The sequence below is a fragment of the Paenibacillus sp. FSL K6-2524 genome, assembly GCF_038005525.1.
Taxonomy (GTDB): Bacteria; Bacillota; Bacilli; order Paenibacillales; family Paenibacillaceae; genus Fontibacillus; species Fontibacillus anaericanus.
The window spans coordinates 1,321,201-1,378,871 of sequence record NZ_JBBOSP010000001.1 but is presented as its reverse complement, the minus strand read 5'-3'; the positions used below and the strand labels follow the sequence as shown (position 1 = coordinate 1,378,871).

Annotated in this window: 36 protein-coding genes, 2 pseudogenes and 2 CRISPR repeat arrays (2 of these 40 only partly in view); of the genes and pseudogenes, 3 read left to right on the top strand and 35 right to left on the bottom strand. The window is 43.5% G+C overall.

Annotation, left to right across the window (positions count from 1 at the left end; translation table 11 throughout):
- The 23 genes and pseudogenes from NST85_RS05975 to NST85_RS05865 form a co-directional block, all read right to left on the bottom strand.
- A protein-coding gene (locus NST85_RS05975; protein WP_341188818.1) for a caspase family protein crosses the window boundary here: on the bottom strand, positions 1 to 841 show its 5' portion. Its footprint begins 119 nt before the window's first position; 841 of the gene's 960 nt are visible here — the first part of the coding sequence; it begins with the start codon at positions 839 to 841; its stop codon lies beyond the left edge, outside the window.
- Between the two features lie 169 nt (positions 842 to 1,010).
- Positions 1,011 to 1,598: pseudogene (locus NST85_RS05970) on the bottom strand (DUF3427 domain-containing protein); the annotation flags it as partial.
- Positions 1,599 to 1,676: 78 nt separating this feature from the next.
- On the bottom strand, positions 1,677 to 4,091 hold the full coding sequence (locus NST85_RS05965) for a restriction endonuclease-like protein (protein ID WP_341188817.1): 2,415 nt from the start codon (positions 4,089 to 4,091) through the stop codon (positions 1,677 to 1,679).
- A complete protein-coding gene (locus NST85_RS05960; protein ID WP_341188816.1) occupies positions 4,063 to 6,315 on the bottom strand; it encodes an MrcB family domain-containing protein in 2,253 nt (750 codons plus the stop codon). Before NST85_RS05960 ends, NST85_RS05965 begins: the two co-directional genes overlap by 29 nt.
- A 645-nt stretch (positions 6,316 to 6,960) precedes the next feature.
- A complete protein-coding gene (locus tag NST85_RS05955; RefSeq protein WP_341188815.1) occupies positions 6,961 to 11,802 on the bottom strand; it encodes a polysaccharide lyase family 8 super-sandwich domain-containing protein in 4,842 nt (1,613 codons plus the stop codon).
- Positions 11,803 to 11,853: 51 nt separating this feature from the next.
- Entirely contained in the window at positions 11,854 to 16,101 is a 4,248-nt protein-coding gene (locus NST85_RS05950; RefSeq protein WP_341188814.1) for a polysaccharide lyase family 8 super-sandwich domain-containing protein, read from the bottom strand.
- Positions 16,102 to 16,121: 20 nt separating this feature from the next.
- Positions 16,122 to 16,259, bottom strand: a complete 138-nt coding sequence (locus NST85_RS05945; RefSeq protein ID WP_341188813.1) for a hypothetical protein — start codon at positions 16,257 to 16,259, stop codon at positions 16,122 to 16,124.
- 246 nt (positions 16,260 to 16,505) lie between these two features.
- Complete coding sequence (locus tag NST85_RS05940; RefSeq protein ID WP_127193748.1) at positions 16,506 to 17,990, bottom strand: methyl-accepting chemotaxis protein; 1,485 nt, start codon at positions 17,988 to 17,990, stop codon at positions 16,506 to 16,508.
- A 48-nt stretch (positions 17,991 to 18,038) separates the two neighbouring features.
- Positions 18,039 to 18,599 (bottom strand): GNAT family N-acetyltransferase, encoded by a 561-nt coding sequence (locus NST85_RS05935; RefSeq protein ID WP_127193749.1) that lies wholly within the window; start codon positions 18,597 to 18,599, stop codon positions 18,039 to 18,041.
- 268 nt (positions 18,600 to 18,867) lie between these two features.
- Positions 18,868 to 20,824: a CRISPR direct-repeat array (repeat unit 32 nt; unit sequence ATTTCAATCCACGCATCCGCGAGGGATGCGAC).
- 147 nt (positions 20,825 to 20,971) lie between these two features.
- Positions 20,972 to 21,262 (bottom strand): CRISPR-associated endonuclease Cas2, encoded by a 291-nt coding sequence (gene cas2 / locus NST85_RS05930; RefSeq protein WP_127193750.1) that lies wholly within the window; start codon positions 21,260 to 21,262, stop codon positions 20,972 to 20,974.
- A 9-nt stretch (positions 21,263 to 21,271) separates the two neighbouring features.
- On the bottom strand, positions 21,272 to 22,303 hold the full coding sequence (gene cas1c, locus NST85_RS05925) for a type I-C CRISPR-associated endonuclease Cas1c (protein ID WP_127193751.1): 1,032 nt from the start codon (positions 22,301 to 22,303) through the stop codon (positions 21,272 to 21,274).
- Positions 22,300 to 22,959, bottom strand: coding sequence for a CRISPR-associated protein Cas4 (gene cas4, locus NST85_RS05920; protein ID WP_127193752.1), 660 nt, complete (start codon positions 22,957 to 22,959; stop codon positions 22,300 to 22,302). Before cas4 ends, cas1c begins: the two co-directional genes overlap by 4 nt.
- Entirely contained in the window at positions 22,949 to 23,812 is an 864-nt protein-coding gene (gene cas7c / locus NST85_RS05915; protein WP_127193753.1) for a type I-C CRISPR-associated protein Cas7/Csd2, read from the bottom strand. Before cas7c ends, cas4 begins: the two co-directional genes overlap by 11 nt.
- Positions 23,813 to 23,817: 5 nt before the next feature.
- Positions 23,818 to 25,710 (bottom strand): type I-C CRISPR-associated protein Cas8c/Csd1, encoded by a 1,893-nt coding sequence (cas8c, locus tag NST85_RS05910; RefSeq protein WP_127193754.1) that lies wholly within the window; start codon positions 25,708 to 25,710, stop codon positions 23,818 to 23,820.
- Complete coding sequence (gene cas5c, locus NST85_RS05905) at positions 25,707 to 26,429, bottom strand: type I-C CRISPR-associated protein Cas5c (protein ID WP_127193755.1); 723 nt, start codon at positions 26,427 to 26,429, stop codon at positions 25,707 to 25,709. The genes cas8c and cas5c overlap by 4 nt, the downstream gene beginning before the upstream one ends.
- A gap of 53 nt (positions 26,430 to 26,482) precedes the next feature.
- A complete protein-coding gene (gene cas3, locus NST85_RS05900) occupies positions 26,483 to 28,918 on the bottom strand; it encodes a CRISPR-associated helicase Cas3' (RefSeq protein ID WP_127193756.1) in 2,436 nt (811 codons plus the stop codon).
- A gap of 454 nt (positions 28,919 to 29,372) precedes the next feature.
- A CRISPR array of direct repeats spans positions 29,373 to 32,120; the repeat unit is 32 nt; unit sequence ATTTCAATCCACACATCCACGTGGGATGTGAC.
- A gap of 857 nt (positions 32,121 to 32,977) precedes the next feature.
- Positions 32,978 to 34,024, bottom strand: coding sequence for an NAD(P)/FAD-dependent oxidoreductase (locus NST85_RS05895; RefSeq protein ID WP_341188812.1), 1,047 nt, complete (start codon positions 34,022 to 34,024; stop codon positions 32,978 to 32,980).
- 40 nt (positions 34,025 to 34,064) lie between these two features.
- Entirely contained in the window at positions 34,065 to 35,780 is a 1,716-nt protein-coding gene (locus NST85_RS05890) for an ABC transporter ATP-binding protein (RefSeq protein WP_127193758.1), read from the bottom strand.
- A gap of 271 nt (positions 35,781 to 36,051) precedes the next feature.
- Positions 36,052 to 38,019, bottom strand: a complete 1,968-nt coding sequence (locus NST85_RS05885) for an AraC family transcriptional regulator (RefSeq protein ID WP_127193759.1) — start codon at positions 38,017 to 38,019, stop codon at positions 36,052 to 36,054.
- Between the two features lie 184 nt (positions 38,020 to 38,203).
- Positions 38,204 to 40,195 (bottom strand): AraC family transcriptional regulator, encoded by a 1,992-nt coding sequence (locus NST85_RS05880; RefSeq protein ID WP_127193760.1) that lies wholly within the window; start codon positions 40,193 to 40,195, stop codon positions 38,204 to 38,206.
- Positions 40,196 to 40,240: 45 nt separating this feature from the next.
- On the bottom strand, positions 40,241 to 41,083 hold the full coding sequence (locus NST85_RS05875; protein ID WP_127193761.1) for an ABC transporter ATP-binding protein: 843 nt from the start codon (positions 41,081 to 41,083) through the stop codon (positions 40,241 to 40,243).
- 43 nt (positions 41,084 to 41,126) lie between these two features.
- Positions 41,127 to 42,161, bottom strand: coding sequence for a FecCD family ABC transporter permease (locus NST85_RS05870; protein WP_341188811.1), 1,035 nt, complete (start codon positions 42,159 to 42,161; stop codon positions 41,127 to 41,129).
- Positions 42,162 to 43,226 carry a FecCD family ABC transporter permease gene (locus tag NST85_RS05865; RefSeq protein WP_341188810.1) on the bottom strand — a complete coding sequence of 355 codons (1,065 nt, stop codon included), beginning with the start codon at positions 43,224 to 43,226 and terminating at the stop codon, positions 42,162 to 42,164. It lies immediately after the preceding gene.
- Positions 43,227 to 43,589: 363 nt separating this feature from the next.
- Here NST85_RS05865 and NST85_RS05860 point away from each other — a divergent pair, with 363 nt between their 5' ends.
- The gene (locus NST85_RS05860) at positions 43,590 to 44,582 is read left to right on the top strand and encodes an ABC transporter substrate-binding protein (RefSeq protein WP_341188809.1); all 993 of its coding nucleotides are present in this window, start codon (positions 43,590 to 43,592) and stop codon (positions 44,580 to 44,582) included.
- A 176-nt stretch (positions 44,583 to 44,758) separates the two neighbouring features.
- On the opposite strand, the gene NST85_RS05855 is transcribed toward NST85_RS05860, so the two are convergent.
- The 10 genes and pseudogenes from NST85_RS05855 to NST85_RS05810 all read right to left on the bottom strand — a co-directional run bounded on the left by NST85_RS05855 (position 44,759) and on the right by NST85_RS05810 (position 53,508).
- Positions 44,759 to 45,229: a YhcH/YjgK/YiaL family protein gene (locus NST85_RS05855; protein WP_341188808.1), complete on the bottom strand. Its 471-nt coding sequence runs from the start codon at positions 45,227 to 45,229 to the stop codon at positions 44,759 to 44,761.
- 48 nt (positions 45,230 to 45,277) lie between these two features.
- A complete protein-coding gene (locus NST85_RS05850; protein ID WP_341188807.1) occupies positions 45,278 to 46,132 on the bottom strand; it encodes a MurR/RpiR family transcriptional regulator in 855 nt (284 codons plus the stop codon).
- 31 nt (positions 46,133 to 46,163) lie between these two features.
- The gene (locus tag NST85_RS05845; RefSeq protein WP_341188806.1) at positions 46,164 to 47,039 is read right to left on the bottom strand and encodes an ROK family protein; all 876 of its coding nucleotides are present in this window, start codon (positions 47,037 to 47,039) and stop codon (positions 46,164 to 46,166) included.
- A gap of 46 nt (positions 47,040 to 47,085) precedes the next feature.
- Entirely contained in the window at positions 47,086 to 47,781 is a 696-nt protein-coding gene (locus tag NST85_RS05840; RefSeq protein WP_341188805.1) for an N-acetylmannosamine-6-phosphate 2-epimerase, read from the bottom strand.
- Between the two features lie 240 nt (positions 47,782 to 48,021).
- Positions 48,022 to 48,510 carry a zinc ribbon domain-containing protein gene (locus NST85_RS05835; RefSeq protein ID WP_341188804.1) on the bottom strand — a complete coding sequence of 163 codons (489 nt, stop codon included), beginning with the start codon at positions 48,508 to 48,510 and terminating at the stop codon, positions 48,022 to 48,024.
- Positions 48,511 to 48,791: 281 nt separating this feature from the next.
- The gene (locus NST85_RS05830) at positions 48,792 to 49,955 is read right to left on the bottom strand and encodes an SEC-C metal-binding domain-containing protein (RefSeq protein WP_341188803.1); all 1,164 of its coding nucleotides are present in this window, start codon (positions 49,953 to 49,955) and stop codon (positions 48,792 to 48,794) included.
- A gap of 161 nt (positions 49,956 to 50,116) precedes the next feature.
- Positions 50,117 to 50,611 (bottom strand): hypothetical protein, encoded by a 495-nt coding sequence (locus tag NST85_RS05825; RefSeq protein WP_341188802.1) that lies wholly within the window; start codon positions 50,609 to 50,611, stop codon positions 50,117 to 50,119.
- A 44-nt stretch (positions 50,612 to 50,655) separates the two neighbouring features.
- Positions 50,656 to 51,651, bottom strand: a pseudogene (locus NST85_RS05820) (Gfo/Idh/MocA family protein).
- Positions 51,652 to 51,745: 94 nt separating this feature from the next.
- Positions 51,746 to 52,741: a Gfo/Idh/MocA family protein gene (locus NST85_RS05815; protein ID WP_341188801.1), complete on the bottom strand. Its 996-nt coding sequence runs from the start codon at positions 52,739 to 52,741 to the stop codon at positions 51,746 to 51,748.
- Positions 52,742 to 52,875: 134 nt separating this feature from the next.
- On the bottom strand, positions 52,876 to 53,508 hold the full coding sequence (locus tag NST85_RS05810; RefSeq protein ID WP_341188800.1) for an SGNH/GDSL hydrolase family protein: 633 nt from the start codon (positions 53,506 to 53,508) through the stop codon (positions 52,876 to 52,878).
- 166 nt (positions 53,509 to 53,674) lie between these two features.
- Here NST85_RS05810 and NST85_RS05805 point away from each other — a divergent pair, with 166 nt between their 5' ends.
- Positions 53,675 to 54,190 carry a hypothetical protein gene (locus NST85_RS05805; protein ID WP_341188799.1) on the top strand — a complete coding sequence of 172 codons (516 nt, stop codon included), beginning with the start codon at positions 53,675 to 53,677 and terminating at the stop codon, positions 54,188 to 54,190.
- Between the two features lie 1,547 nt (positions 54,191 to 55,737).
- Here the strand turns inward: NST85_RS05805 and NST85_RS05800 are convergent.
- Positions 55,738 to 56,604 (bottom strand): DUF6612 family protein, encoded by an 867-nt coding sequence (locus NST85_RS05800; protein ID WP_341188798.1) that lies wholly within the window; start codon positions 56,602 to 56,604, stop codon positions 55,738 to 55,740.
- A gap of 219 nt (positions 56,605 to 56,823) precedes the next feature.
- Here NST85_RS05800 and NST85_RS05795 point away from each other — a divergent pair, with 219 nt between their 5' ends.
- Positions 56,824 to 57,384 carry a DUF1273 domain-containing protein gene (locus NST85_RS05795; RefSeq protein WP_341188797.1) on the top strand — a complete coding sequence of 187 codons (561 nt, stop codon included), beginning with the start codon at positions 56,824 to 56,826 and terminating at the stop codon, positions 57,382 to 57,384.
- 123 nt (positions 57,385 to 57,507) lie between these two features.
- Here the strand turns inward: NST85_RS05795 and NST85_RS05790 are convergent, their stop codons facing one another.
- A protein-coding gene (locus tag NST85_RS05790) for an alpha-amylase family glycosyl hydrolase (RefSeq protein ID WP_170220240.1) crosses the window boundary here: on the bottom strand, positions 57,508 to 57,671 show its end. It continues 5,140 nt past the right edge of the window; 164 of the gene's 5,304 nt are visible here — the last part of the coding sequence; its start codon lies beyond the right edge, outside the window — the gene reads right to left on this strand; the stop codon is at positions 57,508 to 57,510.

Here is a 57,671-nt window from a genome sequence, read left to right as displayed (position 1 = left end):
CAACACTTTCAAATAACTGTAGCTCTTTAAATACATTAACATGTTCTGCGATTGCAAAAGGTTCAATTATTTCATGCCCGAAATTAGGATTATTTGTAAATTCATATGAAGGATCTAACTTAAATTCAGAACTGGGAGAGTCAAAATACTGACCTAATCTACGCAAAATGCTTTTAGGAACTCTTGGTTCTAAATCTCTGATCGAAACAAAATGTGAGATATTTGTCTTAAAAACTGGTCGCTGTTGCCATGCACCTAATGATTGATCGATAAATGCATATATACCTGCTGGCGTAATCTTCCCAGTTATATCTGCTGCACTACCTCTCAAACCTTGTAAAAACAAACTTGTAAACAGACCTTGACCATCACTTTCCGTGGCTACTTCATCTCTCGAACTGGCTGTCATAATCGTTACGCCTTCACCTAGTATAGATTCATTGCTACTTACAACCGGTGATTCACCGAATTTGCCTGAATAACAGCAGTCTAGAATAATAATCTTATTTTTACATTTTGATTTATTGGCATATCCTAAAACCTCACTCATGATTACACCTAAATCTTTACCTTTATAATCAGGTGTTACAAGATGACCGTACTCACTTCCATGTCCTGAAAAATATAGCAAGGAGGCGTCTGCATCTCCACTAAATAATTTATCAATCAAGTCCAATAGCTCAGCTTTTGTATTTATATTAAGTTTCAAGGAAACATCGAAATTAGGTGCCCCGCCTCCATTTGTTTTTAATAATTCTGCCAATGCACTTGCATCATTTACACATCCATATAGTGGAGCATTTGGATATTCGTCAATTCCAACAATCAATGCTCTTTTCAAGAAAACACCCCTATACATATAAATAAATCAGTCGTGCAAGATTATTACCGTTTCAATATTATATTCATAATAATTCGACATATTATTCCAATCTCCTTTTATTCCCTAGAATCTTTCACCTTTGTGACCAACAATGGAATACCTATCGTAAGAACTGGATTATCACCAGCTACTCTTGCAATACTCTCCCACACCTAAATCCCCCATACACAATACACTTATTCGCAGTCGCCACCATCTGCGGCGGCATTTCTTCCCGTAACCGCCACACGAAGCTCATGGGTTTGTTGCCTTCATTGCGGACATAGTCCGCTTCGCCTAGGAAGACAAATGACGAGGTGTAGCTGTTCTTCTCTTTGTATTCCCGGATAAACAACGCAATCCGATTTCCTGTGGTGCGGTGGTGGATATAACGCTGCGCCGTCTTGGTATCTTCGGATACGCGGCTTTGAGGCTGCCAGTGGAATAATTCTTCATTGATTGCGTAGTCTTCGTACAGGGTCGAAGGTAAGAAATCTTTATCCGACTTATTCAAAGTAATGAAGAAAATGTTCGTCTTCTCCGCTTCAAAATATTTGGACCTCTCACGGAAAGTTGGAGTTCGTTCCCCATTCCAGTAAGCAAATGCTGCTAAAATCTGGTCCATGCTGTAGGTACAGTGGATATCGAGTGGACAAGTGAATGGGAACTCATTACTCTTATCCACAAAATCGAGATGGGCTTCGTTATATTTTGAAATCGACAATTCATCTCGGAACTGCGATCAAACCAGAATACAATCCACATCTTCCTTTATATTCTGTAATTCTTTAATCATTAATTTAAATTTACTCCGCTACTCAACTTCTACATCCAAAACCTTATCCGCTAAATCAACATATGAATGATTGAGCGTTACTTTTACTTTTCCAAGCCGACGTTTCTCGCGCCATTGACGCAACTCTTCCTCCGACTCTAACTTCAACTCAGCGATTTCCTGTGCTCGGTCAAAAATATATTTACTTGTGTACAGAACGGTGTAGATTCTTTGTCCACCTAGTGCTATCGGTTGTTCTAGTTCTTCCCAATTCTCAATAGTGAACTTCACATATAGACGTTCTTCAGTACCTGGTCTCACAGGTCGCTCCTTTATTTCGCGTCGCCGTACGACTTTCCAATCAATGATCTTGCCAACATAATGGATTCCCGTCTTACCTGTTGTCTCGAATTTCTTCCTAGACTGGCACATTGCAATATATGTTAATTGGGTGAGCACCTTAATGTCCGTCACGTTTTCCAGTGGTAGGTGATAGAATTTGTGCTCCAGAGCCGTATGCATTTGAGAAACCTCTCTTAAGGAACCTACTAGAACATTCTTACCTGATAGTTTATTTACAAAATACTCTTTCGTTCCTTTCGGCTTTGTAGAGCGTTCATAAGCTTTTTCCGGACTATCCTGTATAAGCTCATCTAGAAAATCTTCTACTAGTCTCGTAGAGTTTGGTAGGAACGGAAGTGCCCCAATGTTTAGTTTCTTAATACTTTTATAGAAGTGATGCTCCTTAAACCTTTCCTCATCTGGATATGGAAACAATACATACGCTCCAAACATACTTCGTTCATACTCAGCACTGCTATTTGAAGAATATACTATCGCATCCCGATAACGGTGCATCGTGTTTATGTCATCCTCTTCCGGTCCGGGTGATCCATATACGTTATGATAAGGGGTACCTGGATACGCAGCGTTCATACGATACTTCGCATCAAAGATAAACTTATACTCCTTCTCCTGACCCGCATCTTTTTTCTTAAGTGAGAGAATATTATCTGGCTTCTGAGACAAAGTTGGTGTCTTATCGGATTCAGGTAAAGCATTATAATACAGAGTAAATGTTTCTCCGTTAAGCGGATTCTCGTATACCATTTTGGACTTCCGCCCTTTATCCAACGTTACAAATATCCCACTTCGATTAACCTTGATAATATCTTGCTTAATTAGCTTGTACTTCTTACTCAACAAATGGTGCAACTTAAGGAAGCACCAATACTCATATATTTGAGCAACATCCTTCATGGAGAGTCGGAGCAGGTCTGACTGAATGGAAAGACCCTTTAGTAGCATCAAATAATATCTATAAATATCCCGATAGCCTGGTGCCATCTGAAGTACAAGGCTTACGTTCATCTGTTTCATTGGACCAACTTGTTGAAGGAAATCTACTCTAAGAAGCAAATCGATCTGACGAATCATCATATCAATTCTCTTAATTAGTAATGGATCGGGTACACGGTTTCGACCATTCCACCTAACCTTAAGTTGCTTCAACTTTTGGATTACGCGCTCGAGCATCCACTTTAAAAAACGATTTTCTTGCGTATCATAAGAGATCCTTCTCCGAGTTTCTAGTAAATGAGTCGGTTGATACGATTGATTCCCTAATCGAATAATCCCGTTTATGTCATCTCGGGCTAAATATTGAGGATGCTTAGCTAAGTAGGCTAAATTTTCTTTTCCCGCACGCTTCACCCTTGAGACTTCTCTTAGTTGATTCTCTTTGGTGAGCTTTTGATGGGGGTTCACTTGAATTCTTTCCATAGCACCATGCATCTGACTAAAAATATGTTGTAATATCGTGAAAAACTCAGTTAAACTCTGGTGTTGCGTCTCACGCAACCCGCTCATCTGATAAGTTCTCCGCAAAAAATCAAACGAGAGATTATATATCTGTTCATTTATCTCTTTTAGAAGCATCTGATAGTCTCTCTTGTAATCCATCTTTGACGGGAATATCTCGACCTCTAACGTTAACGCAGACTGATTATCAATTTGTACCTCCAGTTCAGTAAATCCAACTTCATTTCCAAATGATAAAATTCCAGTCAGTACGGAGTCCCCTTTAGGCTTAATAGCCTGCCGCAGTAACACATTTTCATGATAAAAGCGAATATTCGAGACCTGTTTCTTCACTATAACTAATTCATAATCCTGAGTTTCGTAGAAACACGGGAAAGATATATCTCCTTCATTCCAGTCAATTAACCCCTCATCATGCGGAGAAAAAACCTGCACTCTTTCAATCTGCAAAACATCATAAGCGGAAGAACATTTAAGATATGCTTCAGTCCACTCACCCTTAGGACGATGCAGTTGAAGCATTTCAACCGTTGGATGAAACGGCTTGCCCTCAATATACAAAGTGAATATATTTGTCTCAATACGAAGAAGCTCTACGCTCCGTTTAAGAAAGCCAGTATGAGGTAAATCCATCGTCTTCTAACCTCCGGAGCATGTATGCTAATTTACGAGCACTTTGCGGATGTTTGGCTGGAGGTGGTGTTTTCCCCCTATTCCATTGTGTATAGAGTGAGCTAGCATCTTCCATTAACTCATTAACGCTCAAGTTATTTCCTAGTGCACCTTTCATTAGTTGCAATAGAACTCTCTTCACAGAAGAGTGACTACCCTGAATACGTGGAAGAATTTTTTGCATCAGTTGAAAATCAAAAGCTTCTTCCTCCGTCATGAGCTTAAATCGCTCGTTATAGATCAAGTAGAAACATACAGCATCACGGATCCGAAATCCGACATGTGCATGTATATCTTCTAGAATGTCATTGATCTTCGAAAGCTTCTCTGTTGTACGAGTAACTAACTCAGAATATTCGGAGAACGCATCAACTAATTTGAGATAATCACTTCTTATGAACAATTGATGAGCAGTTAATTGTTCAGCACTACTATTAAATTGTTCGTTCAAAATTGGAAGCTGAAGCAGATTAATATAATTGAACTCAAGCGTATTAGCCCGATCTAATATTTTTTTACTAAAAGGGTACGTCGTTTCATCCATGTTTACCGTACCGATGATATATATATTCTCAGGTATACGGAGGTCTCCATACAATTCCTGATCTTCAATAGAATCAAATCTAGAAGTTGGCAATATTGCATCTGTAGTTATTTGACCTTCCACACTCCATTCCTGCGTCTCCAATAAACTCATCACATCACTAAAATAGTGCTCCACACGTGCCAAGTTCATCTCATCTAAGCAAATAAAATAAGGTTTTTCCAGATTCTCTGGCTTTGTCGCTTCTACAATTACATCAGATAATGGTCCCGGTTTAAACGAACCAGCTATATCTCGATAACCTATTAGATCCGAAGGATCACTCCAATCTGGTCGTACCGGAATCAGTGAGAATTGTCCATTATCAGATGTAGCACCAACAGCCTCAGCGAACAACCTAACCAATCTTGTTTTCCCTGAACCCGATATGCCTGCGAGGATAACAAACGGTTTTGTCTTGAGTGAAAGATATAAGTTTTCAATCAAATAATCTGGAAAGTAGAATCCTTGCTTAACAATGTAGTTACGGATCTGAAGGATTGTAGTTTTTACATCAGGATCCGTGATTTTCATAAGAACCTGCGGTTGTTCCAATGGAGAATTCGTAGCAGCTTCCTCCTCAATTTGGTTATACGTTTTGTTTCCGCCCTCTATGCTTTCAACATATATTTTATAGTTTTCAATTACATTTCTTAGATCCTCGATAAGTATAGATTCATCTGGAAGTTGATCAAGATCATATCGATAATAAGCAATTGTAGAGTCTTGATAGACTTCTCCTAACCCGCTTCCTGTTAAATAAATTTCCTCATCCTTCTTCATGCCTTCAAGAGGTAGTATCAGACGTAACTCACTAGCCTTCTCCCTCAGATATTGAGAACCTTCCCGTTTCCCTTTTTCTTTTTGTGGAATTGTAACACCCTGAGCTAAAGTCAGGTAAACCGACTTCATACTTTCAGCAAATAGGTAAACAATATACTCTCCTTGCTGCGTTGTATTAGTAACTCGTTTATCCATGACTGCAATCCATGGAATATCCGCCCACTTCCCATTCCCAACAGATCCTTTGACTTTAAAACCATCATGAATAAAAGAAAGTTTTCTTATCTCATTAGGGATAGTTTGTCGAACAAATGTCCCTATTTCATGTTCTTTAAAAGATTCTTTTTTCGCATCTAAGTAAGTAGTCATTACTTTATTGAATGCGTTATGTAATGAGAACTTCTCTGAATGTTCGTTGTAATAGTCAGCAAGTTCCTGTTGAGTATAATCGTATAAGTCTATTAACACATCCTGGTCCCATTGATCATAAAGATCTTTTCTAAAGCCAATAGTTTGACGCTCTAAATTTCTATCAATGATTGAGGACAACACTTGAATAGGAGTATCAATAATGGATTGCACTTGACCAAGTGTTACATCCGCCCATTTAGAAGCGAGCTTCCCTGGTGGTTGGTCTACTTGTTCGCCCTCATTCTCTCTTTCTTGCAATAGTGCAAGAAATCTTTCTTTAACATTTTGAAGGGATAATTCTCTATCACCTACTATGTTCATTTCATTAAGAATAGCTATAACTAGAACCATTTTGTATGATTTCTGTTTATTTTGAAATATTGTTGCGAGTTCTTTGGGTAGTGTCATTAGTCTCACCTTTTAGTTTTATTAGTTACATTAGTTACACAATCCTTGACCTGCAAATTGTAAGAGCGTCTGCTCCATTGGAATCGAATTGATTGCAATCCTTTTCTGTATATTCAATATTCGACAGAAACCGCACATTCCCTCCAAATATTAACAACAGAAAACGAAAGAAACCAACAAGCGTTAGGATTGTTGGTCAATAATTCACATTTATAAACATACGTAACTATCCATCGAACCCACGAATTCCACATCTCCCAAGTATATACATTTTATAGGGGGCGACGTATACTTGATCTTTACCCGACTCCGACTAACTCTGACTTTGATCTTATGAAGAGGTGATACAGGTTAAACTGAAAGTTAAGCAGTTGATCTTAAAGTTGCTAGTGTTTACATCTATAATTCGCATTCTATTCTTTCTGCTCAGTGATGTGGTTTTCGGATATATTACTATTCCTCGTCCTTATGACATTGTAATCCACATGGCAGCTATAGCCCTAGTCATCTTAATATCTATGATACTGACAAGTCTTCTAGTTAATAATGATCCCACATAGACACTTTTATAACGAAACAGGAGGGAAACTTCAATAGAAGTTTTCCTCCTGTTTTTTGTTTATTCAAGGATTTTCCTGCATGTCCCTACCGCAACATGCGAGCTTCAAGCAGATGCATTACAACCACGATGGCCTCCGCTCGAGTTGCTTGCTCAAGAGGAGCAAAGCGATTGCCGTTTCGTCCTTGGACAAGCCCTTCATTGACGGCAGATGCAATCCAGCCTTGCGCCCAGACCGGAATATCGCCGGTATCAGCGAACGCTAACACTGTCTTCGATCCTTCGGAGGAATCCAGCGCTTTTGCAGCCATGACTGTAAGCTCCGTACGGGTAATGGACTGGTTTGCCCGGAACGTATGATCTGGGAAGCCGTTAATAAATCCTTTCTTTATTCCCTTGGCAATATCCGATTTCGCCCATTTCGGAAGCTGAGCCGCATCGGTAAACGAAAGCTCCGCTTCTTCCTTAAGCGCTAATCCTCTTACCAATAATGCGGTGAACTCCGCACGGGTAATACGCTGATCCGGACGGAATGTCTCATCTGGATATCCGTTAATCAAACCTTCCCCTACGGCTTGAGAAATGATCGCTTCAGCCCAATGGCCTTTAGTATCTTTCAAGGCTACAGCCTTATCATGCTCAGGTTCTCCAAGACGTACGGATTGGCCGATTGCCGTCACTTCTGCCTCAAGCTTGTGATCCACGGTAGTCAAGGCATCCCAACGAACTTCGGAAGCTCCCGCTTTTTTGATTTTGAATGTCAAGCTTCCGAGCTCAAGATCCCCGTCTGCTCCATCCGTATTGCCCATCATCGTATGGATGAACGTAATCTCACCGTCCTTGACCATCGGGGACACAGTAAATCCTTTCAGCTTCGAACTCGCCTCAACAAATTCCAGATGAGCGGAATCATAGCTGAGCTTCAACTCATAGGCATATAAATCTCGCACATTTTTCCCTGTTAAATTCAGCTTAACGGTATCCCCTGCTTTCCACACCGTCTTATCCGCATTTAAATGGTAAGACGTCATACCTTGTGATTGCACAGGTAGCTTATCACTATTCGGAACTGGAATTTTACGTGCCATGGCAGCAAGATCCAGCACGTCGATTTTACCGTCTCCGTTTACATCCATTGCCTTCATTTGATCCCAATTCGCATTGGTAAGAGTCATTCCAAAATATTTAGCAATCGAATTCAAATCATGGATGCTTGCTTTCCCTGAATCGGATGGATTAGTGCCTGGACCTGAATTGCCTGTAGATCCACTGCCATTCCCAGGATCCGGCTCTTCGACGTTCGGCTTCTCCTCCTTCACTTTCACTGAAAAGGTTACAGAAGTGGGGGCTGTCTCGATCTCATTCCCCTGCTGATTCCCCATCGAGGCCCGGATAATATTCAACTTGCCTTCTGTAGTCGCTGTGACATTAGCTGTCTTGAAGGTGAGCTTCAACATATCAGCATTGCCTTGAATTGGTTGCCCTTCGCCTGCGATAACAAGCTGTACTTGTCCCTTATCCTTACGGGTATCCAAGATGCTGATCCCTTCTTGTAATGATTTAGCGGATACGAACTCTAGCAGGTTCTCATCATATGCGAGAGCAAAATGATTGGCATATAGGTCCTTCATCGAAGTCTTGATCCCATACTTCACCAACAGCGGTTCACCTGCGGTTACCTCGCTCGGCCCGCTTAGTTCGACTGTCGGCCGCGTAACGGATACGACAATCACCTTCGTCTCTTCAACATTGCCGGCCTTGTCGACCGACCGGAATTCGACATTATGAGTACCTTCCCCTTGAATGGCGAGCTTACCGTCTTTCACCGACTTCCATTTGCCTCCATCGATTCGAGCTTCGGTTCGCAGTACGCCCCATCCATGCGGATTATCCTCAGCGGAGAACATCAAGGTAACATCTTTATAGTACTCTCCTTCCGTTTCTCCATCTCCTTCGATCTGAACCGTAGTTGTCGGTGCAATCGTGTCCTTGAGGAGAACTTCCAGATACGACCCAAATTGGCCACCCTCGTTTTTACGGCTGCGCATTTCTGCACTTAAATCACGACCAACTTGTTGCAAAGCCAAGCTAACTGTTTTATTGCCTTGTAGCTTGAATTTAGCGAATGGCGTCACATTGAATTGCCACCATTGATCCGGCGAAGCGATCGTCTGCAGATCGATTCGTTCACCTGCCGCAGGTTTATTCTTATACGTTATCGTATCTTCCTTCCAGCTATCGTCATCAATCTCGAATACGCCGATGTCAGATTGAGTACCGTTACTGTCTTTTGTTTGGCCATATACATGCAAAGTAACCTTTTCAACTTCGTCTATAATTTGTGAAAGATCAAACTTCAGAAACACTCTGCGATCATAGGTCCCACTTCCATTACGGATATTTAAGAATCCTCTCGTACCGAAGTTTGTATTCTCATCTCCTCCGCCATTGACGAACGTATCTTCCGTTACATTGATCCGAACTTTTGCCGCAGCGTCAGGCTCAAGAGCACCTTCACCGGGAAGCTCCGTTTCCGCTTCAGGATCAATCTTTAGCTTAATTACGTGGCTTCGTCCCTTGGCACCTTGGGTATCGACTTCCAATTGAATCGTTGGAGCCGTCTGCAGCACTTTAACCGTCGAATCCTTTGCCAACTCCGCCAGTGCGACAGCAGCGATTTCTACCTTCACTTTGGATTGCGTCTGCGTTGGATCAGATACAGATACGGTTAATTCGTCACCTTGCTCCTTAACCATGACTGAAGCTGGCTGATATACACGAACGCGATCCAGCTCCCCTGGCTGCCAGAAATTAATGCCTGTTATACCAAGCTTCGTTTCCTGTACCGCCTGAATTTGCGCCGTATTGCTCAACACGCGGATATCTGGATTGGCGTTGTAAGCCTGCGTAGCCGCTGAATTAAACGATGGCAAAAGCACGTACGAATACCCGCCATCCTTTGGCAGGACTCCATGCTCCATCACTAAGCTGACATAGTTTCGCGTAATCGGATCGGCCGGGCCCGTTGCGTTAATTTCTTTCCACGAACCGGTTCTCGCCTCACGCATGGCCCCGACATCAGCAGAATCGGGGAAATAGTAGCCGATATCGGCTCCTTCCGCCGTCCCTTCCAGATGCGCCCATTTCACGCCCTTCAGTTCCTTAGACCACCCCAGCTCAGTTGGCATAACCCGACCGTCTACCGTTAGTTTGTTAGTTCCTGCCGTATTGATCATCCGGTTCTCCACGATCGTCTCAACCTCACGGCCATCTTTTCGTGCGTCGGGAGTCTTAATGTCGGTCCCAAGAGCAACAATCTCATCGTCAAACATAAACCACGATTTTTTCCCAGTTAATTTGCTTCCAGGAGGAGCCATATCCATCCCCGCGACACCGAATTGGTTGTCGATCGACGAACCTCCGACCCAATTTTTTCCCGTCGTTTTGATCATCGTTCTTTCCAATCCGTCAGATGTTGTTCCCGGCATCCGGTAAGAATCAACGGTTGGCCAGAATCCATTCCTGAATTGGTCAGCATCTTGATTATATAAATAGGTCATACCATCGCCGGTATACCATCCTCTCGTATGCTCACTGTTCATGCCGCCCTCGAAATTGGAAATACGGGAGGAAGACATGCTGATTCCAAAGGTATAGCCCTTTCTGGAATGAACGATTCGGTCCATCACCGAAAACTGGCGATGAGCAATCAGGTCACCACGCAGCTTAACGTTAGAATCATTCATCAACTGTTTAAAGTTAACAATATCCCTAATCTGCATACCCTCATACATATTCGGCATGCTCGTATCCGAAACCACCCATTCCTTAACCATACTCTTATAGTAGGCAGCCTGATCGGGCGGAGCGAACTGCGCTAAACGGAGAATCGTCCACACCCCGCCCCTAGTATTGTTATTGAACCGGGAAACCGCTCGGCCGCTGACCATTTCCATAATATGTCCGTTATAAATCACCGGCTCGAATGAATCGGTCACCCACTTCCACACATTGCCGAAATCAGAAACCTCGATTGGCCACGACGAACCATTCAGGACTGTCAACAATTTCGAGACATCTCCAAGTAATACACTACCGTAGCTTCCAGTATAAGCAATGTTTCCATGCTGAATAAATGAACCGTCCATATAAAATCCATCGCCGCTGGTTACATAAGGAAATACGGAACTAATCGCACCACGCGCCTGCACGATGATCGCTTCGTCCTTTCCAAGTACCCCGCGAAGAAGAAGAGCCAGCGATTTATCCAACAGATTCGCGCCCGTTTCCTTTAAGCCCGGGGCTCCAATCAATCTCTTCGTCGGATCGGGTATAAATCTATCAATCGTGCTCGTGTAACCTGCGATCTGTTCAGCAGTTAAATCGTTGTACATTAAAGTTACGATATCCGCTACCGACTGGGGTGATCCAATCTCCCAATCCCACCAATTGTTATAAGTAGCTCTTGTTGTGTTATAACGATTCTCATGCATCCAATCCAGACCTGCGATAATATCGTTCTTCAGTACCTCATTCCGATATAAGTCCGTGCCCGGAGTTGCAAAGGCAATCGCCATATCCTTCAACCGGTTATATGACAATGTGATATGACTTGAATTAGTGGTGCTGTTATAATCCGACCATAAATAAGTTCGTCCCGTCGCTTTATTAAGCGTATCCCAGACCCCGCTCTTATTGTCGTTCGTTACTTTCAGGGCATTCGCCTCAACTGAGCCACGAATATCCCCATCATTCAGATCGATTTGCATTCCGCCAGTCAAATAATTGAACCATTTCAAGCGGAGCGCATCGAATTCATCCCCCTGCCCAAGCTGTGCTGCTGAGACCGGCGCAACCGGAAACGACGTAAATATGAGCGAAAAAATCATCAAAAAAGAGACAAAAATCTTGATTTTATATTTCCTCACGATGAAATAACACCCTCTCCCATAATTTGTGGGGGACGTTGATTAGTCCCCTCATTGCTGCTCTGTCAGGATTTTTTCGGCAAACCATTTTAAATCAATAGCATCAATAATTCCATCGCCATTAATATCAGCTGCCTCTATTGCTCCCCAATCAGAGCTTGCGCTGATCTTGCCGAAATGCGCAGACGCTATCCCTAAATCACCTACCGTAACCTTACCGTCCCCGTTAAGATCACCGATGGTACTCGTTAGTACAACCCTAATTTCACAGGTTGCAGAAAACTTGTCGTCTTCGGTCGTGACCGTGACTTTGGCACGGCCTGGCTTTAATGCGGTTACCGTGGCTTTGAGACCGTCCGACTCCAGCTTCAAGACGTCGCTATAATCAACCTTCCATTTAAGCTGCATGTTCGTAGCGTTATACGGCATAATCGTTGCCGCAAGATCTACATTTTCTCCTACTACCAATACTGCTTGCTCGCTGTTCAACTGAATACCCGTTACCGGAATGACCGGCTTTAATGTAATTTCTAGATATGATTTATAAATTCCGCCTTCGTTTTCTTTACTTCTTACATCCGCCGTCAAATCCGTTTCCCCCTGCAGGGCCACGCTCAATTGTTTATCGAGTTCTATTCGCGATTTGGCAAAGGAAGTAACATCATATTGCCGCCACTGGTTCTCGCTGTCCAGTGTAATCGTTTCAATCGCAGCTCCGATTGCAGGCATGTTATTCCAAGTAAGCGCACCTTCGCTCCAAGCATTGCTTCCCACTTCATAAGCGCCTACTTTAGCAGTTTTGCCTCGCGAATCGTTGATTCTGGCGTATACATTCAGCTTAACTGATTCAATTTCCCCAACTCCGGAAATACCGCTCAAGTCATATTTTAAGAACGTTTTGCGCAAGTAATCATTGGCTCCATTTTTTATATTTAAATAGCCAACAGAACCAAAGTTTTGATTCGCTTTACTTCCGGCATTTACATAGGCATCTTCCGCAACGTATACAATCACTTTCTCACCTTGGTCAACCGGATCACCATCCAATCCCGGCGTTTGTGTCGGATCATATTGAAACTGAATGACGTGGCTCTTGCCGATGGAACCCTTTGTATCAATTTCTAATTTCAAATAAGGCGACGTTTGCAACACGTTTATGGAAGCATCCTTCTTCATTTCCTTGAGCACGACTTTGCCGAGATCGACGACGATTTTGTCCTGCTTCTGTGTCGGATCCGACACAGAGACAGTCAGCTTGTCCCCATCTTCCTTCACCATGACGGAAGCCGGATTGAAAGCGCGAACAAATTCAGCCTGACTTGCCTCCCAGAAATTGAATGCGGTCATTCCTAGCTTGTTCTCTCGAACAGCATGTACCTTATTCGATTTGCTCAATATTTCGATATCGGGATTCAGGCTGTATTGCTCGGTCCCAGTGGCATCTTTATTCGGCAATAATACGTAGACGTAAGAACTATTATGCGGAGCATTGCCGTGATCAAACGCCAAGCTTAAGTAATTTCTCGTCATCTGCTCTGACGAGCCTCCATTATTAATGTCTTTCCAGGAACCCGTTCTTGCTTCGCGTTTCCCCGCTATATCAGCTCTCTCCGGGAAATAATAACCGATATCTGAACCGGCAGTATTGCCCTCCAAATGGGCCCAACTCATCCCTTTCAGCGATTCCTCCCATCCAAGAGCGTCTGATTTCGCCTTCCCGTCCACGGTAAGCTTGTTCGTTCCATTTGCATTTAATTGACGATTTTCCACAATCGTTTCAACTTTACGGTTAGCCGAACTTGCAATATCGGAACCCAAAGCCACAATTTCATCATCGAACATGAACCATGACTTTTTGCCTTGCAATTCACTTCCCGTACTTCCTTTTAGCGAGAAATTCATTCCTACAGCTCCGAATTGGTCTTCCATCGACGATCCGCCGACCCAGGCTTTCGGATTATAATACGATGCCCAATCTTTAGGTCCCTGCGCATAGCCGTCAGTTGTTGTACCCGCTAAGCGATACATATCAACTGTTGGCCAATATTGATTACTGTATTGAGACAAGTCGTTATTATAGAGGCTGGTCATTCCGATTCCCATATACCAACCTTTCTTGTTCTCTCCGTTGCCAAATTCAAAGGCTGAAATACGATCTGAAAACATACTGAGTGCAAATCCGTAGCCCGGACGCAGGTGAACGACTCGATCCATCGCAGCAAAATTCTGATGCTTCACCAGCTCCCCGCGTGACATAATGGTAGAATCTTTCATGATAGCCTTAATCAGATTCATCTCATAAACCGGCATATTCTCGTAATAGTTAGAGAATGTGATATCAGATTGTACCCATTCCTTGATCATGCTTTTAATCTTGATGGATTGCTCCGTAGGCGCTCCTTCGGCCAATCGTGCCATCGTTCGAATGATTGCACGTCCGGTCAAATGATCGGAATCCTTCTCCCGAGAAATGCTGCGCCCTTTCACCATGTCCATCATGGCTCCTTTATAGATCAGAGCCTCGAATGAATCCTCGATCCAATCATACACATTCTCCACGCTCGGATCTTGGATTTCCCATGGCGATGTGTTAAACAAATACAATAAATCGGCCATTCTTCCGACTAAGACGCCCCCATACGATCCCGTATAGGCAATGTTAGAGTGCTGAATTAAAGAGCCATCCTCATATATACCATCACCGCTCTTCGCGTATTGGAATTCCCTAAATATCGAATTTTGGCCTTGCTCAATCTTGAAGCTCTGCTTACCGACAACACCGCGCAGTACAACAACAAGCGCTTTGTCGAGCAAATTCGCACCCGTTTCTGTCACACTTGCATTTTGTACCCTTTTCGTTGGATCCGGTACGAACTTATCGATTACATTTAGAAATTTTTCAAGTTTCTCTTTGGTTAAATCGTCGTATAGGAGTACAAGAATGTCCATTAACGCCTGCGGTGTTCCTATTTCCCAATCCCACCAGTTGCCGACGATTTTTTTATTTTCGTTATATTGATAGGCATACATCCAATCCAGGGCCCCGACAATGTCATCCTTCAGTTTCGAATCTCTGAATTGAGCCGTACCCTCAGTTGAATACGCGATCGCCATATCCTTAATCATGCTATAAGCTGTAGATATCGCAGCAGAATCCGTATTTCCTTTATGAATCACATCTTGCCACAAATATTGCGCATCTGGCGTCTTATTCATTCGATCCCAAGTACCCGTTCCTTCGGGATTTGAAATGCGAATCGACAATTTCTCGATGTAAGCGCTAACATCAGAATCATTCATATCCATCCAGGCTCCGCCTACCAATTTGTCATACCATTTCTGTCTGAGGGCGTTGTAACCGTCCAACATACCACCGGATTCCACCGTCACGAAAGATTTGGCGGTAATCAATCCGTCTGGGGTAGACACCGTTATCGTCGCAGTTCCATAATCTTCGGCGGTAACCGTTCCTTCATACACGCTAGCAACCTTCGGGTCGGACGAAGTCCAAATGACCGATCGATCTACCACATCCTGCGGTGTAAAGATTGGCGTCAATACCGTGCTGCCCCCTTTTTCCAAAGAAACCAGCTTCGGTTCTAATGCCAAGCCCGTAACTCCTTCCCGGCTTTGAAGCGTCAGATCATCAAACCATACGGTCCCCTGACCCGTTTCGAAAAATGGCTCCAGTCTCACATATTTCGCATCGGCCGGAACCGATAAAACGACTTCCTGCAAAGTCCAATCGTTCGTCCCCGACATTTTATTCGTCGCTGGCCCGTCTGCTAGCTTTTCATCCCGGTCACTGCCATCCAGTCCTTTTATTCTTTTGTAGAACTGTGTTCTAACGAAAACTCCGCCGTTGGAAACGACATCTGAGGTTTTGATCCAAGCTCCTAGCTTATAGTCACCACCCGTTAAAACCGGTACGTTGATGGAAAGTCCTGTTCTGTCGCTCCCCAAGTGCTCAATTTGCACCGAATAGGCTCCCGAATGGTAAACGTCACTAGTTACTGAGACCTTTCCGTTCTTGCTGGCTAACCAAGCCCCCCATCCTTCCGGTTGTAACCCGCTCCATTCTGGCTCCTTCGCGGAAACTACTTTTTCGAAACCTCCATTTGGAACCATGTTTTCTTCCATTTCACTAACTACTTTTTCGAAACCACCATCTAAAACCATATTTTCTTCCATTGTATTATCTGCAGATACATTTCCTAACAGCGATTGAAACGGGACTAGTAGTTGCAACATCATACAAACAAGCAAAACTACCGACATTCTTTTATAAAGCGCTTTCATAAAAATCCCCCTTTCACTTCTTAAGTTGATGCTTCATCTCCATGTTTCATCATAAATTGAATGATTGGTCTTGCGACAGGTTGGATTTTTACCTGTTCAGGCACAATTTTGACTTCAAAACAAGGAAAATATAAGTAACGGGCCATATCGATCGACATCAAAAGGACATTTGAATTCTAAAAGGCATAGATCGTTTTTCTTTAGCACTATATTTGCATATGCTTTTCATTCCTATTATCTACCGGGCTCTCTTGGTGCTTTCGCACAAACAAAAGAGTGCCTTTTTCCATGCGACAGTCCGTCCCTCATCCATAAAGAGGCGCTGCGCATAAAAAGACACTCCCATGCGGTTCAGATGTATTGGTCCAAGTAGACAATTTCTCTACCCGCCGTACCTTCAATCTCTAGCGTTTGGATACTAACAACTTCATGTCGGAGATCAGCTTGTCCAGCTTGCCGTAATCTTGCACTAGCTCGCCGATTTGTGCATCCTGGCTGCACATACTGCCATGCATCTCTTCTACCGAGGCCATATTCTGCTGCGTCGAAGCTGCGATATCTGCCATACTGTCCGTGATATCCTGCTGACGTTTGTGAAGATCTACAGCCGAACCGCCGACCTGGTCGGCGTTCTCCTTGACCTGTTCCATATTCTCATGAATGGTCCCGATTAGGCGCTTCACTTCTTGGGATACCTCGCTACTGGTCTTCACAGCCTGTTGCCCCTGTATTACCTGGGTATTCACCGCGCTGATCCGCTCCCGGATGCCCGACAAAATGCTGTCGATCTCCGCAGCAGCGCTGCTGGAGCTATCGGCCAGCTTCCGCACCTCGCCCGATACGACTGCGAAACCCAACCCATGCTCTCCGGCACGCGCCGCTTCAATCGCTGCATTCAGCGCGAGCAGGTTCGTCTGGTCCGCCAAGCCGCGGATGACCGTCACGATCGAGCTGACGCGTTCGTTCTCCTCGTTCAGCAACTGCATCACCTGAACCGTGTGATCCATCATTTCATGTACACTCTCTACCTCACCGGAAAGTACGCCAATCTGCGTGCTGCTGCGCTCCGTGAGCTTGGTATTCTCAGCGGCGTAATGCTGCAGTTGCTCCGTTCCTTCCAATAGCTGTCCAACCGCTTTGTTCATGATTTGTGAATATTCATTGATATGCATGATGTTGTCTGTCTGTTTTTCGATGGAGGTCGTCATTTCCGCAAAGCTATACGTGACTTCCCTTGAGATGTCCCCGGCTCCCCGCACACCTGATTGTTGGGTGCCGTTAAACTCGTTCAAGACAAGCACCGAATCCTTCAGTTGCTGAAGCATGCCGTCCACCATCTCTTTGGCCTCCTGCGTCTCCTGCTGTCTTTCCGTTACCTGCCGCTGCAGCCGCTGGCTAAATGTTGCAGAGAACGCGAGTGCCGCCGTTGCAAACGCCAAGTACATGTACAAGTATATCAGTGACTCTCCCGGAAACAGCTGCTCCCGGTACGTCGGATCCAGATATAAATAGGTGCTAACGCCCGCTCCCAGTATGCCGGAGAAAATAATCGGCCTGTAATCCGCGTACAGCGTCATGACCGCTAAGCTGACATAAATCAGAAAGTAAGTGCTGATGATCGGATGAGGATCCGACAGAATCAACAGCATAGTGATGATCGTAAAAGTACAGGCCACAAAATATTTGATATAGTTGACCAAAACGCGTCGATAGGTCATCCATGTAGCTGTACCGCAGGTGAGGAGGCCGATGCCAACCAGCAGCAGAATCATGTCCATGCCTAACCCGATGGCCAAATCCGTGAGAACGCCCAGCCCCAGCATCCCCCATAAAATTATGACAAAAAGCCGATTGCGTTTATCCAGTTCAGTAAGTTCTACCGTTTTCATCGTTTCATGCTCCTTCTGCTCTATGTATCGATATTTATTAATATGAATCTAAATAGTCCCGGCTCCTGTATACACAGCGTCCTGCGGGGATGTTATCCATGAGTAACGGTCTTTGTGGTTATATACTTCTTCCACGTTCAAGATTGTAGGGACGACGTAATCGCCTTTATAAAACACTTTCTGTGAAACTTTCTCCATGGGGATCTTGAACGAAATCCGCAGTGCTCGCTGCAGCACCGGTTCTAGTAGTGCAACATAGTACTTCAGCTTATTCTTTTCTCCGAAATCCACTAGCGCGGACAGCAGCTCCGAGATGAAATGGCCACGATAGCTTTGTAGTACAGCCATCTTATCGATTTCTGCCACTGCCCCTTCAGCCTGCATAACAGCCGGATGCTGATCAAAGGCCGCAGTCTCGTTAATGGAACTGCCGCTGCTAAACGGCTTGATCTCCGTCGTTCCGACGTAATGCCCTTCTTTGGTAACGACTACGTATCTTTCGAGAATCCGCTCTGAGAACTCCAGGTCATAGCCTTTTTCCAACCACACGGTAGTCCAAACGCCGTTAAACATCGCCATCTCCAGTTCGTTCTCTACCCGTTTAAACATAGTCTCTTCTCCTTTTGGCAAGATGCCTCTGTCTCTCTGTCTCTATTATGAATTTCAGAAAAAATAAACTACTTATAACTTATCGGTCAAAATAACGAAAAAAATTAGTGTCCGTAGCCGAATTAATGCCCTTTTTGTTATAATATCCCAAAATAAAATAAGAGAATCCACGACTCAACAAGGGATGTGACGCATTCGTAACATGGATCGATGTCGAGTAAAGAGAGTCAAAAAAATACCGCCTCCCTAAAGGAGCGGCTATATAGGAATTTCAATCCACGCATCTCCGAGGGATGCGACTAGATCTGCGAACACACGAGTTGTACACACAGAAAAGTTTCAATCCATACATCCGCGAGGGATGCGACGATAAACGTGGTGTTGCTGTGGTGTATGGAGATGCATTTCAATCCACGCATCCGCGAAGGATGCGACTGCGCTCTCCGCTCGTGTTAATTCACCTTTAGGACGATTTCAATCCACGCAACCTCGAGGGATGCGACACTAATAGGGTGGTTTGCTCTATGGAGTATACTAATTTCAATCCACGCATCCGCGAGGGATGCGACCCAAAAACAGTACTTCGCATTTTTGCATACGGTATTTCAATCCACGCATCCGCGAGGGATGCGACTTGGAATTCATCCGACCGACAAGTCCAGATTTTCCCATTTCAATCCACGCATCCGCGAGGGATGCGACGCATCATGTTCTACTGTAACAAAGGGGAATAAAGTATTTCAATCCACGCATCCGCGAGGGATGCGACTTACATCCTAACCGCCCAACATGTGGTATCAGATATATTTCAATCCACGCATCCGCGAGGGATGCGACCTGTCGGCGCATATGCTGAGGTTGTGGAAGAGAATATTTCAATCCACGCATCCGCGAGGGATGCGACCTGTGTTGCTTTTAAGAACATAGGTAACACTTGATTTCAATCCACGCATCCGCGAGGGATGCGACGCGACTAGACCACCAACAACGGGGATACTAGTTATTTCAATCCACGCATCCGCGAGGGATGCGACGATTATTTCAAACTTGGTGACGGTGTTTATACTATTTCAATCCACGCATCCGCGAGGGATGCGACCCCGGCTTCGATGCAATCTTATTTCTATAAGACCCATTTCAATCCACGCATCCGCGAGGGATGCGACACAGGAGAGAATGGAGAGATGGAATGATTAAAAATTTCAATCCACGCATCCGCGAGGGATGCGACATACTGACTTTATCAGTAAGGCAAAGGCATATAAAATTTCAATCCACGCATCCGCGAGGGATGCGACTTACCATTCCTGTAGTGCCGTCTTCTGCAAGCGTATTTCAATCCACGCATCCGCGAGGGATGCGACTAGATATCCTTAATAAAGACGAAAAGGCAAAAGAAATATTTCAATCCACGCATCCGCGAGGGATGCGACGGCGGGATATTGTTCAAAGAGCCAGGCGTCGAATTATTTCAATCCACGCATCCGCGAGGGATGCGACCATACCTTCTATTGCGCTTATGCGGTCATCTTGCAATTTCAATCCACGCATCCGCGAGGGATGCGACGCAAAGAAAAGTTTATGCTATCTTGATTGACCTTATTTCAATCCACGCATCCGCGAGGGATGCGACTCGATAAGCTTGCAGCAGGAGCCACGTGGTTTGCATTTCAATCCACGCATCCGCGAGGGATGCGACTTTAGCCACACAATCACTAAGATAGTGTTTAAATATTTCAATCCACGCATCCGCGAGGGATGCGACATCGTACTCCGTTAGGTTGTACGTCTTAATAATAATTTCAATCCACGCATCCGCGAGGGATGCGACTATTCCTGTGCATTTGAAAGAAGAAGGGAAAAGAAATTTCAATCCACGCATCCGCGAGGGATGCGACGCCCCGGCTCCTACAAAAGATGTAGCCCGTTGTTATTTCAATCCACGCATCCGCGAGGGATGCGACTTGACCCGATCCTTACAAGGACGGGACTAGGAGATTTCAATCCACGCATCCGCGAGGGATGCGACCGAGGTCAGAACATACTAGGAGGTAATGAGAATATTTCAATCCACGCATCCGCGAGGGATGCGACGCTAAGTCTGGGAGATCACCTTGTCCCATTAGGATTTCAATCCACGCATCCGCGAGGGATGCGACGTTGTTGGGAATGGTAGAAAATATGAGTAAGGCGATTTCAATCCACGCATCCGCGAGGGATGCGACTCCGATTTTCTAGTAATTTAACCTAGAAATCAGCCTTCCCTAACCAAAACATCATTTAAATTATACATTTTTTTCTTTATTTGGATGTATTGCATGGTTTTCTCGGTGCGAATGTCCCGGGAAATTCATGTTCGCTTTGGATTCGCACTACAAAATTAAAGGCCCTTCCAAATCAAGGGAGGCTTTAATGCCAATGTGCTCAACTTTGTTTCTGTAATTGTTGCCAAGTTGATAGAATCTAAGACTGTCCTGATTCTGGTCAATTACATCTTCAAGCTTCATTTTTAATACAGCGAATTGGGTCGAATCAACAATACATTCAAACACGGAGTTTTGGACGCGTTGACCGTGATTCTGACATATTTTTGATACATTACGTAATCTTCTCTGCCCTTCACTATCCATCGTACTTACATCATATGTAACTATTATCAGCATTAGCTGCACCTACTTCCATAGGAATGGAGGGTACTCATCCAGATCATTTCGCAAATACCGTGCTAATAGTAAGGCTTGAACATGCGGTACTAATCCCCAAGATATTTTCTCGGCTAAATACGGGTGTGTAATCTTCTCTTGCTTCTTATTTTGCCACGCACCCAGGAATTTCTTTCTGGCTTCATCCGTCATGATCACGGCTCCATTTTCCTTACGAACGAAATCTTCTGGATTGACTATTCTTTTATTAATCAGCGACAACACAAATCTGTCTGCAAACACCCCACGCAATTCCTCCATGACATCTAAAGCGAGCGATGCCCGCCCGGGACGATCTCGATGCAAAAATCCTATGTATGCATCTAACCCAACTCCCTCTAAAGCAGATGTCATGTCATTAGCCAGTAGTGTATAGGCAAGCGACAGCATGGCGTTCACAGGATCTAATGGTGGTCTGCGGGAACGAGAGCGAAAAAAAAAGTCGTCTTTCTGCTGTAAAATCATTTGGTCAAACAGTTTATTATAGCTTAAGGCAGCCTGTCCCTCTAATCCCCTTAACCGCTCCAAATCCTCACATTCTCTTATATCTGCCATAATAGAAGATAGGTGCAAAGACACTTCCTTAAACCCTGTAATATCTATACGTAGTGGATAATCTCTAGTCATTCTTTCAATCATCCATTTATGGTTATAAATCTTACCTATAATAAAATTCCGGGCAATTCTTGCTGATAGCTCTTCATCTTCAGATGCAAGAGACTGTTTCTTCCTTAGAACTACATTCCCCTTACTGGAACCAATAACTCTGGCAAGGAACCTCCCGTTCATCGTTAAGAAGACAATGGAAATATTCCTCTCCGCACAATATCCCATTAACGCTGGGCTTGCCCCTGTATAACCAAAGGTCACAATAGATTCCAGATTATGAAGAGGTAATCTACCTAACTTCTCCTGTTCCTTAAGTAGGACAACATTGTCCCCATCTAGCGATAAATAAACATCGGGTTGAGTAACAAATAGTGTATTCAGAAGTTTTTTCATTCCCCAATTTTCCCTTCGATATAACTTTTCACAGTTCGTTTATTCATGAGTTCAGGTAAACATATCGAATGAAGGGAGCAACTGTTGCAAAAGGAACCTGTTTTCACTTTAGGAGTAAATTTCCGGCTGTAATAATCTTGCATTTCTGAAACGACTAATCTCACTTTACTTTTAATCTCAGCAGTCAGTGGCACTTCGACTCGATGTTTAATTTCATTATAGAACATATAACCCGTGTTTATTTCACACAGAAGCATTTCCTCCAAACATAAAGCTTGAGCTGTTAGCTGTAAAAGATCAGCATCATCCATCTTAGGTTTTCCCCGTTTGTATTCAACTGGATATGGCATATACTTTCCCTCAGCTCCACTGATTTCAACACCACTGTTATCTCTGATAAACTCAACCACATCACAAATACCTGTTATTTTCAGGTCATTAGATTTGACAGGCATGGCACGTACGATGAGTTTATCACCCCGTTTCTCTCTAACAAATGGCTGATCCGCCTTACGATGTAAATACTGACCTTCAACAGTTCTAACGTTCTCCTCCCACTGCTGTTCAATATGAATAAGTGCCCACTGTCGCCTACAAAATTGAAAATGTTGAATCCCAGACAACATTAAATAATCATCGTCTTCACTACAGGCCATCTATGATCTCAACCTTTAATCCTTCCAATTCATTCAATTCTATAGAATAATCATCAATGGTTTTGGGCTCTTCGACACGTGATTTTATCGTTAGTGAGCGATGTACTTTGGCGGAAGAATATTGACCCAGCTTAGAAGAATGCTCCCACCAATATACTTTATGAATTTCCATACTTCCATCGGGTCTTGCGGCAGAGGAATCATTTTCAAATAGTGTTACAAGCGCTTGCTTAATCTTGTCCGCATCTTCGTATGTAAACCCGGTTTTCTCCGCTAATTGAGTATTGATGCTCCCATAAATAACATAAAGTCCATAATCCACACGATGTTTCATTCCCATCGTATCCGAGCCTCTGTCCTTGCCCGGTTCCGAGTTGACACTCTTCGTGATTTGCATACTTGTAATATCAATCGGATTAACGCTGGTAGCCGTATGAATAGAGACTGGACCTCTTACACCAACAGAGACACCTGCCCCTTTATCAGCGCTTTTGAATGCAAACACCTGTCCAAAGCTGCGAACATCAATCCATTCCTGGCAAGCAACACTGGCGAATTCATCACTTGAGGCTGTTTTTGACTTCAAAATTTTATTCAAATCAGCATTCGCATCTGCGCGCTCTCTTAAACTGTTAAATGCATCTACTTTACGATCATTGGATTGGACAAAAATAGATTCTCCCATGTCCTGCAGACGGTTTCTAATCTTCCGCTTAATCGCTACATCCGAAATCTCACCATGGCCGTCGTAATTCTGCCGTGGACGATTACCATTCAACGGATCTCCATTGGGGTTAGCACTCTTTACGGATAATACGACAGCAAAATCAATCTTATGATCTAATGTTGACATATTAATCACTCCTCATTAGATGCATTTACTGCATCATTATTATTATTTTCTTTCTTTTGGTAGAGTTCGTGTCTTTGACTATAAAAACCTAACAAGTATTTTCCAGATAGAGGCTTGTTGCTGAAATCGTCGACTTTAAATTTGGATGCAACTTCATCAATAATTTTGGAAAGGTAGGTTGCTTTTGTACCTAACCGTGCCTGATACGGCTGCAAACTTCTTTGGATCGTCATCCAGGTTCTCTCGGGATGCATTGAAAAAGAATTCATATAACGAATCGCGTTGCTGGAACGCATCTCATCCCCTAATGCCCGTCTTTCCAATACATCAGCAACCGCTAACAATCGTCCAAATAAATAATCGCGATCATCCGTTTCTGTATCTAACGCCAACTTTAATCCCTCCTGTCTATTAATTAAGGCACATGCGATGCTTAACGTCTTCTCCCATTCCCATTTTTCCATCGATACAGGGTTGGTTGCTCGGTGGATGGCACTATTTACAATATCTTGTGGAATCCTAATGTCATCTACAATACATGGCAGCATCCGTTCCATTAGTCCCTTTACTATCTTCTCATTCGCCCGTGGCCCATAAGCTGCAAAAGCAATATCTTTCGTGGCTGGCGCACCGATAAATTGCACAAACTCCCCCTGATCATCTTTGCGATAACGATGCAGCCACACACAGGTTGAATGCCACTTCTCCAACTTGTCCAAATATAGATTCTTATCCATATTTCGATAGTGCAGCACGGCCATTCGTCCAGTTGTTGCTGAATCAAGAATCATAATATTAACGTCTGCCTTGGTAGACAGATCATTCCTATAACCATCCAAGGCTTTGGAGACTTCATTCGCATACTCTTGGTTAGTGTAAGATTTCTTGGCAAGAATGATTGGTCTAGGATCAATCGCAAAAGTATCTACGGTTGGATCAGGAATATCCAGAGCATCATTGCCCCATACCAAAAACACCCGTTGATCGGCAAATCTACCTTGGCGATTAATTAACCATTTAAGTGCATTGTGCGCCTTTTGAGACACTTCATAACTAATACTTGCAGCCTCGTTACTTGAATTAAACCGACCTCGATAGGTAAAGCCACTTGAATCATTTGCTGAAATTAACTTCGCCTTGTCTGCCGCATTACGAATCTTGTTTGCATGCTTATCCGTACTTGGCAGAGTTTGTCCTGTTACATAGCAAATGTCCTCATTACCTAGCAAATCCCGATAATACTGAATGAAAGAATTATACATCTCCTGATCCTTCCACACTTCAGTTAAAATATCGCTAGGCGAATAAACATTAAAACGTATAAAAGCACTTTCCTGTCCACCTGCAACTGCGGCGAAAATAGGAGGTTTATCAGAATGTAGTAACTCGTATTTTTTATCCCATTTCTCAATTAGCCGATGGTCAGAATCAATAAACAAGATGTTATGTTCTACTAAATCACGAATAAGTTGGCCTTTTTTCAAATAATTATAAATACTACGAACCTTCGAAGTACCATGTGGTGAGTTGGCCCATTCCCCTAATTGCTTAATGTAATGTATGAAAGATTCAGCATCCTCTCCTTCACCGCTATAAACAGTAAAATCACCAGCTACATAAACTAATTTGTCGTGCAAGGGATAAGGAGATATTACCTTACCTGCCCGACTCGCTGACTTCTCTGTACATGGAATTAATGTGCTCATATCGTTCTTGTCGATCACGAAAGCTGAATGAAATTCACCGTCTTCCGTAATTCCTACTTCAATATGAGCATTTTGCGTTGTATGAGAGACAGGCAGTAACGTGTACTCTTGACCGTTATATTTTTGTTCAATGATACCAACTCTATCCAGATTGGACTCATAAGTCTCGTATAAATTTAATAGCCAGCTCATAGATCCCCACCCCCTTCCATTTGGGCATATAGCTCATCTACTGATTCTACATTGGTTTGGTCAAAATGCTTCGGTTTCATATCATCCGCTGCTTTACGAATCTGCGTACATTCATCGGGACGTATAAACTCGATCACACCATCTCTCATGACGGGACTCCATAGACGCACTTCCATTTGATCCCGTCCCGTTTCATCCGGATAACTGATGCCATGCACCATATTACCGAGATGTATATCACCATAATCATCGTAAAATCCCTTACCTTCCCCAAATACACAGGGCTCCACATAACCCTGACATTCCCGTGTTCCGAGGAAAATATCTCTTCGACCTCCGGCTTGAACACATCTCCGGAAAATATTATGATGCTTATTTTCGTTACGGTCATGCGCCAAATCCGGACGGTTCATGTTAAATTCAAAGTGAGCTGTCACCTGGTAACGAACATCTCTTAAATAAGTATAGTTAGCCAGCGTATTTCCCCCGCCGTACTCGATTGGACGAATGCCTTTGGATTCCATGCGGATAGGTTTCATTACACGGATCTTGTCTACAATCATAATTAGTGTGGGTTTCCAATATATGGATTCCACTACACCTTTTAGTGCCTGATAGCTCGGCACCTGGTAAGAGAGTTTTTCCCCGCCCAGTTTGGTGAGAGGATCCGTGAACAGCGCATAGTTTCCTGTAATTTCAAACTCTACCGAATTTCTCATAGTCTCACCTCCTTTCTTGAGTTGTCTTTATCGTTTCCATAATGATCTAAATACTAATACATACTCAAATCAAACCCACTCTCATTCTGAAGATCAAGACCAAATTCCTCACTATAAGCTCCTTCTTTTAATACCAAGACATGTCCATCAAGACAGCTCTCCAATCCAGCGTTCTTATCCAATTGATCGTGTTCATATTTAAATAAATTAATCGTATACTGTTGCGATCTACGTAATAATCGTGTTAGCTCTTCAATTCTGCGTTCACCATTCAGTTCTGCAATAATGTCCTTACCCTCATCCCCATATGGTACGATTACCGATGTTGTAAGATCATGAATTACACGAAAATGTTCAGCGGCTGTTCTATAGCTGTTCGCCAAGAATAAAGGAAGCCGCTCTTTATTCTTGGTAGAGTAGGCTTGAAAGTATGAATTATCAGCAATATTAGCTAACAATAAACTAGTCATCTTCGAGCCTAATTTAGGTATAGGGTAATCCAAGTCCGTTTTAAATTTAGAATAAAACTCTTTAAAATATTTCTCCATAGCTTGAATTGATAATATATGGCCGCCATGATATTGCTGATTATTTTTCAAATCAATAAGAATCTTCTTAGATATTTCCTTGCCAACCTTAATTTCTCGTAAATGCTTAAGGTTTTCTTCGATATGATCTATTACATAAACCTGTTGTAATTCTTGCTCCCCATGACGATTGCATCTGCCTGCAGCTTGCGCAATAGAATCTAGTCCGGCCAAAGAACGAACCACACATTCAAAACTGACATCTACTCCTGCCTCAATTAATTGTGTGCTGATACATATGATTTTATCGTCATTGTTTAAATGCTCTCTAATTTTTTGCAAAAGATCGTTCCGATGCGCAGCACACATAGATGTACTGAGATGATAGATAGGGACATCGCTTCCAGCCATGTTTAATTGCATTTGCTGATACAATCTTTTCACTACTGTCTTAGTATTTAAAATAACTAGCACACTTTGAACCTCATCTATTTTCTCCACAATAAAGTCACATAGCTTATCATTATTAAACCCTTCGTCTGTCGCCTGATCGATCACTTCCACACGTTTAAATGCTTCAATGACATGATCCAGATTATCAATCATTTCAGCGTCTGTGTTAATCTTCAGCTTATGCTCAACAAAGTCTAAGGCCGGCTGCGTTGCAGTGCATAACACAATACCGGAATGACCAAAGGTCCGCAAAAAATTTAATGCTTCATTAAATAAAGAGACACATGAAACGGGTACCTTCTGCACTTCATCAAAGATGATAACCGATTCGCATAAGTTATGTAGACGTCGAATGTTCCTGCTTCCTTTGGCATAAAACACATTCAAAAACTGTACCATTGTAGTAAAAATAATCGGCGAATCCCAGTTATCTTTGGCAAGCTTCAACTTTTGCTGTACGTTGACCACGCCATCCAAATGCTCATCATCATCACTCGTGTCCTCAACTACATTTGAGTGATGCTCCAAAATATTAGCGTCGTCCAGTAGAATCTTGCGTACTTCCGCTGCATTTTGCTCAATTATTGTTGTATAAGGAACGACATAAATAATATGTTTTTTGTGATATGTCTTGGCGTGCTTAAGTGCATATCTCAAGCTGGCCAAAGTTTTACCGCCGCCGGTTGGAATGGATAAAGTGTAGATGCCAGTTGGCCTCTCGGCACAATGGTCACACTGTCTAGACATCTCGCTTCTTAATAAATTAATAGGAGTTTGGGAACTACTTTGACCTGCAAAAGAATCAATCTTACTCATAAGCTTGTCATAATAAGAAGCAAAAAGCTGCTTATAATCAAGAGCCGGTTCATCAGCTTTATTTCCCTCAAATAGTCGGGTGTTTGTTCGATCGGCATCGATTAAAGCGCTGAATATAAACTTGGTTAAGAACATCAAATTTGTTTCAGAGCTCACGGAAGGTTCCTTATCTAAATAATTCCTCAACTCAGCAGCAGCCTCGTCTACATAATGATGGAATTCATCTTTACTCATCACTAGTTCAAAAAACCTCTGTTCCGTCCATTTGTATTCCTTCAAGTCTTTGTCTCGAACTCGCTGTAAATAGTTCGACTCTAGTTCCGGGTTCAGAAAATCCTGGAGATAAGAGTGATGAGATATAATTGCATTTCCAACAACTTCAGATAATAACCCTTTGTCTCGATGGATATTTTCGACATGGAATAATTTGTATAAAAACTTCCCACCTGCTGTTGAATGGTCAACACTCCCTCTTCGCGGAGGAGAATCCGGATTATTAACGGCCTCTATTATGTACTCTCTGAACTCATCCGTATATTTCCCCATATCATGTAACATACCAGCCAAACCAGCAATGTGTTCGACCCCTATTTTCGCTCCATAGGATTCCGCTAAAAGCTTAACCCCTAGCAAATGTTCTTCCACAGTCTGGTACTGATGATCGCTCTCACGAATATGAGCCACATAATTCATTTCACTTTCCCCCTGCGACATATTTTTACCCTAGTTATAAACATGATTCGACATACTTAATGAATCACCTTCCAAAATATTTATAAAATTGGTGATTCTAGGATATTGCCTCTTCGTAGCATTTATCAAAGCGTGATTAAGATTATTAATCTCCGTGGTTACTAACTATTAGCTGATTTAAGCGATACTAAGGATCTAAATAAATTAAGGTAATATCTTGTAAAAATACAAATAAGCCGAACCATTAGTTCGACCTACATTTTACATAATGATCCATTTGTCAGAACTTCATTATCCTTCGGACAACCTGAACTTGCTTTTATCTTCCCGCTTATAATCATTTCATGATCCCTATTGTACATTTATTAACGCGTCAACGAGGAATGTGACTGATATCTCAGTTGTTTGTCCTTGATGTGACCTGGCACTGCTAAAACATGGTCACTAACTTGGAATTTCAATCCACACATCCACGTGGGATGTGACGTCCGACAGGCCCCCGATTTGACCAAATCACCTAGCATTTCAATCCACACATCCACGTGGGATGTGACCATTAAATCAGACTATAGCGCTTGCGATATGTTTATTTCAATCCACACATCCACGCGGGATGTGACATATCATGACGTGCTTTCTGTGACATCGGATCTCATATTTCAATCCACACATCCACGTGGGATGTGACAAATTTAAGTTCTCGGTGTTCTCACTCATTCCTATTTCAATCCACACATCCACGTGGGATGTGACATAAACCACGCGCCGATGAGCGCAATAAGGAGACCATTTCAATCCACACATCCACGTGGGATGTGACAATGCATACAACCGAGGAAAAGCAACTCATCAAAATTTCAATCCACACATCCACGTGGGATGTGACCGATTGGGGACCGATATTGGAAGTGTCTACTTCTATTTCAATCCACACATCCACGTGGGATGTGACCCCAAACCCGAAGTATCGGTATGAGGACGACCACTAATTTCAATCCACACATCCACGTGGGATGTGACATCGAGGCCATAAACGATATTACACGGCGTACAGGATTTCAATCCACACATCCACGTGGGATGTGACCACAGCTGCATGCCATACCAGTAAACGTAATGGATATTTCAATCCACACATCCACGTGGGATGTGACTCGTACATCCATGTCGCATAATCGCAAACAAAAAATTTCAATCCACACATCCACGTGGGATGTGACTTTAAACTTTCATTATGACGTTCTTTTAATTTTATTTCAATCCACACATCCACGTGGGATGTGACTGTAATTAATCAAGCGGGATCAACGTTCAATGGTATTTCAATCCACACATCCACGTGGGATGTGACTTGACGCAAGCCCAAGGAGATATGCACGATTTACGATTTCAATCCACACATCCACGTGGGATGTGACTTTTGATCGCAATAAACGCCGTCATGAACCAAATCATTTCAATCCACACATCCACGTGGGTTGTGACAACGTACAGCCGATCTTCTCGGAAATATGAAAATATTTCAATCCACACATCCACGTGGGATGTGACGATGATGTACTCGGTCTATCGATACTGAGTACAATTTCAATCCACACATCCACGTGGGATGTGACTACCTACCTGAAAGGATGGACAAGCCATGGGATATATTTCAATCCACACATCCACGTGGGATGTGACTGGATTACGACACAGTATGGGGACACTTTTGTTAATTTCAATCCACACATCCACGTGGGATGTGACAGTTTCGTCCTACTGCTCAATATCTTTAATGTTGATTTCAATCCACACATCCACGTGGGATGTGACTTAGATTCCAATCTACCAATGCTAACTCTGGATAATTTCAATCCACACATCCACGTGGGATGTGACAAGGAGCATACGCACATGTCGGGTTACCAGGACTATTTCAATCCACACATCCACGTGGGATGTGACAAGGCTAAAGTGATAAGCCCTTTATATCCAATTTGATTTCAATCCACACATCCACGTGGGATGTGACCATCACTGTGAATAAAACCGTTCATAAGAATTGGAGATTTCAATCCACACATCCACGTGGGATGTGACGTATAACCTTTATGTTACCGACAACGGAGGACAATTTCAATCCACACATCCACGTGGGATGTGACACCATATTTAATTGGAGTTATATTAGTACTAGGTATTTCAATCCACACATCCACGTGGGATGTGACTATGAGTACAGGAATATTCCCAAGATGCGCAAAATTTCAATCCACACATCCACGTGGGATGTGACGTTCAACTGATTGAGGAGTATTTGTATTACTAACCGATTTCAATCCACACATCCACGTGGGATGTGACACCTAAACGCAATGAATTCGATGATTGCTAAGATATTTCAATCCACACATCCACGTGGGATGTGACGAATACGGTCTGGATCATCATTGTTAACCACAGGATTTCAATCCACACATCCACGTGGGATGTGACAATCTTGGAGCGACTTGCACCGTCAGAAGATGGTAATTTCAATCCACACATCCACGTGGGATGTGACATGCTACGGCGGTCGCTGGTGATATGTTAGCAGGATTTCAATCCACACATCCACGTGGGATGTGACTTTTCTGACCAAATTTACCGTACAAAGAATTCATATTTCAATCCACACATCCACGTGGGATGTGACCAGTCGGTGGTCGTTGATATTTCTTACTGATTTCAATCCACACATCCACGTGGGATGTGACAATGTCTCCGCTGTCGTTAATGTTGTACCTGGGACATTTCAATCCACACATCCACGTGGGATGTGACAAATGCTTATACGCTCACCTTGCGCAAATTATGATTTCAATCCACACATCCACGTGGGATGTGACTCCGCCTTTTGTCCTCTGATTGTCCGGTCAAAGGATTTCAATCCACACATCCACGTGGGATGTGACTAGACTTTAAATTGATTTAGGTTTGTAGCAGGTAATTTCAATCCACACATCCACGTGGGATGTGACTAAGTACTGAATTGGATGGGGTCCATCCATCATGAATTTCAATCCACACATCCACGTGGGATGTGACCCTGTTACCACGGATTCATTTTCTTTTAGATGCTATTTCAATCCACACATCCACGTGGGATGTGACGGTTTCGTCGTCGTCGTCGTTGTAGTCTCCTGTGGATTTCAATCCACACATCCACGTGGGATGTGACAGCGAATTTTAAGCAAAAATGAACTAATATTCGCATTTCGAGTGTATAGATTGGTTTAATTTGCCTGATTTTTTTCGATTATCCTCTTTTGGAGATTTAAATTTCTATTATAAGGTAATTTATCGGTGCGAATCTCCCTGGAATTTTATGTGCGCTTTACATTCGCACCGTATAAATAGCTTTGTTTTTTACTAATTTTATTCGACAACGATGTAGAAGTCTTATTGGTTTACCTAAACCCTGAGTCCCCAAAGGCAGTCTCGTTATATTATTAATGATCTGTTCTTACAATTCTTGTTTCATCTGCGATACCTCGAGTTCATTGTAGTCATCATTCTATATTCTCAACATTCGACAGCAATAAATCATCTTTACCTCCAAATTTTAACATGGAAGAATAAAGAAACCAACAAGCACTTGGCTTGTTGATCACTAATTCACATATATAAACATACGTATTTATCCATCGAACCCACTGCCAACGGATCTCCCAAGTATATAAATTATACAAGGGGTGACATATATTTGAGTTATCCCGAATCAAACTAGCTCTGACGGACTATATTTAAATCTTATGAAAAGGATGATCCACATGAAACTCACACTTAAGAAGTTAACCCTTTCGTTGTTGGTATTTTTTCTTTATTTTGCATTCTATTCACTTTGCTCAGGGACGTGATTTTCGGATATATCACTATTCCTCGTCCTTATGACATTGTAATCCATATGGCAGCTTCAGCCTTAGTCATCTTAATATCTTTGATACTGACAAGTCTTCTAGTTAATAATGATCAACCCTAGACAAAGTCAACTATGCTATCGAAACCTTCCAGAGGACACTCATCTTATTTTTGTAATTACACTTTTTCCTCCACGAGTAAACCTAGCTCCTGATTCTTCTTCTTAAACCGCTCGTTATGTGAGGATACATACGCCATTCTCGTGGCCTCTGGATCCATATACAGTTTGGCGCTGTTAAGTGCCAATACAGCGTCCGTAAACGTTCCAGCAATCAGTCCCACTTTGCTGTCATAAGATGCGAAATCGCCTGCGCCGAAGATGCCAGGGATATTGGTCGTCATGCGCTCGCCTACATTCGCGTTCCATTCCCCCAGGTCGAGGCCCCAATCACGGATTGGGCCGAAATCACTCTTCATCCCGTGATTCACGATGACTGCATCAACCTCCAGTTGTTCTTGCTCTTCCGTTTCTATATGTGCAATTGTCACTTGTTCGATACTTGTTCCATTATTGCTATGTAACGCCCCAACTGCATACGGTGTGCGCACATCTACCGAGGACTGTTTCATCCGAGACACGTTTCGCTCATGTCCGCCAAAGCTATCGCGTCGGTGTACTACCGTTACATGCGCGGCAATCGACTCCAACTCATTCGCCCAGTCTACCGCCGAATCCCCGCCTCCAGAGATCAGTACTCGTTTGTCCCGGAATACTTCCAGCTCCTGCACCGTATAGTACAGGTTCGTCACTTCGTAGCGATCTGCTCCTTCGATCTCCAGCTTCGCCTGCTTACGCATGCCATAACCGATGGTCAGGATTACCGTACGTGTATGGTGCCGCTCGCCACTTGATGAGGTCAAGATAAAAGTACCGTCCGGCTGACGATCGAAGTCTATAATTTGCTGACCAAGCACAATCGTAGGCTCGAAGGTGCTCGCTTGCTCGATTAACTGGGAAGTTAATTGCTCGCAGCGAATCGGTGGCACACCACCGACATCCCAGATGATCTTCTCGGGATAAGTAAGCAGCCGCCCGCCTAGCTGATCTTGGGCTTCAATTAGCTTCGTCTTTAATTCACGCATGCCGCTGTAAAATGTCGTATATAATCCGGCAGGCCCTCCGCCGATAATCGTCACGTCATAAAGCTCCAATGTTTCGTTCATTTTCACGCCTCCGCATTTGTAATTTTGATGTTACTGATCTTTAAGTTCCAAACTGAGCTCGATGCAAGCGGCTGTATGTACCACCCACTGCAATCAATTCCTCATGTCTGCCCTGTTCAACAATTCCCTGATCCGCAACTACGATAATGCGGTCCGCATTTTTGATCGTTGCCAATCGGTGGGCGATCACAAGTGTCGTGCGTCCCTGTGAAAGTTCCGAGAGCGCCAATTGAATGGCGGCTTCCGTCTCGGTATCCAATGCCGATGTCGCTTCATCCAAAATGAGGATAGGTGGATTCTTCAAGAACATTCGTGCAATGGATAGACGCTGCTTCTGTCCGCCGGACATCTTCACGCCCCGTTCTCCAATAAACGTATCCAGTCCGTCCGGTTGCGATAGAATTAACTCTTCCAACTGCGCTCTCTTCGCCGCCTCCCAGATCTGCGATTCGGATGCATCCAGCTTGCCATAGGCGATATTCTCTCGGATGGTACCGTCAAACAGGAACACATCCTGCTGCACAATGCCGATATGTGAACGCAGCGATTCCAACGTCATCTGGCGAATATCGATGCCATCTATGGTAATCGAACCTTCGTCTACATCGTAGAAACGTGGCAACAGTGAACATAGCGTCGTCTTCCCAGCGCCAGATGGACCTACCAGTGCGACCGTTTCCCCGGCCCGAATGGATAGATCTACTCCACTTAGCACCTTCTCCTTGTTCTCATAACCGAAGGTTACCCCACTGTAGGTAATATCACCTTTTACTTCTGTAATCGGCTTCGCATCCGGCGCATCATCCACATCCGGCTCGGTTTCTAGCAGCTCTAGGTATCTTTTAAATCCGGCAATCCCTTTCGGGTACGTCTCGATCACAGAGTTAATCTGCTGAATCGGACCAAGAAACACGTTGGATAACATCACAAAAGCGATAAACTCCCCGTATGACATCCGATTCTGAATGACAAACCACGTTCCGCACACAAGCACAAACAACGAAACACATTTCATTAGAATAAAACTAAGCGAAGAGTTCCAGGCCATAATCCGATAGGTGATCAGCTTGGTCAAGCGAAAGCGATTGTTGTTCTCCGCAAAGCGTGAGATTTCATGTTGCTCATTAGCGAACGCCTGAACGACACGGATTCCACTAACATTGTTCTCCACACGAGCGTTGTAGTCAGCAATATCTGCGAACATGCGCTTGAAGGCAGCCGACATTTTGCTACTGAAAAATAGAGACAAATAAATCATAAGCGGGACAATGATAAAGGTTAGTACCGCCATCTGCCAGTTGATGCTGAGCATAATACCGAACACGCCGACGAGCGTCATGACCGCGATAAATAAATCCTCTGGTCCGTGATGCGCAATTTCCCCAATGTCCATCAAATCATTCGTCATTCGGGACACGAGATGTCCCGTCTTATTATTATCGAAGAAACGAAATGATAGCTTTTGCACTCGGTCGAACAGCTTCTTGCGCATATCCGATTCGATGCTAATCCCCAGCTTGTGTCCCCAGTAAGTCACCACAAAATGTAATGCGGCACTAACAACATAGATGCCCAGCAAGCCGAGACATGAATATAAGATCCATTTCCAGTTACCGCTTGGTAGTAAATCATCCACCACCTTGTTAACAGCAACAGGGAATACTAATTCCAACAAAGCGGCTATGATAGCGCAGGTGAAATCTAATATAAACAGACCTTTGTATGGGCGGTAATAAGCGAAAAAGCGACGAAGCATACATATCCTCCTTTATTACAAGCCCTGATGTCACTTGTACTTCAGTAATTAGCTTGATGATATTGATTATCATTTTCATTAAGCTTAAAGTATAAATGACCTATCCAACTGTGACAATGGATTTTTTGAATTTTTTATATGGCAAATCTTCATTTCTGCGTTCAGACATCAAAAAAAGCCATCCGCCAAAGTCAGCGAACACTTTGGAGACAGCTCTCTTTGACCATTTTCCCGCAATATCATCATTGAATTGTGTGTATATTTGACTCGCTTACTTTACCGTTGCTAGCAAACTATCCACAATAAAGTCAAGCTGCTTATCCAATGAAATAATGTCATTATAATACGATAATCCAAAGCTTAATTCGATGAGTCGCCCTTCCTTCACAGCCGGAATGCTATTCCATATAGCGTTATCTGATAAATCCACCATTCCTTCATACGAAGAACGGAAAATATAATCACCAGCGTATTTGGGTAATACCTCAAAGGATAGGTTATGAACGCCCCCACTATCAGAGGTTTCAATCTCCTGCTGTATAAGCTCAGGTCCTTTCAGCCCCAGGTATTCATAGATTACCTGTGAGCCGCGACCATATTGCTTACTGGAAATTACACTCATTTCGCCTTTGCCGCCTTCCATAATGCTTACCCTTTTATCCAGAATGCCAGCTGCCTTCAACTTCTGCTTGCTCTGCTCCACCTTAGCATAGAAGTTGTCCAGCAGCGTCTGTGATTCGCCTTCCTTGCCGAGCACTTCCCCAATCTGCTTCAGACGTTCATCTACTGACATCTTCTCATAGGGAATATAGACCGTTGGTGCAATTTGATAGAGCATTTGATAGGTTTCCTCAGAAGGAACAATGATGACATCCGGATCAAGCGCAAGCACCGCCTCAGGACTAGGTTCGAACCATGTGCCCAAGTCGCTAGTTCCAACTAGCTCCTTCTCAAAGGCCGCCCCTTCGTAAGCACTAGAGGAACCAACAGGCTTCACGCCAAGTGCCAGTACATCGCCCAGCAAATACAGGACAACAACCCGCTGCGGGTTAACCGGCACTTCGACATCTCCTTTGACGGTAGATACCGTCTTAGTCTGCGGCTCTGCCTCTACTGCCTGGTTTACACTGGAATTAGCTGAAGTAGAGGCCTCGCCAGATACCTGCGTACCTCCGTTTATAGAAGCATTGCTTGCTGTGCCGGTAGAGCAAGCACTAAGTAGTAGCGTGAGACAGAGCATTAAAGCTACGCCCAATGGTGACTTGTTGCTGTGGTTCATAGGTATGTTTCCCCTCTCGTTTAATTGATAATGATTATCATAACCATTACCAATATAACGGCTCACCTTCTCCTGAGCAATGTCATATCGAGCCACAGACGATGGTATATGAGGACGTGCATCCGGCCTTATATTCCCCGATCGATAACGGATCGGTGCTACTCCCACATGTTTTTTAAACATTTTCGCGAAATAATAGCTGTCCGGATAGCCGATGGTCTCGGCAATTTTCTGCAGGGTGGCATCGGTTGTAAGCAGTAGTTCCTTAGCTTTATCCATCCGAATTTGGATCACATAATCAATGGGACTGCTTCCGGTTTGGCGTTTGAACAGTCTTGATAAATGCCGCGGGCTACTATCTAGTAGCTCTGCTAGTAGATCCATCGTGACCGGCTCAGCATAACGCTCTTGCAAGTAATGTTTGGCCTGCGCTACTATGTCAACTTTGGTTGTAGTTATATGACGGTTATGAATTTGCAATAGCAATTCGTATACAAATTGATAGAACAGCGTCTTCACATGAAACCGCTCCAGCTCCCCCCTCTCCTGCCATTCCTTATTCATGAGCTCCACCTTGTGCAGTAATGAAGTAGGATGATCCGGTACAAAGCCATACTGAATATGAAACGGATTGTTTCGTTCCATCATGGACATTATTTCCTGGCGGAGAGGTGGTAGGATTCTCGCTTTGTAATAGATGATGTAATACTCAAATGCTTCTTCAGTCGGGTATATGCTCAAGCAGCAGCCCTTGCTACCATACAGGATAAGAAATCGATTCGCTTCATGACGTTGTCCATCCAATTGTAAATGAGCGCTTCCGCGTACCGTGTACAAGAAAATATTAGCTGGTAGCCGGTACGATCGAAGCTCCTCATCCAGCTCCATTGTTATATTGCGAATATCAATAATATTAATGAATGCGTGGTTCCATAGGATAAGCTGCTCACTTAACCGCATTATGTATGTTCAACTCCTCAGTAATCGCAGGATATCTGCAATCGATAGTATCTTCATCTAATCATAATTGATAATAGTTATCATTATCAATACTAATATACATAAAAAAGACACGACCAGCCACTCTCCCCCTAGAAGGTCGTGACTAATCGTGTCCGCTTTACTATGCTTAATTAGGATAAGGCTACTTCTGATTGTCTTTTAGAACCTTAACGATAGTCTCAAGTTGTAGCTCCATGGAGTACGGATCTTCCATGACAAATTCATCATCGAATTCTCCGTACATATAGACCTGACCTTTTGCAACCGCTGGAGCAGCCTTCCATATCGCACTCTTGAAGATCTCAGTCGCATCTTCCTTAGAGTTCACATATACAAATACATGATCCCCTAGATACTCAGGGAGCACCTCTAGAGATATATTCTCAAATCCCTCTTTCATATTTAATGCTTGTTCTGTAGGTGGTAACTGCAACATTTGATAGATCGTTGCACTACCATAATTCCCACCCGTCGCGGATAATACAAACAGTGCTTTCGACCCGATCTGAACTACGGAAACCGTTTCTCCCTCTTTGATGATGCCTGCAATTTCTTGCCTAGCATCAGCAACCTTCTGTTCATATTCCGTGATCCACGTCTCTGCTACCTGCTGCTTACCGAAAATTTCACTGATTCTTCTGAACTTCTCTATCGGACCTGCTGTAGATAGGCCTTCCCAGTATGGCACGAATACCGTTGTCCCGATTTTTTCATATTGTTCAATATTTTTCTCTATTGACCCTATGATCAAATCAGGTTCCAATTCTATTAATTTCTCTGCATTCATCGGAAATGAGCCTAGGTCTTCGATATTTGCCAGAATATCTGGGGAAATGCCAGCCTTCTCAATCCATGCTTCTTTCAGCATACCTTCTCGCACACCTACTGGAATAATTCCCAGCTTCAATAACTGTCCCATATACTGATCTGATGCTACCCGTTGCGGCTCTGCCGGGATTTCCACATCACCCTTTATAGTAGATACAATTCGCGTCTTTGCTTGTGACGACACATCCTGTCCCACATTAGAATTGCCGGAATTCGCTTGCGTTTCTACGTTATTATTAGTAGGCGTTTGCGATCCTCCACTTGTATTCGACGCACTTGAACATGCCCCTAACAATAATGACAGACACAAGAACACTGTCATTGCGCTTATCCTCATATTTCTGTACATATTTAAATCCACTTCCCCTTTATATTGATAATGATTTTCAATCTCATTACCAATATACCGCTCAAACTTTTTCGGGAGAATAGCAAATTTTCGTCTAAATAAGGGCAAATCTTCACCTTGGTTCCTATTCTTCCATTCGGTTTTGAACCGTGCGGGGGACACTCCCTTATACCTCTTGAAGCTGCGACTTAACGTATGCCCATCGAGATATCCCACATTCTCCGCTATCTCCTGCAAAGTAGCATCCGTCTGCAGCAGCAACTTGATCGCCTTATCAACCCGCACCTCACCCAGATAATGAATGGGACTAGTGTTCATCTTTTCTTTAAACAACTTAGACAAGTAACCAGCACTACAACCCCAATTTTGCGCTAGGGAATCCAGTGTAATAGGTTGGTAGTAATTTTCATCAATATAGCGGATCGCCTGCGCTACAAGGTCAGGCTTAATCGGCTCGATCCCTTGGGCATGCAATTGTTGCGAAAGCTCGTACACAAATTGATAGAACAACGTTTTGACATGCAGTTTTTCTAAATCATTTGATCGCTGCCACTCGTTGCTCATCTGTTCCACTATAGTAAAGAGAGACAGCGGATAACTCGGTGTAAAAGCATATTGATATTGGAATGGAGTAGATCCCTTCATGAAGGGTGAAGTCTCCTGACGGTAGGGTAAAGAAAGAGTCGCTTTATACAAAATCATATAGAACTCGAATTCTTCCTCCGCCGCAATATCAAGACATAATCCCTTACCACCATGGAGAATATCGAAACGCTTCACAAGGTGTACGTTGTGATCCAGCCACACTTGTGCGCTCCCCCGTACCGTGTACAAGAAAGTACTAGCTGGAAATCGATAGTTTCGCAATTGTTCTTTCTGTACCATGGTCGTATGACGTATGTCTATTATCTTGATGAAGGCTTGGTTCCATAACAAAATATGCTCGTGTACATTCATAACATTCTTACTCCTTCTGACAAAGGAAATCCCATATTCCCAAGATCAAATGACGTTTGCGGTTTCACCATACACCTTATTTGTACTCTCCACAGTAGACAGTTGATAAGGCAAACAGAGAGGTACGCCCGTGCGCGGATCAGGCACGATATCGGCTTCGATTCCAAACACTTTCCGTAACACGTCCTTGGTCATTACCTGTTGAGGCGTGCCTTCGCTGATCACAGTCCCCGATTTGATCGCAACGATATGATGGGCATAACGGGAAGCGTGATTTAGGTCGTGAACCACCATGATGATGGTGCGTCCTTCTTCTTTGTTCAATTTATGAAGTAGATGCAGCACTTCAAGTTGATGCGCCATATCTAGGAAGGTTGTCGGTTCGTCTAGGAACAAAATCTCCGTTTGCTGGGCCAAAGCCATGGCAATCCAGGCTCTTTGGCGCTGTCCCCCAGAAAGTTGATCCACGGGCCGATCATAAAAATCAGTCATCCCTGTGACTTCTATGGACCACTGAATGATCGATTTATCTTCCGACGTCATCGTTCCAAATCCCTTTTGATGCGGGAAACGTCCATAAGCAACTAGCTCAGATACCGTCAGCCCATCGGGGGCTGTCGGATTCTGCGGCAAGATCGCCAGTTGCTTGGCGACTTGCTTCGTCGATTGCGAATGGATCGACTGACCGTCGAGCAATACTCCGCCAGATTTGGGCTTCATGAGCCGAGCCATCGTTTTGAGAATCGTCGACTTTCCCGAACCATTGGCTCCAACAAGTGCGGTTATTTGACCTGTTGGAACGGTCAAATTCAGATCATTAACAATTGCCGTATCTCCATACCCAATATTCAATTCAGTCGTATGTAGGCGTTCATTCATTACCTTCATGCTCCTCACCCCAGTCTTCTTATTTATGTTAATCTTTGGTCACTTACACTCGGGTCTTGGTCAGTAGGTATAAGAAATACGGCGCTCCAATAACGGCTACTACAATCCCCGTCGGAATTTCCGAAGGTTGTAGGACCCAGCGACCAAGCGTATCCGCCGTAATGACGAGCAGCGAACCCACCAGTGCCGAGGTCGGCAGTAGCAATTGATGCTTTGGCCCGACCAGACGCCGCGCCAGATGCGGGCCGATCAAACCAACGAATCCGATACCGCCACTTACTGCGACCGAGGAAGCAGCTAATGCGACCGCAGCCGCCAACAGCTTCAATTGCTCCCGAGACACCCGCGCTCCGAGTCCGGTCGCCGTTTGTTCTCCGAGATTTAGCACATTCATGACCTGTGCCTTATAAAACACATAAGGTAGTAATATGACAATCCATGGCAGCAACGAGAGTACAAACTTCCAGTTCATTCCCCATATGCTACCCGCCATCCATGTCGCGACAAACTGGTATTTCTCCGGGCTTAACTTCAAGGTCAGCACGATCATCGCTGCACTCATACCCGCCGCAACCGCAATACCTGTCAATAGTAGACGTGTCGGCGATAAGCCTTGATGGCGCTTGTATGCGAGTGAATAGATGAGCGTTGCAGTCAGACCTGCCCCTACCAGAGCTAGCACCGGGAGCAGGAAGACTGGAGCGGCCGCGGTTGTTGGATAGAACGAGATAAATAGCATCACCATTAATCCCGCACCAGCATTAATCCCGAGAATTCCGGGATCTGCCAAGGCATTTCGCGATACCCCCTGCATGATGCAGCCAGATACGGCCAGCCCTGCGCCAATCAGCACAGAGATTACAATCCGTGGCAAGCGGAATTCAAATAGAATCAGACTTTGCTTAGTAGTCCCCAGGCCAAACAACGTACGTATAACATCCACAGGGGAAAGCCGGATGTAACCTGTGTTCATACTAATTATAAAGACAATGACGACAAGGGCACCCAGCACGGACAACATGAGAATGCCTCGATTTCTCTTCTTTTTATCGTTCATCATAAAGGGTACATTATCCATTTATAGTTCCCTCCTTTCCTTGCGTGCCAGATACAGAAAGAAAGGCACGCCGATGAGGGCAACGACCGCACCAAGTGGTGTTTCATAGGGCGGATTGATCATCCTTGCCCCTAGATCGGCAAATATGACAAGTAGGCTTCCCAGCACCGCCGAGCAAGGAATAATCCAGCGGTAATCTACACCAACCAGCTTTCGTGTCAGATGCGGAATAATGAGTCCGATAAAGCCGACGGCACCAACAACGGATACCGCTGCGCCAGCCAGGATGAGAACAATGACCGCACCTGCCAGCTTGACCAAATGTGTTCGCTGTCCGAGTCCGCGGGCTATATCTTCCCCTAGACTAAGCATCGTAATCGAGCGGGATAAGGCAATTGCTCCTGCGATCGCCACAGTAATCCAAGGAAACATAATTTTCAGTTGGAACCACTTCATCCCTGCTACACCGCCAGCATACCAGAATGCAAGGTCCTGACCGACTTCGAAGTACAGCGCGATGCCTTCACTAAGCGCACCAAGTAGTGCACTTAGCGCCGCACCCGCCAGAACCAATCGAACGGGTGATAGTCCGCCTTTACCTAGCGAACCCAGCCCGTATACTAAGCCCACGCCGAGACCTGCACCCAAGAACGAATACAAAATTAGGTACATAAACGGCAATCCAGGAAAAAAGGCAAAGCAAATCGCTAGCATAAGTCCTGCCCCAGCATTCAGACCAAGCAGGCCGGAGTCTGCGAGTGGATTCCGGGTCATTCCCTGCATAATTGCCCCTGCCACGGCAAAGGAAGCACCAACCATTGCACCCCCAAGTACTCGCGGAAGACGCAACTCCTGAATAATCTGATGCTCTGTGAGTTCAGGATTAAAGTTAAATACCGCCTCCCACACGACGTGAAATCCAATATCCGCTGCACCGAACGAAACGGATAAACCTATACCAAACATCATCGCGACCAGTCCACCTGTTAGGATTAATGTTGCCACCCATGGACGGCTACGGAACTTCGCAGTGGGTGCCGGTAATTGTTTGTTCTTCTGATTAACGGGTTCTAGTAGTTGATTCATATGTTCCACCTTTGCATTGTCCAGAGTCATAGATATGTATTTATTCAACTCTACCAAAATGGTCGGTACGACCATTCAGGAAATCATGATTTGGCATCATTCTTTATTGTTTACGCTAAAAAACAAGACAGTTCTCTCTCACTGCCCTCCCTTAATACGCTACTAGATATTTCTTCCTTCATTCTATTGACAATGATTATCAATGTCAATAGAATAAGATGCATTCGGATACCTCCTAAATACTTGCTACGGTCCAGCATGTATACGTGCCTGCCTTAACGCTTCTTCATGCTGCCCATGCTTGAAGAGAAAATGCAACACATCATTATTTCATTCCATGTTGAAAGAGAGGAATTATACACAATGAAACAACGGAATATGAAGACTCCATATTGGGGGATTGTATTACTCTTATTCGTGCTGGTTCTAGCAGCCTGCGGAAATAATTCAGCGGAGAAACAGAACTCGTCGGCGTTACCAACTACTACGGAAGCACCTGCAGAATCACCGGAACCCACAGACGTCAGCGCAGCAACAAAAAAAGTAACCACCATACATGGTGACGTTGAAATACCTACCAGACCGCAGCGAATTGTAACGGATGACTATTTGGGCGCTTTGATTGCACTGGATGTTATCCCTATCGGCACACCGGGGTTGCATTTGAAGAATCTCTATTTTGCCGAAGCGCTGGCAGGGATTGAGGATATTGGTGCCTACGGCAACAGCTCCATTGAGAAGATTATCGATTTACAGCCCGATCTGATCATTACATCGGAAAATGATGAAACCAAATACAATCTACTGAGTAAAGCTGCTCCAACCATTTCTGTTCCATATGGCCAGTTGAAAAATGCGCATGAAGAATTGAACTATTTCGGCGAACTACTTGGCCGAGAAGCAGAAGCTAAGGCATGGCTGGCGGATTACGATGAGCGAGTTGCCCAGGCCAAAGCCAAGGTAGATAAGGCAATTCCCCCGGATGCAACCTTTACTATCTTTGAGGATAATGACAAATCGGTGTATGTCTATGGAGACAACTTTGGTCGGGGCGGTCAACCTGTATATCAGGCTCTTGGACGCACACCTCCCTCTAGCAGTGCCGCTGAGATCATGGAAAAACAGTATAAGGAGATCTCACTAGAAGTGTTAGCAGACTACGCTGGTGATTATATTATATTGACCTCCAACACACGAACGCTCGAAGATTTCAAACAAGATCCGATTTGGAATACATTGGATGCAGTTAAGAACGATCATCTGTATGTGTGGAAGGAAGAACGGTCCTGGTACTACGATCCGATTGCTGTACTCTCCCAAACAGAGGAACTTGCAGCATGGATTTCTGGAGAGTAGTGAAGGAACTCATGAACGGAGTTGGAAGGCATCCGTTTGATCGCTCCCATATATAAGGGTAAATCAGTAACCACCCTTACAACCTGAGATTTTACTTTTTTGCCAAAATACTAAATCTAAGTTCCGAGAAGACACAAAAAATCCCCTGATGTTCGTTGTCAGGGGATTTTGCTTATTTATTTGAACAAACTAATGTGAATCTTGATAACAACCTTCTTAATCTTCGTTGATTTCGTTCCCATGCAAGGTCGGTGAATATCATGAGGGAAAAAGACGACGAACATTCCTGGTTTCAGTGGTAGCAATATTTCATCATTTTGCGGGTTATAGAAGGTAATGTCCCCTTCGCTATCATAGGGTTTAGTGGGTTCGATCCCTTCACGCAGCGGTGACCACCCATATATTTCTTCACCTTCGATCAGGTATTGGACATCAATATATGATTCATGATTCTCTGCAACCTGCTCATCGAGCGATTTAGCATCTAGCTCCATCACGATAGCGTACATCTCATTGCCGCGGATCTCCACGCGACCTGGAGCGGGATGATCCTTAATGATATTCTGCAATTCTTCGATGGCCTCTACGATAATGGGGTGCTCAACTTTTCTGTCGTGTTCCCAAGATGATAATGAACTTAGAATCATATTGTAATCCCCTCGCATCTAACTTATTAAGGTTGTCCAAACGGTCAACTACAGCAGTTTCTCGGTCACCGCTGTAGCTGTGCTTTCCTTATTCGTAATGGATTCTTCTTTGGTTCTCTTGAAGTATTCCACATATAATACATCTAGTAAATAGAGCTGAGAAATCTTCGCAGACAGTGAACCACCCTGGAGCGGGCCTTCGTTGGCGCCGCATAGCAAGGTGAGGTCTGAATACGAAGTTAAAGGGGACTTCACGAATCTAGTAATGGAGATGACGGTTGCCCCACGTTCCTTCGCTTTCCGTGCAATTGCTATAGAATCTTTGGTTGAACCAGAATATGAAATGATAACCGCCACATCCCGCTTGGTCATCAACGCCGCCGACATCATCTGAAGATGTGAATCCATGGAACATTCCGTTTTGTTCGTAATCCGCATAAACTTAATCTTTGCTTCCAACGCCGTTATTAATGAAGAGCCAACACCGTAGAAAATGATTCTCTCTGCTCTAATTAGGTAGTCTATAGCCTTATCCATAAGTTGTAAGTCTAATAAGTTATAAGTCTCGTTCAATGCACTAATATTTGTTGATAATACCTTGGAAGATACTTGTTCGATCGTATCATCCATCAGAATATGGTCTGTGAGCTGTGGTATTTCATTCTCCACCGTAATAGTATGGGCCAGTGCAATCTTGAACTCCTGATAGCCTTTATAGCTTAAGGATTTACAGAATCGGAATATGCTCGATTCACCTACATCACATATATCCGCGAGGTCTGTAATCGACATGTACACTACACTCTTGGCATTCTCTAGGACATAGTCCGCTACTTTCTTCTCCGTATTCGTCAAGTTATTATATTTAGAATGAATGGTCGAAAAGATACTGATTGTGCGCAAATATCTCCCCCCTTTCTTCATAACAGATTTATCATAGAAATAACGATGCAGCCCCTAATAGGCCTGCTTTATTCCCCAAGGAAGCCTTCATAATCTTCACATCACCAAAGCTATCCATAATCAAAGACTTTGTTCTTGCTTCTACCCGGCCTACCAAGGCTTCTTGCTCCATGACGCCGCCTCCTATAATAATAACGGCTGGATTATAAATATGAATGATCGAAGCCAAGCCAGCAGCGACTTCGTCAACCCATACCTGCAATATATGTTGAAGCTTTTCGTCTCCTTGGCTTATTTTATCAAACAAAACCTTGCCATCAATACATACTGGATCGACCTGTTTGGCCATATTCACCAGCGCCGTTGTGGAGGCGTACGTTTCATAATAAGGTAATCTTCCCCCACCAGATGCTGCAGGTAATGGATGGGTCAAGATATGGCCAAACTCAGCCGCCACTCCATTAACTCCCTTGTATATCTGGCGATCGATGACAATGGCTCCTCCAATTCCCGTACCATAAGTTAGACATAAGAAGTCATTAAAATGCTTGGCTGCGCCAAAATAGGCCTCACCTAACGCAGCTGCATTCACATCATTCTCCATCTTAACAGGTTTATTAAATCTACTAGCGACGATATCCCTAACTCTCATTCCCGTGTAATTAGGTATATTCTCGTTAGCAAAGACAATAAAACCTTCTTCGGAATGAACTTGTCCTGCCGTACTGATGGCGATGACGTCAAAATCATCATATTCTGCCATTTTGCCCAGCAATCGCTCGATAACATGTGGGCCACCCTGTTGGCTCTCGGTTGCATATTCTTTGAACTGATCGATGTTCCCTTGCTCATCACAAATGCATATCTTGGTGTTGGTTCCGCCAATATCCGCGGCTAGAATCTTCATACCGTCATCTGTCCTTCCTATGTATGGGAGATAAGAGCTATTGAGGTTATGTAGCAGTAACGGACTTCATGAATCTTTGAGTGATCTCCATCGGTCTGGTAATAGCTGATCCAACAACTGCAGCGTGTACTCCTAGGTCATACATTCTCTTCAATTCTTCAGGAGTCGAGATCCCTCCTTCAGATATAACTGGTACAGTTAGCGTATTCACGAGTTTCTCTACGAAATCAAAATCCGGTAAAGCTCTGCCTTTGGTTGATGCTGTATATCCGCTTAATGTAGTTCCTACGCAATCGAAACCAAGTTCAGCAGCCATGAGGCCTTCCTCATACGTTGAGCAATCTGCCATAAATAGCTGATCTTTATACTTTTCTCTTAGCTTGGGGAAGAGTTCGGAAATGGTAGAACCATCTGGTCTTACTCGGTCCGTCGCATCCATTGCAATGATATCTACACCTTCACGGCATAGCTCATCTACTTCCTCCATCGTTGGTGTGATAAACACCTCTGAGCCTTCATATACCTTCTTGATAATACCAATGATGGGTAGATCAACTTGTTTCTTAATCTCTTTAATATCTTCAACACTGTTTGCACGAATTCCGGAAGCTCCGCCTAAGTAAGCGGCATAAGCCATTTTACCCATAATAAATGAGCTATGCAATGGCTCCTCGGGTAAAGCTTGGCAGGAAACAACCAGTTTACTTTTGATCTTATTCAGAGCATTTTTCTCTGTATTCATCAGTAACAACTCCATACTTATAGTTTTGTAAGTGCCCTTGCAAAAATAAGGTAACATGGATTTTGAGTATTGTAAATTATTTTCTCTTTTTTTATAAAAGCGAAAATTATTTTCACCATCATTCCTCTAGGGTAACAAACATACCTGAATGAAGCAAATAAACAAAAAAAGAAGCAACCCACCAATACCTCGTGAGTTACTTCTTGTTTTTTTTAACTACATAGTCTTGGTAAGTTACGTTTACTCTTGTTCCACCTTTTCCCCACAACTGCCACAGAACGCAACATCTGGTGCTAATACGCTTTCGCAATGGGAACAATGCTTTTCGGGGATTTCTACTACTTCGAGTAATACAACTTGAGGTGGTTCTTCTTCTTCTTGTACTTTAGCTCCACAGGAGCCGCAGAATGAAGTATCTAACGGGATTTCCGCTCCACAATTTGCGCAGATCTCCACGCCCTTAATACTCAAAATCTGCCGTTTAGATGATTCGATATGGTTAATCGAGGCCGTTAGCTCATTACAGAGGTCTGCGAACGGTTCCGCCGGCGTATTTTGAAACAACTGATAATACAATTTGCCAATCTCAAGATATTTGCTCTTTATCTTATCTTCCTCACTATTGATCTGCATGTTGATCTTAGCGATCTCGGTCAGGTCTTTCGTCTTCTTGGCCACATCTTTACTTGTACTTGAAATTTTCTCACCTAATTTATCAAAGAAAGCCAAATGGATCACATCCTTAAATTATTGAATTACATGTTCCTATCGATTACTTTAACAATTGCCGATACCTTCAGATCCGTGTGTATAAAAATAGTATCTCCTCCCCTCCCTAGGCTGTCAATATCCCCATCCGAGTAAGTTGTGTTATGTACGTTTGTTCACAACGTGGTCACTTCACATGTTAAATAGTTCCAATATAATTACAATATGAATGAATGTGAATTACATGCAAAAAAAGGCAAGCTCCTTATATAGGAACTTACCTTCTATTACAAATACCGAATCTATTTACCGCAACATTTTTTGTATTTCTTGCCACTGCCGCAAGTACAAGGATCGTTTCTGCCGATCTTGTTCACGGTAACAGGTTGGTTAGGAATACGGAACGGAGTCGCCATAGGTCCTGAGCGGAAATTACCAGGCAATTTACCCATCTCCGTTGGTGTATGTCCACAGTTGGACCATATTCTTGTATGGTTATATACATCTGCGATCAGCGACATCACTCTTTGGACTTGTTCCTTATTGTGAAATTGAATATCTCTTCTCTCAAATTCATACACAATTTCTTGTAAGGTCGATTCTGCAGAACATGCTAGCTGAATGTCATCGATTAGATATTCCAGTGTCTCTGAATCACGAACGAAATCTTTGGCTAGAAAATTAGATAACGCCTTAAGTTGTGGAGTCATTTCGAAATAACTGTCATCCGCATATTTGATCAGCTCGTTCTTAACTGGAATATAGTGAGGTTTATTCTTGATATGCTTCAATAACTCTTTATAATCAGACTCTTCAATTAAAAGACTACTATCCACAATATACTCATCCTTGAGGACGAATTTCTGTTCTCTATTTAAGAAGAACTCAATATATGACATTAGTTCTTCCTCGCTGAGCGAGTTGTCATTGTGTGCGTTGTACATTTTCACGAGTTGTGCTGGTTTAAAGACTCCATACAGGTTAGTCAGCGCCAAAGTATAGTTATAGACGCTCAGGAATCTCTCATGAACCTTCTTAAATTCAGACTGATCTATTTGAGCATAAGCAGCAACGATCTGATCAGGAATAACCAAATACAGCTTGCCCTCTGCAAAATAAGTAAATACCAGCCCATGCTCCATTAAGAAGTAGTAGTGTGCATATATAGCTAAGTTATTCTGCTGAATTGGTGATTGCAGAAGTGACTCGAATAGCTCCCACTCCTTGGATTCTGTCTTTGCTAAAATGGACTCTAGGTTGGTAGGATCTGAAATTACACCCAGCAAAGCGGTAGCAAGTTCATCCTTCTTCATCTTTGAGCGTCCAGGCAATTTATGTGCTGACGCCAACGATGATAGTCTCGCTTTTGAAAGGTTGTGAAGGATTTCCGACAAGTCGGTAATCACATCACCTATAATAGCATGTTGAATATTCTTCTGTTCAAGCAGCAAATCTTGATTCTCCAAAAATGGTACACCTCTTCCGAATTATTGCTGTGCAGCCTAAGCCCTACGGGACTTGCAGAACCGCACATTTCTCTCTATTATACAATATTTTCGAAATGCCTGCTTTTGGGGTCACAAAACAGCCGCATCCTTATCGAATGCGACCTTGATTTTCCTCTATTCTATGCACCGGAATTAGAACTGGATTGCTGCCGTTTACGAATGGCATTGACGCCCATCACGACAGCTACAAGTTCATAAATATCCAAATCGTTAGTCAGAGTATTTAAACAATAAGCCCCTGGCATCATCCAGTTATTCGTTCGAGCAAAAGTCGCCACAGTCCCGCCGCTACTTCGCTCAATATTGTAGTCCTTGGATAGTGCTGGCGAAGTAATCTCGAACATTCCGCTGCCAACAGCATCATACGTGAATCGCTTGGAGAAGAAGCTCAGCCGCGCCCGCAGCATACCTACGGATCGTCCATCTGCCGCCGTCACTTCCCACTTTCCCCAGTTGAATTTACCAGCAAACAGCTTGGCCCCTCCTACATCATAGACATCCAGAGACGAACCAAAAGCTCCTTTCAAATCCAAACTACCGATCTTCCCACCAGTTTCGTTCATAATATCGCCGATTCCCGCATTGAGGAAATTGTCTTTGAAATACAATTCCACCGCTGTCCCCTCCTTAGGTCCCAAACCAACTATAATATGCCGGTTTACTCAAATGGATAACGTAGTCCCCATTGTCCTCGCACCTCATCTAGCAGCTGTAATATGCTCAGCGATTCACTAAGTGGAATGACAGGGCTCTCGGTGACACCTGCAAGGAGACAGCGTCCAACCTCTTCCGCTTCAAAAGCATACCCAATAGCATCACGCGCATCCGTATAAATCTCTGGTTCTTGCCCATCCACATGCAAGGTTGCTGTTGTTGCATTTAGGAATGATGGAATGTGAATAAAGCCTTCTGTTCCGTAGATATAAGCCTCATTTGAAATATGAAGGCGAACTGCTCCATTTAACGAGGCCACTTTGCCGTTTCCGTAATCCAGGATCAAGGAGAACTGCTCATCTACACCTGTCTCTCCAATATGCGCCGTGCTGAATATTTTTTCAGGATTTGCACCCAATATCATGGCAGCAAATGACACCGGATAAATACCGATATCCAGTAGCGCGCCTCCCCCTAGATCAGGATTCAGCAATCTTCCCTGCGGGTTTCAATCACTACGAAATCCGGCATCGGCTTTCACCAGCTTCACTTCACCAATGCGGCCCTCAGCTAGCCAAGTTCTTACTTGGATAATTGGAGCTAGGAAACGAGTCCACATAGCCTCCATCAGGAATAGCCCGCTTTGCTTAGCAAAAGTAATTATTTCCGCAAGCTCGCCACTGTTTACAGTGAACGGTTTCTCACACAATACGGCTTTGCCTGCCCGTAAGGCCAGCAACACATTCTCACGATGTAAAGGATGTGGAGTTGCTACATATATGGCATCAATCTCAGGATCATTCACCAATTCTTCGTAGGTAGCATAAGCACGTGGAATGTTGAACTTAGCTGCAAAGCGATCTGCACTCTCCTGACTACGCGATCCCACTGCCAACCCTTGTCCATTACTAACATGAACCAAATCCTGAACAAATTGTTCAGCGATCCAGCCTGTGCCCATAATTCCCCACTTAATCTCTCTTACAGCTTCTTCATTCATACGAATTCACCTCAACAAGTCAGATATATTCCACGCAAATCACATTATTGTTTATTTTACCAATTTGTATTCCCAATGACTATCTTGTTTTATCCTATTCAAAAGGATACTGCAACTTCCATTGCTCTCTTACCTCGTCAAGCAATCTCATAACTCCAAGCGATTCATCCCAAGGCATCATAGGGCTTTCCATAAGCCCAGCAAGAATGCAGCTCCCAACCTCTTCTGCCTCATAGGAGTATCCTTTGCCCGCCCGATCATCACTGAAAGTCTCCGCTTCTTCACCATCCACATAAAGCGTAGCTGATGCGGCATTATGCAGGGTAGGAAGATATATATACCCTTTCGTTCCATAAATGTATGTCTCATTCTTAAAATTAAGACGGACTGCACCATGCAGAGCAGCTGACCTCCGTGAACCATACGATAGTATCAGTGAAAATTGCTCGTCCACCCCCGTTGTCCCGATGTGCGCGGTACTCCATATCTCTTCGGGGGACGAACCAAAAATCATAGAAGCAAAGGATACAGGATAAATCCCCACATCCAATAATGCACCTCCCGCAAGATCGGGATTTAGTAACCTACCTTCCGGATCCCAATCGCTCATAATTCCAAACTCAGCTTTCACCAACCTCACTTCCCCGATTCTACCTTCTTCTAGCCATTGTCTAACCCTAACTATCGGAGGTAAGAAACGCATCCACATAGCTTCCATAAGAAATAACCGTTGTTCTCTCGCCGTTGAAATCAATGACTCAAGTTCGTTACTATTAACAGTAAAAGGTTTCTCACACAGCACGGCTTTCCCTGCACGAAGACTATTCATCGCATTCTCTTGGTGAAAAGGATGTGGGGTTGCAATATATATGACATCCACCTCTGGATCATGGACTAAATCCTCGTAGCTTCCATAAGCACAGGGAAGATTAAATTTCTCGGCAAATTCCTCGGCCCTCCCCTCCCTTCGCGAACCAACCGCATAAGCCTCTCCATTTGTCGTGTGGACCAGATCAGCTACAAACTGTTCGGCAATGACCCCCGTTCCCATAATGCCCCATTTAACCTTTCTCGAGCTCTGGTTACTCATACTCTACCTCCTTAATAGCAATCATCTACTCTATTAATAATGTACCCAATATATGAAAATAGCCCGACATCAGTTGGTAAACTGATATCGAGCTAGCATTACAATTCCATTATATGATTGTATGCGTCAAGCCATTAACGAGTAGCTCCCACAGCTCTGATCCAAGCGTCAGCGATCAGCCCGTGTCCAGCTGGAGAAGGATGTACTCCGTCCGCCGCCCAGTAAGCAGGTTCAACCTGAGCCGATGCCGCTGCAAAAGGTCCATCAAGTGGTATGTAGATCGCACCAAATTCACGCGCAAGCTCTCTAACAACCGTGATTTTAGGATCCAAATCCTCACGCCACCCTTTCCGATCTTCTGGCACCGGTAGTACGAAAGGCTCAATAAGAATCAGATTAGCATTCAACGTCTCTTTTGTTCTAACAATAATATCACGATAGGAAGCCTCAAATTGTTCTGGTGTTGTTTCCCCGCCCCCGTCGTATCTACGCCATGTATCATTAATACCAATGTATATCGACACCCAAGTCGGTTTCAAATCTAGACAATCTTCATTCCAGCGTCCTTGCAAATCGACCACTCTATTGCCGCTGATCCCCCGGTTTAGAAACGTAAGATTTTTCTCTGGGAACAAATGTCCTAGTTTTGAAGCAATTAATAGGGGATAACCCAGCCCAAGTGATGCTCCATCATCATAAGTACGTCCAGCATCAGTAATACTGTCACCTTGAAATAGTACAACATCATTGTCCTTCAATAACATCATTTGATTCCTCCAGTAGTCGTATGTTTTCAAATACAAATGTTTGTTACTTTGTCATTATAATTCATAACCCACTTGGCGAAAATAACATATCCGACACGAAGGATGTTCACACCTTAGTTATGTTATAATCACAGACGTAAATGAAACCGTATTACGGAGGATGAATATGCTTACTTTTGAACAAAAACTTGAAATTTTACAATCTTTCCCTGAGCTTGAACGTAAAGATGTCTCTCTAGGACGAGTAAACTTCCACTATGAGGATAGCGCATACGATAAGAAGACTGTCGTCTACCACCTTCACCCAAATGGCAACGGTTATGTATATGCTGGACTAATCCAAGGATATCCCGTCGATGAGAAGGGACTTGTCAATATCCGCGACTTTTCAGCGGACGAACTACGCAAGATTGTAGAACAGTCCATTCAATCGCTCATGCCACGAGAGGATGCACATGAGACTGCCCATGTTCCCAACAGCAATAACAAACAAATTCCTATCCCTAGAAGCGATTCACCGGGAGGCATATGGAGTAATGCCAACGGAGAATTACTTACCCTCAAATGTGAAGATGACCTATGGTATATCTATTCCGGCCTGAGCCTGGAAATGGTATTTGAAACCCGCCAAGAAGCCGGCGAGTACCTTGAAGAAGAGGGCTTCGCACCTCAGAAGGCTTAGCTTATTTTGCACCGAAGTCACTCACGACTGGGATGATGGGATTGAGAGAATGCGATTGTGATGAAGAGATCAGGATGATAAGATCGCTGTGATGGTAACGTGATGTTCGATTTTATACTGAGGTCGTGATGGTTAGAGAGTGACGCTCGGTGGTGTACTGAGGTCGTGATGCACGGAGTGTGGTGATCGCAGCCTGACTCTTTGACGATATGATGCTAAATGTGAATTTAACTGGAAAACCTCCAGCTAAATCTCAGTAAAAACTGCAATTTCACCACTTACCTGGAAAAACCCCAGTTATTTATACCACTTTGTCGTTGTTGTTGCTTCAAAGCCTGAATTAGCTGGAGAAATTCCAGATAATCTACCACGGAAGATATCTAAGTTACATTAGCTGGAGGATTTCCTGTTAATTTGTTTCCTGCTATTTTTTTCTGTTAATTTTTCCTTCTACACACTGTTTCTTGTTAATTAAGTGGACGCTCCATCACATTTAGAACTAACATATACTAAATAACGAAACCTCAAAGAATAACCAGTCCCGGATTGACTTACATTCCGACTGCGTGTTCTTTGAGTTTTTTTGCGTTGTGTGCGTTGTGTGTTGTGCGTTATGTGTTCTGTGTTCTGTGTACGTTATGTGTGTTGTGTGTTATGTGCGTTATGTATGTTGTGTTGTGTGCTATGTGCGTTATGTGTGTTGTGTTCTGTGCGTCGCATTCCGTACGTTGTATTCTGTTTCATGCTCTTTGTTCTGTTTGTTTTAGGGTCAAACTCATGATCAGTATTTGACGTATTAAGTCAGACACAATCTAACGGAACTGGTAGCCTTTATTTTGAGTTTTGAAGATCATAAAAAATTCTAACGGAACTGAAAGACCTTATGTCATACAAATGATGCTCAAATGCATGATTTAGGATGAAATAACGTCCCCTGGTTCCGTTACAATCCAGAACAGTGGAAAAAAACGCAAATAAGGTCGCTGAGTTCCGTTACAGCGATTCGATATCTATTACAGCGAGCTGAGTTCCTTTACAACGAATCGAGTTCCTTTACAGCGAGCTGAGCTGAGTTCCTTTTCGATTGATGGTCAAGCGACTAATTTGCATTTTGAGCCATTTTTTCAACTTTCCAAACTTTTTTTCCATAGAGAAATTCCAGGTCAATTCCCCCTCCATTTAACGTAAAACCGCTATAGATCAGGTATTGAAGCCTATACATCCCAATTTGGCATGAATCAGCTCGAAATCAATCTCGAATAAATGTTTGAATTTAGACACAGAATGTTCAATAATTAGATATGTCACAGAATGTTCACATTTATGACGAGGGTTAATAAGAGGAGTGATACTTCATGGCCAACCAAAGAAGTAAAGATTCAAGTAATGTATTTCTTGTGATCGTTGCACTCGGTGTGTTCTATACTGTCTTCTATACTGTGTTTACCCTTTATTCCATTCATGGGCAATAGCCATAAATATAGGGGCTGCCCCTCAAGTAGATATGATCTACTTCATGAGAGACAACCCCTATGCTAATTAGTATCTTATTTAGCGCTATCTAGCGCCTCTTGTGGTACTTTGATTTCATTAATTTCGTTGTACTTGGAGAATGAGGTCTTCATCGCCATTTCCAATGAAATGCCTGCGCCGTCTTGTTCCATCTCCATGGTCATATTGATGTCTGCTCTAGTAGGTAGAAAGGTTTTTTTATTTACAACCGAAGTCATTTTAATGTTCTTAATGTTCATTTGCTCCATCATGGCAACGGTTTGTTCGTTACTGCCTCCGGATTGACTCATTAATTCCTTAGCTAGCTCTTTCACAGAATCTCCTGATACATCTGCGGTTAAGACGTATTCATCGCCTTCGACCGTTATTTTTGTATCTTTAGAGATCTTTTTAAATTGCGATAATTGCTTATCCGGATTGGATGAATCTTCCATACTCGCGAGTAATTTTTCCACGCTATCATCGGGTTGCTTAGACCAAGTACCATCCACGTTGGAGTAAACACCCTCTTTTGAAATATACTGCTTCATTTCTGTTTCGCCTTGACCCGCCACGTTCATCTTAATCTCTTGGAATATTTGTAGAGGATCTGTGATCATATCACTTGTGATCGTCATTTTAACATTTTGTTCTTGCTTCTGTTCCCCTTGGGTCACTGTGATGTCCTGATCTATACTTGCTTCCATCGTGAAACTCTTCATCGCCTTCGATGCTTCTGCAGATTTCGTAAGCAATTCTTCGAGTGTAGGTGTTGCATCCGAATCCGTTGTTGCTTCTACTTTATTTCCTTGATTAGCATTGCCCACGTTAGCTGCATTACCATCCTCTTCTTTCTCTTTCCCACATGCTGTAATTCCCAGCATCAAAACTACTGCCAATAATCCTGCTGTCCATTTATTCAATTGATTGCCCCCTAGATTCTGTATTATCATTCAATTTAACCAAAGATTAGCTACCGTTAACAGGGAAATAAGTCACAAATCAGGGTAATTCAAATTATGTTTAAAACAGTACAAAAGACCTAACATAAGACCTAATTCTATTATAATCGTGCTTTTTTTGCATTATGTATATAATGGAGGAAGCACAACCTAGGATAATCTCAAGGAGGCACCTCTAGTTTGAAAAATCTTCTAGTCACCGGATATCGAGCTCATGAGCTGGGTATTTACGATAATAAGCATAAAGGAATCCCCTACATCCGGCAGGCTATTGCCGCTAGGCTCATTCCACTTCTGGAGGAGGGTCTCGAATGGGTTATCACGCCCGGTCAATACGGTGTGGATTTATGGGCTTGCGAAGCAGCAATGTCATTAAAGCCGCAGTTCCCTCATTTAAAATGCTCAATTATTACCGCTTTTAGCAATCAAGAAGAGAAATGGAAAGATGAGAAAAAATCATATTACCAGGATATTGTACAACGCGTGGACTATTACGGTGCGGTTAGCAAAGAAGCGTATATTGGTAAGTGGCAATTCCTCGCTAGGGACGAGCTACTCTTCCGAAAAACGGATGGGATCCTGTTAGTCTATGACGAGGAATCCGGCGAAGCTAGCCCTAAATACGTTAAAGAACGTGCGCTGAAAAAACATGAGAGTGATGGTTATATCTACCTCAATATCGGCATGGACGATATCCAATCTATCGCTGACGAAGACCATGGCCCAGAGTTTATGGAGTAGGAGTTTTTAGAATAGCGCTGAGTTTATAGAATATGTTATGTACGAGGAATTAAGGGTAGTGGTTTCTTTCCATAAGAAGAACAAAAAAGGGGACAAGGTTACTGTCCCCTTGTCCCCACTTCCTTATAATCCTGCTTGTGCTAACCAGAGCACGATCATGGCTGCTACTTGCTCTCGGGTCGAAATCGTGGAAGGTTCGAATTTACCCTGGCCTGTTCCATTAATAATCCCTAGTGCTTTCGCTGCTTTTATGCTCTCCAATGCATAATCCGATGCTTCGCCTATAT

Bases quoted from the DNA above. Each gene is read 5' to 3' on its own strand.
- NST85_RS05940 (WP_127193748.1), bottom strand. From the start codon at position 17,990: ATGAAAACGGTAGAACTTACTGAACTGGATAAACGCAATCGGCTTTTT.
- NST85_RS05845 (WP_341188806.1), bottom strand. From the start codon at position 47,039: ATGAAGATTCTAGCCGCGGATATTGGCGGAACCAACACCAAGATATGC.
- cas8c (WP_127193754.1), bottom strand. From the start codon at position 25,710: ATGAGCTGGCTATTAAATTTATACGAGACTTATGAGTCCAATCTGGAT.
- NST85_RS05855 (WP_341188808.1), bottom strand. From the start codon at position 45,229: ATGATTCTAAGTTCATTATCATCTTGGGAACACGACAGAAAAGTTGAG.
- NST85_RS05815 (WP_341188801.1), bottom strand. From the start codon at position 52,741: ATGAGTAACCAGAGCTCGAGAAAGGTTAAATGGGGCATTATGGGAACG.
- NST85_RS05965 (WP_341188817.1), bottom strand. From the start codon at position 4,091: ATGGATTTACCTCATACTGGCTTTCTTAAACGGAGCGTAGAGCTTCTT.
- cas5c (WP_127193755.1), bottom strand. From the start codon at position 26,429: ATGAGAAATTCGGTAGAGTTTGAAATTACAGGAAACTATGCGCTGTTC.
- NST85_RS05885 (WP_127193759.1), bottom strand. From the start codon at position 38,019: ATGCGGTTAAGTGAGCAGCTTATCCTATGGAACCACGCATTCATTAAT.
- NST85_RS05890 (WP_127193758.1), bottom strand. From the start codon at position 35,780: ATGCTTCGTCGCTTTTTCGCTTATTACCGCCCATACAAAGGTCTGTTT.
- NST85_RS05860 (WP_341188809.1), top strand. From the start codon at position 43,590: ATGAAACAACGGAATATGAAGACTCCATATTGGGGGATTGTATTACTC.
- NST85_RS05880 (WP_127193760.1), bottom strand. From the start codon at position 40,195: ATGAATGTACACGAGCATATTTTGTTATGGAACCAAGCCTTCATCAAG.
- cas7c (WP_127193753.1), bottom strand. From the start codon at position 23,812: ATGTCAACATTAGATCATAAGATTGATTTTGCTGTCGTATTATCCGTA.
- NST85_RS05950 (WP_341188814.1), bottom strand. From the start codon at position 16,101: ATGAAAGCGCTTTATAAAAGAATGTCGGTAGTTTTGCTTGTTTGTATG.
- NST85_RS05875 (WP_127193761.1), bottom strand. From the start codon at position 41,083: ATGAAGGTAATGAATGAACGCCTACATACGACTGAATTGAATATTGGG.
- NST85_RS05865 (WP_341188810.1), bottom strand. From the start codon at position 43,226: ATGAATCAACTACTAGAACCCGTTAATCAGAAGAACAAACAATTACCG.
- cas3 (WP_127193756.1), bottom strand. From the start codon at position 28,918: ATGAATTATGTGGCTCATATTCGTGAGAGCGATCATCAGTACCAGACT.
- NST85_RS05960 (WP_341188816.1), bottom strand. From the start codon at position 6,315: ATGACACTACCCAAAGAACTCGCAACAATATTTCAAAATAAACAGAAA.
- NST85_RS05805 (WP_341188799.1), top strand. From the start codon at position 53,675: ATGCTTACTTTTGAACAAAAACTTGAAATTTTACAATCTTTCCCTGAG.
- NST85_RS05810 (WP_341188800.1), bottom strand. From the start codon at position 53,508: ATGATGTTATTGAAGGACAATGATGTTGTACTATTTCAAGGTGACAGT.
- NST85_RS05935 (WP_127193749.1), bottom strand. From the start codon at position 18,599: ATGTTTAAACGGGTAGAGAACGAACTGGAGATGGCGATGTTTAACGGC.
- NST85_RS05840 (WP_341188805.1), bottom strand. From the start codon at position 47,781: ATGAATACAGAGAAAAATGCTCTGAATAAGATCAAAAGTAAACTGGTT.
- NST85_RS05870 (WP_341188811.1), bottom strand. From the start codon at position 42,161: ATGGATAATGTACCCTTTATGATGAACGATAAAAAGAAGAGAAATCGA.
- NST85_RS05945 (WP_341188813.1), bottom strand. From the start codon at position 16,259: ATGTCGATCGATATGGCCCGTTACTTATATTTTCCTTGTTTTGAAGTC.
- cas4 (WP_127193752.1), bottom strand. From the start codon at position 22,959: ATGGCCTGTAGTGAAGACGATGATTATTTAATGTTGTCTGGGATTCAA.
- cas2 (WP_127193750.1), bottom strand. From the start codon at position 21,262: ATGCTGATAATAGTTACATATGATGTAAGTACGATGGATAGTGAAGGG.
- NST85_RS05895 (WP_341188812.1), bottom strand. From the start codon at position 34,024: ATGAACGAAACATTGGAGCTTTATGACGTGACGATTATCGGCGGAGGG.
- cas1c (WP_127193751.1), bottom strand. From the start codon at position 22,303: ATGAAAAAACTTCTGAATACACTATTTGTTACTCAACCCGATGTTTAT.